We start from the raw sequence: 51,276 nt of genomic DNA, 5'->3' as shown, positions 1-51,276 counted from the left end.
TCGATTGTCGCGACTTCGGCGCGCTGAAGGTCGCCGGCGAAACCAGCCGGCATGCGGAAAGTATAAGCTTGCAACGAGGGCATGTCGGCTCCTTACTTACGTTTCGCCCAAAAATCGGCGTGGATCTGGTTGAGGTCTTTCTTGGCCGGTGTTTGCGAGTCGGCAGTCGACGTCTTCGCGGTCTTGTTCTTCTGCTTCACGAGCTCCGATGCAGCATGGAACGCCATCTTTGCGGCGGCGCAATCCATCTTCGAGACATCGGCGTCGCCCGTGATCATGCGTACAAGGTCACCGTTGTCGTTGGTCAGCGCAGCGCGGAGAGCGCGCCGGCGCAGAACACAAAGCGCATCAGCCGTCTGCTTTACCGCTGCCTTCGCATCGAAGGTCGGCAGCTTCACGCCTGGAGCGAGGATTTCGGCGCGCGCCTTGGCGTCCTGGAATTCGTCGCGGAACGAGGTGGAATCGCTGGTCGACTTCTTCTCGTCGTCGCCCTTCTTTTCTTCTGACTCGTCCGAATCCATGGTCTTGTCGGCATCGGGATCAACTTCCTCGCCGTCATCCTTGGTTTCGTCCTTCTTCTCTTCGTCCGCGTCGTTGGTCGAGCCAGATTCGAGTTTCGACACGCGCTCGCCGAGCGCCGCCATGCCTTGTGCGATACCGTCGAGGGCGGTCATTACCTTAGCCATCGGATCGGCTTCGCCTTCGTCGTCCTTGGTGTCTTCCGATGCGTTGGCCTTTTCGGTGCCCGGCATGTGGATGTGGATCGCGGGCACGTTTTCAACCGAGCCGTCTTCATCTTTCACTTCTTCCAGCGCCTTCTCGAAACCTTCCGAGTCGCGCGTCATGAACAGCTTGCGCATTTTGTCCGCAAAGGATGCGCCTTTCTTGCTCGCCATCAGGGGTTCTCCCATAAGCTCTTTCGAATCCTGTACTGAACATACAGGGCCACAGCGGGCGTTCTTCACAAGCGCCACATGGTTGCCCACAATGGACGTTTGCCGCGCCCGCCCAGGCGCGATTTGCTCGTATCCGGCGTCATAGCCGCATGAGATTTCCTTGAGTCCGTTGTTGCGGATTTCGTTGATCGCCCCTTTATCGGTGATCAACAGATCAGCGATGAGCAGGTTGCTCTGATCGCCCTCGCCGCGGCGAATGTTGTGCGTTGTACCCTTGGCGAGGTATGACCATGTATCCGGCGTTACCGGATCACTGGGATGGTTGAGCGTGACAGGCTTCCCGAGAAAGCTGGCGATCGTGTCTGGCGCAAAGACCTCATCTTCGTTGCGCTCAACCTCGATCACGCCATCCTTGGCCTCGATGCCTTCCAGCTCCATCTCGGCGTAGTCCTGGACGCCAGTCCGCGCAATGGGCACTTCTTCACAGAGCAGGTAGCCTTCTGGCGTATACGACTGCTTGGGGCCGAGCTGCTCGACGGCAAAGAATCCCGACACAGTGATCGCGTCATTCGTGCGCTTCGTCTTGCATGAATCGCAATGGCACGTCATGTCACTTCCCGGCGGTGATTCGAATCTGCGCAGGATCGCCCGTGGTGATCGCAGCGATGTTCGTCGCCGAGTTCAGATTCATGACGACGGGGACGTTCTGCACAAGGGGATGACCGGTTGCGACCGTAACCGTCGTGCCGTATCCAACGTAGGCGACAGCTGGTCCCAGATTGGTCAGGATGACTTGCGTTGGCGTACCGGTTGCCGGAACGGCAACGTATTGCGACGTACCGTTAGCGGAAAGCACCGCTTCGCCGGTAAAGATGAAATCGGGGAGGGCCATTTAGCCTGCCTTAGGCATGAAAAAACCCGCTCGGGGCGGGTTGGGGGAGAGTCATGAAGTCGCGCGATTAATCGGACTTCTTCAGCCGAATGGCCAGATCCAGAAGGTATTCGGCCTGCTTTCGCGCCGGCGCTTCGACTTCGATGTCATGCAGCACAATGACAACGTTGCGCCGGCCAAGCCGATGGCCTATGAAGGCCGCAATGGCGATTACTGCGAGCTCGATGAGCATGGGTCAGTCACTTAGGATGGGCTCCATCCAACATCGACAGTTGAAAATCTGCCCTGGGAAAGTCTCGGTCCCGTCTGACAGACGCGGCGGCTTATCCAGCGCGAATATCTTCCCGTCCATCTCGCGGTGCGACTTTCTCACCGCTCCGTCGTGGCTCGTATGCCAGATGGCATGAGTGCAACCGATATGCTCAGCCCGCGCCTGCGTCAACACTGAGGCTGTACGAGCGGTCTCCGTGCGTGCGATCAAAATCGAACGAGAAACTGTCACCTCTTCTGTTCGCCGAATCTCCTTGGCGATCTCCGTGAAGCGAGTGGAATCCTCTAGCCCAGCCAGCGCCAACCGATGCACCCGCTGCGCCGCTTCCCTCGGAATGCTCTGGATCATGTCAACCTGCTCAGCGAGCAATTGCTGCATCACGCGGCCGGTCGGCGCGTTGCGGATTTCTTCGCGAAGGCCGCGTGAAAGATCCTTGGCCATCGTCTGCCATGCCTGCTCATCGCGCAGCGCGACGTCCATCAGCATGTTGCTTGCCGTCTGCGTCGCCCAGCCCTTGAGCATGTCGGCGTAGGCATTCAGCAGATGCTCGATCGTCGGAACCGCGGACATATCGCCCGGCGTGAAAGGTGCGACGATCGAGCCAACCTGTTCGGCGACCTTGCGTAGTTGCAGGGCGTAACGCTGCTCGATGCGGCCCGTCTTGACCGGGTTGCGGGCTCGCTTGCGGTCAAGAGTGAGCGTCATTTAATCGCTTCTTCGGCTATCTGAAGAAAGTGGCGAATGGAACGTAAACAATCAATTGCCTGGTCCTTGTTCATCGCGCGGCGCATTCGAGCGGCAGCCTCTTCGAAGTCACCCGCATACTGGACGAATGGATTGACGGGACGAGTCGGAGGCCGCGGATAGTTGATACACCGATGTCCCATCACTTCCTCCGAAACCGCTTAAGCCAGTCCAACGCGCTGCCAGAATCACCGGTCAGCTTTGAAACATCAGGCAAGTCCATCTCGCCGGGTGGCGGAGCATTCTTTTCCTGCTCTTCGGCTTCGGCGATGTCGTCGTCAGATATGTTCCCGAACATGCCGGTCACCGGGGCCGACGCTTTCAGCTCCTTCATGCCGCCGCTCACCGTCAACAGGTTCGCATCGACTGCCGCCGTGACGGCGTCGACGGTCGATTTCGCGATTTCCGACTTTTCCTTCTCCGACATTTCCTGAAGATTGCGGAACTCGAATGAGAAGTCGTCGGGCAGGGGCTTACCGAGCGTGGACATCGACATCACGGACAGCAAGCGATGCAGCGGATTGCGTAGTCGCCGCTCCTGGTTCTGCTTGACCTTCTCATGCCATTGCTTCATTTCCCCTTCGCCGGTCGCGTTAAGACCGGTGGGAGACTGCCCAAACAGGCGAGTGAATGGCATGCTGAGCGCGCCGCAAAGCTGTTGTGCGAACTGCGTGAGCATGTCGGATAGGCCGGAAAACGCGTACGTATGCGCCTCAAACTTATCTTTGGCATCGACCAGCGTCATACCTTCGTTCGTCTGCGCAAACCTCGTAAATTCCATCTGAGCCTTCAGGCCGGCAAGGGCAGGGCCGCCCATTGCAATAATGTCGCGCAGCCCTTCGATCGTCATGGTGCGAAGGTGGGCTTTGTAGATCAACTGGCCAGCACCGACAGATGCACTGTCGAATGCAATTAGGCGATCCCACATCGGCTCAAGCACCGACAATCCCCAGCCGTTCTCAGAGACGCGCTGGTAGAACGGCAAATCCATTCCATCCAGACGAATCACGCGCGAGTAGTGAATCTTGGCCTTCGGGATCGCGGCGTAGTCGGCGATGACGTTGTAATAGACCGGCTTGCCCATGTCGGGGCCGAATTCTTTCACCACTTCACCAACGGGCGGTGACACCATCCAACGATCAAGAATCAGAAGCCCTTTGAACTGGTCCTTACCGATCGACTCGACACGCAGCGGAGTAGCGAAATCCTGCCCATCGATCAGCATGACGGCCAGGCATCCACCGTACAGGTTCGCCCACTTGCCGTCGTCACACAGCGCGTCCCAGATCGCGAGACGCATCATGTCCCGCTCGATCAGCGAAATGTCTTCAGGCTCAAGCCCGGACATTTCAATACCGCACCGGGTCATGTCTTCCGGCATCGCGTCAACAGCCGCGCGCACCACCCACGAGCCACGATAAGCGGCCTCAAGGTTGATGCGGTTCCGGCTTTGATACGACAGCGCATACTGCGAGGCCGATGACTGATTGTTTGTTCCCCACCCCAGGTTTGCGGTGGCATTGACAAAAGAATCGTTGGTACGCGCTACTGTCACGCCTGCCTGCTGGGTTCGACGTGACTTTGCCATGCTAGAGGAATTTCCTTTTTTGCGGCACGAGGCCTTTGAGCGGTTTTATCCCGCCAGCCGCGCCCAAATGTCGAGATTATTTCCGCCTGGCGCGTAGCACATAACAAATGCATCTGCGAGGTTAGGCGACGCTACCTCACGCTTGGCGAGGTCTTTCTTGCTTTCCACCTTCACGCGCCCGTTCTGGTCGTAATCGCGCTTAGGCGTCGATAGTTCATCGATCAGGCGTTCGAGATGAGGGCATTCAGCAGAGATGCTGATTAGCTGGTCATCGGGGAATTTCTCGCCGCGACGGACGGCATTGAAGGTATTGCGGAATCGATCGGCCAGCATCCACCACGCTTGCGCCTTGATGTTCGAGAACATGTCCTTATTCTTGACCTTCGGCTGATATTCGCGCTCTGGCTCCCACACGGCGCCGCCCGCGTTGAACTTCTCGTATCGGACGGGAAAGCGATCAGTCGATGACTCGTTGACTTCCTTGAACTTCGCGCCGGCAGATGCGCCGACACCAATCGAGTCGTAATGAATCTGGGCGTCACGCTCTTTGGCGGCTGCGTAAGTGCGGCTGCACGATTTCAGCAACTCGTCTTCGCCAGCCTTCCACTCGTCAGCCCACAGAACCACGGAGCCATGCGCGAAGACGTTGGCGCATTTGTCGTTGCCGCTGTCGGCGACGTCGAATCCAATCCGCTTGCTGCCGGACGGCTCGAAGCCAAGCGTCTTATGCGCATCCACCGCAGCCATGATCCACGAGCGCTTGATGATCGCGTCGTCGTCGTCATCCTTGGGCTGGCCAAGGTAGATATGCGCGAACTCGTCTTCGTCCTCTTCTTTTGCGGCCTCGATCACCTGCCGCATCGTGTCTGACAGGAACGGATTCTCGTCGTAGTTGATCAACCGCTTGACCGTCCGGGGCGGCGGATTCAGCACGAACCGCTTGTAGACAAAGTCCGTTGCGAGACGCGGATTGAAGATCAACCAGTGCTGCGAACCCTGCTTGCGGATGGTCGGCTCGAGAACCTTCCATTGCGCCTCGGTCAGCAGATGGGCTTCCTCCGACCAGTGGATGTCGATGCTTTCGATCGACTTCACTTCGTCGATCTGGCGCCACAATCCGTAGAAGACAAACTCGCTGCCCGTCGCCGTGCAGATGATCTTGTTGTCGAGGATGCGGAACTTCGAACGCAGCCCGAACCGCTCGATCTGGATCTTCAACAGGCTATAGACCGAATCCTCGATCCTGTTCTGGAACTGGCGTGTGCAGAGAAACTTCAGTTTCATCTGCTGCGCGAGGAAGATCGCGAAGCCTGCCGCATCCCATGACTTGGAGCTCGACCGGCCGCCATAGAGCACGCGATTGCGTGCCGGCGTCATCCAGAAGTCACGGAGGACAGGGTTAAGGCTTGGAGCCCCCATAGAAGTCATCGAGCGTCATTGTCGGCTTTTCTGGCTCGTCGAGCGCCTTGTCTTTGTTCGCCTTCAGGAGGTTCACGCCGATCTCGCTCGCTTCGTTCGCCATACGGGAAAGGACCGCCACGCCCTTGAGGGTTTGCACGCTCTCCTCAGTGAGGGGCGCGCTGTCGTCAATCTCGGCAACCTTCATGTGAGCGATGCCGGCAAGACGGTGGGCCGTGGCTGCGCCGTAGTCGGCTGCACTGGCCAGGTGACTGCTGATCGACATCAGCCGCTGAGCCAAACTTTGCGCACTTATCTGCGAACTAATCGGCAGTTTCGAAAGTGCGGTCTGCGCAGTAGCTATTTGATTTGCAACGCTTTTTATTTCCGAAACCTGCGAACTTACTTTCTTTCTGATCGCCGTCTCGGAGACGCCGAACTCTTCAGCGAGGGCGCGCCCCGATTCACCTTCCAGCAGGCGCTCCTTGATACGTGCCCACTGTTCTTCGGTGAGTTTTGACTTGCGTCCCATGGTGTTCTCTTACGCTGCCTCGAACATCTCCGGTACCACCGTGTTGCGTGCCACTTCGCCATACTGGGCGTGATACGTGATCGCCTGAGCCGATCGCTCGGAGACGTAGCCGTGCCGCGCGGAGTGGGCGTCGTTTGCCGCAAGAGTGCGATGCTGCACGACCGTCACGCCGTTATGCTCTTTCTCGTCTTTGTGGTGCTGGTGGCCGGTGTGAATCACACGCTTGGTCGTAGCGCCCCACATGGCCGGGAACTTCGACGCAAACAGAAGCGGCATGCTTTCTTTGCGCGTCAGGTGCCCATGGTGGAAGCCGAGCATGTTCGTGCCGTGCTGCCATGCGTAATAGGGCGACTCCGAATCGATCACTGTCACACGGGGCTCGTTTTCATACAGCGCGCGGAACATGGCACGAAGCCAAACCGACGACGACAAGTCGTGATTGCCTTCAGCCATCAGCACGACAACCTTCTGGTGCCGCTCCAGCGCGAAGTCAACGATCCTGCGCAACACCCGGATGGCCACGCCGACGATTTTCGAATATCGCCCGTCCTGGTCAAGAATGTTCGAGTGAAGAGGCGTCACCGGCAACATGCCGCCACTGCCATCGCTATGCAGGAAATCGCCGAGCTGGGCAATGAATGCGGTGCTCGCCTTCGGAGCGGCATCGATCATGTGCGCGAATGCGGAAACCAGCGTGCGTTCAGCGATCTTTAGGTCCCAGTCCGCTCCGGTCTCCTTGCCCCAGGCCAGCATGCCCAAATGGTAGTCCGTGAAAGTGTACAAATTGCACAGCGCGTCGCTTGTGCCCGCTGGAAGCGGCGCAGGCTTAACGCGCGGCAGCGTCTCAGCCATCGCGGCGCACGCTTCACGGAATATCTCCGCCTGGCGCTCAGCATTCACGGCCGACTTCACCCACTGCCCGCGAGGCTTTCCCTCGTCGTCGTAGTAGGTCGACACGCCTTTGACCACAAAGCCGTCAGGGACGGTCTTAGTCATATCGTGGCGCGGGCTGAATCCCATCTTCGCCGCCCGCAGCTCAAGACTATCCAGCGTCCGAATAATCGAGCTGTGATGCAGTCCCAACGCTTTGCCGGCCGCACTCGGCGAGCCGTGCTCAATGACTGCCTTAAGCAATTCGGCCTCGCGCGCGCCGGCAAACTCTTTTAATCGTTCGTCGTACTGTCGCGTAGTGGCCACGGCTTCCCCTTATCTATTTGCGCCGCCTATATGAGGCGCTTTCGGTCTGAATTGGCTGATTGCGCCACTTTTATGAGGCGAGTGTGGCTTTAAACTCGCCACAGTAATGATCGCTGTCAACCTCAGGCCACGCGACGCCCGTAATTCCAGTCGACACGTCATAGACGTAGACCGGAGGATAGCGGCGGCAGCGGAGACCTTCGGCACGGTCGAAATGCGCGAACCTGCATTCCTTGCAAATCTCTGTGCGATCGACAGCTTCGGATTTCTTTCGCGATGCCATCGGCGCACCATCAATAGAAAAGCCCTCAACCTTTCGGGAGAGCAGACCAACAGGGGGAGTTGGCGAGGAGAAAACTGGTGCCCTCAGCACGGATTCGAACCTGCGACCTGCGCTTTACAAAAGCGCTGCTCTGCCTGCTGAGCTATGAGAGCGAAGAAAGCTACTAGTCGTCGGCCCGCATGGGCGCTTACCCGTCTATCGACGCGCGCGGCCAACGACATTCACCTTCACGACTGGCTGCTCAACCCTGTAAGGTGGGCTCGCGCCAGCGACGCGTACTGGCATACGCGGAGCCGCCATGCGTGAAAGTGCTCGTCTTTCCGAGCCGTCAGGCCTCTCCACACCCACTGGAGCACTGTCTTAGGCAATGAATCTCTGTCACATGCCCGTCACGGATTCGAACCGTGTCCTTCACCAGATCTCGGCCAGCGAGCCGGGATCGAACCGGCCTGCTCGTTGAGGGGGGGCGCCTTGCCGAAACTCAATCCGACCCGGGCGACGCTATCCGCTTTTCACCCTCATTGAATCGCTGCAACCCGTCCACCTTTAGTGGTGCGTTTGACCCGTTAGGGCAGTCTCAGCGATTGAATCAGGATGCTCTCGGGCCACAAGCTCAGCGATTAATCTGACTCGTGACACCCTTGAGATACAAATAGGCGCTTCCGTCGCCCGTCTAACTCTGTGCAGCCGACCTGCATTGGCGGCGGAAGCAGGGGATCATTCACCCAGAAGCATGTCGCACCAGGTGGTCAATACTTTCGCGCAAGCCAAATGCCAGTTGAGCGCGAGTAGCGGACCAAACGCTAGAACTTCCAGGATCTCGTTCACTTTGTGAGCGCCCGAAGTTGGTCCAACCGCGCGATCATCGAAGCCCTGAGCGCCGGATCAATAGCGCGCATGCGCTCGATGTCACGCTCCAGACTGTCGATCAGTTCCTGAATGTTCATTGCTTGCTCAAATTCTGGCCGGCGAACCGGCAAGAGACACGTTGCGCGTCTGCGGGCGGGTTACAGCTCTCGAATGGGCTGCGGCAGGGTGAAAAGGGCTTCGGCAGCCTTGCGCGCTTCCGACCACTCCTTGCGGACAGTCAGCGTGCGGCGCTTTTCGGCGCGCTTCTGTTCATTGGCTTCTCGGGCTTGCTTCTCTTCAAGTACACGACAGGGATCGCCGTACTGATGCGAGGGAAGAGCGGTCGAGCGCATTGAAACCAGAAATGAAAAAGCCACCGAAAAGGGTGGCTTGTGTGTGCGTTGCGCGTGGACGCAACTTGGCTTGGGTGAATGTTATACCTTCAGTAGTAGTTCGCAAGTTCTTCGTGTAACACTTTTGCCTCGGGCTCTGAAGCCTTCCAGGCATATAGTGCTGATGCGCCTCGACCCTCCTGCGCTTCAACCACGATATGCCCGGATTCCTCAAGCATTTTGAGTACACGCCACACACCCATGCGGACCTGCTTCTTCTCGCGCTCGTCGGCTTTTCGCCCTACGATCGAATATACGATCTGGCGCATACGGAACTGTCTGCCCGGGTAGGAGGCGAGGAGGCTCATGGTCTCCGCGGCATACTTCATTGAAAGGCCCTCTCGACGCGACGCTTGACGCTCGCGAGAATCGTCTCGTAAGCGGGCGTCGTCAGCTCCAGTTTTCGGGCCGCAGCAGCAACGCCGCCACTGTGCCGCGAGTATTGCCACGGTGACAAGTATTCAGCCTGGAGAACCTTCCGCTCAATTCGAATTGCGACGTCGAACACTCTCTGCACCCGCATCGCGTTTTCTTCGTGGATCGGCGCGGGGCGATCGTCTGCTGCGCTATCCACGTGAAGCTCCGATATAACCCAGGTGCCGAGGAAACTACCCGGCAGACGCGGGTGCGGGGAAGGTCCGGAATTCGCCCATCGCGCCCAGTTACGCAGCTCATGATCCACCCAGTTTGCAGCACTCATGTTGAACCCCGCGCACTTGAATAAATTCGTTATCACAGAACCACAATTAGTAGTGCTATTTTACAGTAAAAATACTACATGTACCAATTGGGGTGAGCTGTCAACCCTGTACCTTGAGATCAAACAAGCGCCCAATTTGCCCAGTCATTCCATGCTTCCTCCGGAGTCCATCCAAACCCAGTAGACGTGCCATCAGCTGCGCAGATCCAAAGACCTTTCGGGTTCTTGTAGATATGCGGAAGAGGGCGCATGACTCGATACGGGAATAGTCCGAAAAGTTTTTTTGTGACCAGAAGGCGCTTCATCGTTCCTCTCCAGTAACACCGTACATGTACATCGGTTCTGACGACGGACGTTTCCGGTTAAGCTCATCAAATAGCTCGACGAGAAGATCACGTTCCAACACCGGCTTATCCCGCTTCCTCCGCAACGTAGGCGCCGAGACCCGCGGCTTATGCAGCACAACGAGAAATAGGAGTAGGCCGAGGGCGAAGACTCCGAGAATGAAGCCGACGAGTAGAACGCCGAGGTTGATCATGCTTTCTCCTTGTCGCGCGCTTCAATCCATGCATTCAGTTGCTTCACATACTCATCATGCGTCGGGCCTTCACTGACTTCGAGGCGGAATGTGTAGCCTGAGTCATATCCTCCGCTGATGCAGACGCGGCTCATATCGCGTGCAGCGATCTGATTTGAGAGGTTGTATAGAGCAGACGACAACGCCTCGATACTGTCGGCTTGAAGATCGAGAGTGAATTGAACCGCCCGGCGCGGCGCATCGGAGCGCTCATTCAGGCGGAGTTCCTCAAGTTCGCGGACCACCTTCTCATACTCCGTAAAGTGAACGAATACACCATCCTCGCGAGGGGCGCAGCTTGTGCCGTAGCGTGTTGGGTTGGTCATGCGGCCTCCTTCGCACGGGAAGCGATGAGAACTTCCGTGACAAATTGTTTTGCCTCGTCCCATGAATGGCTACCGTATTTCAACAAGTGCAGGTACGAGTGAGCCGCGTAAATGCAGCGAGACTTGGAATCTTCGCTGGGCTGCAAATCGCCAGCGGCCATTTCAAGCAACATCATCGCTACAAACACGGGGTCACTATTCGGATATAGATTCGACTTCATGCCGGCCGGCACAAGGTTTCTCATGTCCGATGCAGGCACGCCGTCAATTACAGCCATCAGTACAGCGGTCGCGGACTCTTTGTGAGAATGAGTGCCACCTCTCTTGGTTGACGATGTGAACGACTCCAGGATGCGGCGCGCCCTCTCTTTGGTAAGGGGTAAATGTCCGTACTCGTCTAGCCATCCGGCCTGTAGCGGGTAGGGAACCCCGAATGCGCGCGCTTCAATGGTGGAGAGCGCCTTATTCTTCGGGCCGTACTTTCTCATCAAATACTCTCTCAGATTCATGCTGCCTCCAATTCTTTCCGTTGTTCAATCCGCCGCTCCAACCGGCGAGCCTTTTTGTTCATCACCTTCTTAAGCCGCTTGAGGTAATCGATATCCCACTTGGCTGTCCACTGCATCGACTCGATTTCCTCAACGCGATTGATTCCGATGCGCTCTATCAGGCCCTTGCGATAGTTCGTATGCGAACCCCCAAGGTCTCGATTACATTTCTTACATTGCGCAGAAATATTGGGGAGGAAGAAACGCATGTGCGCAGCGCTTCCGACGCTTCTAAAATGGCCGGCGTCCATTCCACCGCCGAACCTCTCGGTGGGGTAGGAGCCGCACGAAATGCAGCCGCGGTCAGCCAGTTGATCCCGCAGCCGCGCCACCTTATTAACGATCGCCTGGCACTCGGCAATCCACTCTCGGCGCGTCTTGAGTTTGGCTTTGCGTTCGGCGAGTGACTTCCGCTCCTCACGCTTCGCCCGAGCGGCTTTCTGTGCCTTGAGCTTGTTGGACCAAGCCTCGGCACACTTTGGCGAGCAAACCGTGGTCGTACTGCGAAACGGAATAAAGACGTTTGAGCACATGCGGCATTTGCGCGGCTTCAGGGCCTTCGGCTTGATGGAGGTGCGGATCACTTGCGACTCCATGCACATATCACTCCGTGAACCGTGACGAGCAACATCACAATCCAATAGGGCGGGCTGCCAATTTCGATTCCCTGGCACGACAGGAAGATAACCAGCGCCACCATATTGATGGTCATAAGGACGCCTACCATTTCCGCACCTCGCAATCAAAGACGTGCGTCCCAACAAGGAATGAGCCCATGTATGTGCATTCGGCCTGGACTGTCATGTACGCCAGCGTCCATGCCGAGAAGAAAATCAGGGCGCCTTTAAGCATCGAACTCCACCCCCAATGTTTCCCCGGCGTAGTTCTGCACGGCATCCAGATAAGCCGAAAACTCCCCCACGCTCATCAGCGTCGTTGACTTACGGCGTGTGATAATCTCACCATCGGGCAGGGTGAGTTCGTCGAGAATCCCGAAACGGCGCGCGAAGAACTCGTGCCAGGTGTCTTTGTCGTACTGCTTCCCATCGACCCATGCGGCTTCGCTGATCTGCTTGAGCACGGCGCCCCAGTAGAATTTGTTCTGCTGGGCGTTGCGCTGCCGCTCTTCAGCCGTCACGATCAGGCGCAACGGCTCACCCTTGTCGGCAAAGACCGGCGCGTTGGCTTTGATGAAGGCGACGACGGCATTCCAGACGCCGCCATTACGCAATGTGAATTCGCGGTAGAGGGCGGCGCTCACGCTGCCTCCCATTCGAGCTTCTTCTGCATCGCCGGAACCGTCTCCAGCGTGGCTAGGTTGATGAACGTAAAGTACCCGCCACGGAATACCGCGCCCGTGTCGATGTAGTGCACATTGCCGAGCACGGCTGGGCTCTTGAGAGGAGTGTGGCCGACGATGAGTGCGCGCAGATCCGGTACGCCACTGACGTCTTCATCTTGAATACGCTCGCGCGACCACAGCGCCGCCTCAAACACGGCCTTGCGCATCTTGTTCGACATGTTCGCGTCGTCGAGCGAGACTGTGAAATCACGCCACGTCGGGAAAGGGCAATCCGCATGCAGGATGCCGATCAAGCCGCCCTCGGTCTCCACCTCAATGGCTACGGGCAAAGCATCAAAGGCGCACGAGAAGGCGAGTTGCAGGTGACGCGGATTGCCGACATTCCAAGCGCCGCCATTGGCTGCGTAGTTCGCCGCATCCATGTTTCCGCTGGGATAGCGAATAGCCATGTCTTCGTGGTTGCCGCGCACGGCGTGAAACCACGGCTCGTCAATCCATTCCAGCGCGAGTTCGGAATCCGGCCCGCGGTCGACCAGATCGCCTACGCTAAAGAGACGATCGCGCGACGGATCGAAGCCCATATTGTCGAGATCGGTACGGAGCAGCTTGAAACAACCATGGATGTCACCGACCGCGAAATCGCGGCCAGAGGTGTTGCGTTCGAAATGTTTTACGAAAGTCATGCAGCCTCCCTGTTGCTCTCAGCGATCAGCCTCGCGTCTTCCTCGCGTGCGGCGTGTTCGGTCATGGCGGCGACATGGTCGGCCCGCTTGTCGATGCGGCCCGAGCTGCACTTGCCCGGCTCGCATTCGCAATAGCTGCTGCGGCACTCGTCTTCGATCGTATAGTGCTTCGGTGATTTGTCGGCGTGGCGATCAAGGATCGAGCCAGCGGCAGAGTTGAGCGCCGGATAGAACGCCTTCGATGATGGCGCTCGGTCATCCTCAACCTTGCTTTGGATCATCGCGTCACGCAGCACGACAAGCGACGTAATCGCCTTAGTGATGTGCGACATACCCGAGTCGGGATCGACGTCTTCGCCTTCCCACCATGAGAACAGGTGGCGAAGTGTCGCGTCGTAGTAGACCGAGGCACGCACACCAACGGCGCGATAGTTGTGCCGGCCATACTTCGCCGCGCCTTCGAGCATCGCAACGCCGATCTCGGCCATCACGGCAGCGGAGACGGTTGACATCGGCGCTTTTCGAATTCCGATGCTGTCTTTGGGGTTCGTCGGTTTGTTCGTCATGCCTTCCTCGCCGTAAAGCCGTTGAAAACTCTTCTGAGCACATATGAACGCGCGATGGAAATCCCGGTGTAGATAATCCCCATCAGAAAGTTATTCGCCAGGCTGATGTGCATACCGAAAAGCGGGAAGATCAGCAGGTTCGCGGTGTAGTTGATTCCGAAACCGATGCAGGTGTTGGTGATCGCCTCTGCAATCGATCCTTTGCGCGATTGGCTCATGCTTTCTCCTTCTCGTTAGCTTCGTTCCGTGCCGCCAGAGCCAGACGCTGCGCCTCTTGAAGCCGGCGTGCGTATTTATCCGGCGAGCAGAACACGCCGTCTTCGGCCATCCAATCGAGCATCTGGCGATACGTAAGGCCTATAACGAGTTGGGTCGTCTCTTTCAGATCGGTTCTCATGCCGCCTCCATTTCTTCTTCGGGTGAATCGGTCAGGTGGATGTAGACGCGGCCCTTTGGCGCGGTCGGGACGGGTGATACGCCGGCGGCGATAGCAAACGGATTAGCCATCTTTCGGCCGATCTTTGTTTTCTTTCGTGCAAACGGCTTCGGTGCATCCAGAAGCCCGTTTGCCGGCGCCAATTTGGGCGCCCACTTGCCGCCATTGGGAGGCGGCTCCCATCCAGCAATGCGAAACTCCGTGCGGTACGTTTGCCGAATGTTTTCCACAGCCCGATACTGGATTCCTAAACGCTCGCCGATCTCACGCGATGTCATCGGACCTTCGCGCTCGAGAAGGTTGAGTACGCGATCCAGGCCTGGCCTCAACTTAACGACACCTGATAGCGGCCGCGACAACCCCTCAAGGCGAGCCGTTCGGCGCACGGATGCAGGCGTGTGTCGTGGAAAGAGCGCCATGAGCTCGGCGCACGATGGAGCGGTTGCATAGCGCTCCCGCAACAAGGCTATTTCCGTGGTGAGCCAATCGTTTTTCACGCTGTCTCCGGCGTTTTCCAAAAATGTTTGTCCGCTACCTCGCTGGCCGCATGCACTTCGCCCAGCGTGCACATCGTCAGTTGCGTCGACCAGATCTCGACCACGCGTCGGACCGCTTCCAGTCCGAGCTCATCGAATCCAAAGCGACCGGTATCGTGGTATCGCTTTGCCACGCGTTTCATCGCATCCTGCGCGACCAGCAGATACGGCTTAGCCTCTTCGCCAACGCCGCCCTCGGTGCACAACACCCATGACTGATTGATCGCGTGCGCTATCTCGTTCCAGTGCGAAACATTTCCATGGCCCTTGGCGATGCACTCGATAGCCGCGAGGACGGGCAATTCCATTTCGTCGACGTCGCCTTCGACCACTTCCTGTTTCGAAACCTTCGCAGCCATCAGGCGGTTGATGCCTGAGAACAGGTGACGCGGGTCTTTGTTGCGGTCGCGGCGATTTTTGTGTTTGGTTGTGAGCATCACGCCACCTCCAGTTGCAAACCGGGCTGGCGCAGGCGGTCGCGCTGTAGCGGCTCATACTTCTCATTCAACTCGCAGCCAATCCAACTGCGATCTAACTTTTGGGCTGATGCTGCGACGGTGCCGCTACCAAGGAAAGGGTCAAAGACGATATGGCTGTGTTCTGTTGTTGCGAGGATGCAGCGCTCCGGAAGTTCGCTAGGCATCGCTGCCGGGTGACTGCCATCGCTATCTGAGCCGATCTCCCACACGGAGTGGCCCCACCATTTGTGACCGGGGTTATGTGCGCGGTACATCTCCGACTTTGAGAACAGGAACAGGTATTCGTGACTGGTGGCGGGGCGGTCCAGACGCATCGGTTCGACGGCTGCAGGCTTTTTCCAGATAACTGTCTGCCGCAGATACCAACCGTCGCGGCGCAGTCCGTCAGCGAGCTGGAATGCAACCAGCGTGAGGTCTTTCATCTTGTATCCAGCGGGAGGCATGCGAAATCCTTTGCGCTCCTTGATCGTCGACCATGCGGCACGATCACCGCGATTACCGCCGCCTCCTTTTCCGCTTGCGGCGTAGACATCGCCAACATTCAGCCAGAACGTGCCGTCTTCGGCGAGCAGATCTCGAGCAAGTCGGAACGTCTCTACCAGAACGCGCACGTACTCGGCCGGATCACGCTCAAGCCCGAGTTGTGCTTCGTGCCCGTAGTCTCGAAGTCCACCCCAATACGGCGGCGACGTGACGATCGTCTGCACCTTCACGCCATCAGCGATCATCGCGCGCATCGTGTCGCGGCAATCGCCAAAGTGGCATTGGTCAAGCCACTTAGTTATACTATTCAGTCCCATTTCAGTTCTTCCACTCATCCCATCACCCCTTACCGTTTCCTGTGTTCCCAGATGGCCAGCAATCCAGCCTTCACCTGTTCGGCATCCTCTGTGCTGTGAATCGCGAGGTTCGCGATGAAGGCCCTTAGCTCTTCGAGTGACCACGGCGCGATTTCGTCGAGTACGTCTTTCAACTGGTCCGTGCTCATGCGCACCTCGCCGCGCTCTGCATCGCCTCGAGCGTTTCGACGGCCCTGAAAATCGGCGGCGTCGTCTTCGCTTGAGACCAAACCGTTCGCGGGAGCAGGGCGGAGTCACGGATCATTACTGCCTCGCCGCGGCCCTCCATCGATCGCAGTGAGCGGATCGTCGAATCGCTGTCCGAGCCAAGATATTCCGCAAGCCGCTCGACGGATGCGCCGTCAGGATGGTCCGCGAAGAACTTGAGGATTCGTGGTCTAAGTGGTGCGCTCATGCTTTTTCCCGTCGCTCATCAAGTTGCATCAGTGTCCGAATTTCATCGCCTCCAGCCAGACCTACAGCTTTCGCGATCAACACATGCAACGTCGGAATCCCCTCTTCGCCGGGTTTGACGCTAACCCCGCCTTCACGCCTGAGTCGAATTTGAGCGATCGACTGACGTGTGCGCTCGGCCTGTTCCGATCGAAGCGCCTCACTCATCTCTAGGCGGGGCGCCGAGGGCTGTTGAATCCACTTCGTCGGCTGGAACAACTTGCAGAGGTCGCGGAACTCAGGCAGCGTCGGCGGAAACGTTTTGTGTTTCTCGGCGCACTTGCCGATCGCCTTCATGACCATTCCGGAATCGAACTCGCGCAGGCCATTCAGCCAAACCGACCGAGCCGTTGCCATGCCGACATCCTCGCCCGTCTTCTCGTCCACTTGACCAATGCGGTACTTGTCGAGGACGCTGTTTCCGTACATTCCGTGAAGCAGCATGAAAATCTGCTTAACCTGGACTTCATCGATTGCCTTAGACATCAATGACCTCACTAGGGGCGCTAGAAGCCCCGAAAATGGCTGCTGCTGCCGCTGACCGGTCGTTACGTAGGGGTTGGTTGCTACCTCGTCGCGCGAAGTCGCCACGAAGCGGAAAAAAGCCAGACCAGCCACGCAGGATTGATTGCTCAATCACAGCCTTCGGGTCATTGCCCTTGCTTCGCAGGTCGTCCAACGTTCGCACTGCCAGACGGATGGCCGCCTCGCCCATTGGCTTGCGCATCTGCTTGCGCATGGTCACGAAATCAATCCATGTATCAGTCGGGACCCAATCCGGAATGACAAAAGGTGCCGCAGGCGCCTTTTTGCCCTTATCTAAACCGTTAGGTTTAGATATATGGTTACTGGTTACTGGATTCGCTTTTTTTTCGGTTTGCCTTTGGGTTTCCTCTGGGTTACCCAGTGGGTTTTCTCTGGGTTTAGGGGGTCTCCCCCCCTTGCCCCCATTCAATCTGTTTTTTTCGGCTTCTTCGTTGTAGGCGAGGATCTGATCTTCGATCTTCGCCTGGAACAGTTGTCCATCTACTTCCTCGAAGAACTGCTGCGAAACCTTGTCCACAGCGGTTCTCTCCTGTTCCGAGAATGCGCCGGCAATGCGGCACAACGCATCCAAGTTGGCCGGCAACGGCTTCTCAGTGGCGTAGTAGTAGTCCATCAACTCGTTATAAGCACCCCGCTCCGTGAGACTCAAGAGCCTCGTCGCGGTGGCGAAGTCGCCTATGTGCTTGCTGTAGTACTTCATGGGTTCCCGGTCTTCGGTGTCGTCGCTCATAACCCAAAAATAACCCAGTGGGTTTAGGAATCCTGATCGAATAGCCCGCTCGTTTTGATGGGGCGGACCCTAGTATTTACAGCCCAACGATGCGATAATTGGGCTGCTTGAACTTCTTCACGGTCGCGCTCGTCGCGGCCGTTTTCTTTTGTTCGACCGAAACGATGTTGTCGTTAAGGAATTTGCGAACTACGGCGACCATTTCGTCCTGGTTAATTCTGATTTGGCGCAAACCATGGTTTTCCGGCTGGAATGCTTTAAGGCACCGACAAAGCATGTCGAGACGACCAGACGCGGACACGTGACCGGTCAAAGCTGATTTGAACAAGCTTTTCGCAACTGTCGGCATCGCATCCACGTCCATCAATACCAGTGCTCGATACGTGCTTTTGACATAGTCAGGGTTCGCTCCATTTACCAGCTGAAGAATTGCAGCGGCGCGGACAGGCGCGCTACTCCATGTCTTCGATGCAGTGGGGCAGAAGTCCATCAACTCATCATGAGCGGGCCTGAAATACTCTACGAACGGGAGCATGAATGCCGGCGTGATCGCAGACTTGTTATTGGCGACCAGGGCCGCCAGGAAGCGGGAGACTTCGGCGACACGAGAATTCTCACGAAGCACATCCGCAGCGGTACGCTTGAGTCCCAAATCGATCGCCATATAAGCGTCCTCGTCGAGACCACGCGTGACGAGCATCACCACTGAGAAGTCATCAGGCATTTCAGATATGGCCGTCAAGCGATGCTGGCCATCAACGAGCGTGCCATCCGCGATGAATGCGATACCCTGATGCGTGATCTTGTATTCGCCGCGATCAAATATCGATTTGTATCCATCGACGACATTGCGGCGAAGGTTTCGATTTGCAGTATTCTGACCTAGCCAGTTACGAGCGATGGCCGGCGTGATCGTTTCATAAGCTGATACAGGCTTCGTCATGCTTGAACCTCTTTAAGGTTTAGTTGATGAATGGCGCTTGCGATTTGCAAAAGCAAATCACGCTCTTCTTCGGTGAATTCGTCTTGCGCCTGGATAGCGCTCAACGTCAGGCGTCCATATGTACACAGCATCGACACATGGCGTTCTTTGGCAGCGCGAAGCTCTTCGCGCATGGCTTCAGCCTTCGGGCCGGTCTTGGGTTTGGCAGTTGGTCTAGGCGCAAGCTTTGGCGCGACCGTCTCGACTGCTTTCGAGAGGCTGACCTCGCCGTGTGCAACCTTCTTCGCGAGGACGGGGTCGGCCTTAGCGACGGCATCAGCGCGACGCTGGGTCATGATGCTTGCACCGGATTGCGCCGCTCTCTGCTCGGTCGTATCAAGGCAAGTGTTCTCGTGAACACTTGAGCGGACTCCGCCATGTGTTTGTGCCGCAGCCCAATCCTGAGCGCTCGCAACAATCGCCGCCTGCTGCCCCGGCGAAAGATGACGACGATGGAGATTGGCCGACAGCACGAACGACACGAGATTGCCTCCGCCGAACTTGACCGTCTGCGGCGTGATACCAATTTCGGCGCATGCGCGGTAGCGATTCCCGCCGTCTAGAATCATCCCTTCGTGGATAACGATGGGATTTCGAAGGCCGTTAGCTCGGATGTCATCTTTGAGCGATTCGAACTCCGCGCCGGAGAGGCGCGGGAATAGCGTGCAGAGCGGGTGCAGCTCGAGATTCATCGAATCACCCCAATAAGTTCACCAACGGTCCACACGATCACCATCCCGATCCAGACAAGGGAGCAGCAGAAGAAAAAGGCCCTCATGCCGCCTTCCCCATAGCCTTCTGGATGTATTCCCCGACAATCTGGGCGCTCTGGGCCTTGTAATTTTCCAGGTCGCGCCGATCCTGAATTTCGATCCATTGCCGCGGGTAGTCGCAGGCAGACAGCATGCAAAACCGGGACAACTTGACCGCGGGAAATGGTCGACGACCGGCTATCAGATCCCCGAAGTGGGGGTAGTGAATCCCGCATTGCTTGGCGAGCGTCTTCCGATCAAAACGTTTGAGGCCAAGCTCTAGCGCGAGCGAAAGCGTGCCCTCAAACGTCATCGCTTCAATTTGCGATTCAGGCAGGCGTGCCGGCTCCTGATACATCGCAAACATTCGCATCTCAATCTGTTCCACCAAAACCTCTCGTAGATAAATTCAATCGGACCCCAGATGCGTCCCAACTTGATTACCCAGTTGCGACGCACCGCAAAATAAGGACTCCGAAGAGCCCTGTGTGAAACGATGAAACCGGAACCGCTACACAGCTACCTTCAACAAATCGCGCCTTCTAGCGACTCTGCTCCTTGCGATGCAATCGCCAAAAGTGGAGGATGGTCAGGATTGTTTTCATCCGTCCCAGCCCACGGAGAGAGTGGTGAGCATTTACGCCTCCTTGGCTTGAGCAATATCGCAGCAGACTTGCCGCCATACCTGCTGAAGCCTGCTGACTGTTTCGTAGGAGACGCGTTTGCCACGTTTCCCTGTATGTAGGCTGGAAACCGTCGACTGATCGACACCGGATCGGCGTTCGATCTCCTTCTGGGTCAGGCCGGCTTTCATCAGGTCGGCAATCATCGATTGAGCATTCATGGCTCAAGGATATTGCATTTGTACTTACATGGCAAGTACCAAACTACTCATGCAAAATATTACGATTGCAATATGAATACATTTGGCGAACGGGTCCGAGCTGAAAGAGAGCGCCTACATATGGCGCAAGCCGACCTATCCAAGGCGGCCGGGATTTCGCAATCTACGATCGCGCAGATTGAGGGTGGTCGAAACAAGGGGTCGAAACATATCTTGGCGCTCGCGAGAGCGCTTGGAGTTGCGCCTGAGTGGCTGGAAACCGGGGCGAACCACCGAGTTGTGCTTAATTTGGAGAAGGTGGGCGATCAGCCCGAGGACGAGGCGCCTTCTGCGTCCGTCGATTCGACTTCGGATGATCGTGGCATGGCGCGGATTCGCTCAGCCCTCCGCGGCCGCACCCCGGAGGAAGTTGACCGGATCGCGGACGCGCTGGAGGTATTGCTGAGCGGCGGCAGTGCGCCTGGTCGCCAGTTGAGCACGGCTGAGAAACTGGACGCCGCCACCGAGATGTTGAAGCCACAGGGAAGAGATAGGGTGCCAAGCGGGGAGATCGCCGATGCGGGTCACGCTGCTTCGCCCAAGCCGCACCGGAAGACATCCCATAAATAATGGGGAGCGATCATTGTCTGATTGAGGTGCTGGCTTTGTCAGAAGAGCGGGGAGCCGCACGTACCGGTGTGCAGCCCTCTGAATTTTCAGGCTACAATGGCAATCAAACTACTGGGTGCAGGTTTTTCGGTAACCCTAATTCGCCGCTCGTCGAGTGGCACGGAGAAAGCAATGGTACGCACTGAGGTACAGCGCCTGCGCTCCTTCGGGCAAGTTGTAGAGTATCAAGCATCGCGCAGCGTAGATTTTCTCAAGCAAATCGATGACACGATCTATGCTTGTTGCGTTGAGCGTGATCTGCTGCACGACCTGGCAGGCAAGGCGCAGGAGCTTGTTCAGGCTCTCCATAGAGCAACAAAAGCGGTTGATCCGGATGGTAAGGCGCTTGAAGGATTGGAAGCTGCTCGAGACGCACTTGCCACCGCTTACGCTCAACATCAGTCGAGGCGCAATTCCGCCGCCGCTGATCCGGCACTTCGGGAAGACGATGGCGTCGTTGAGGCCTTTGATAATCTGCTCGATGCCATGGCTGCCGCGCATAATGCGATGAACGACCTATGCTGGGCGCTTGGCGAGCACGATGCTGATTTTGATGAAGTCCTGAATGGAGAGTTTGGATCAGCCGAGGAAATGATCGCTGCGCTGAGGGGATGAGCAGGTGATCACTACGCTGCGCCGAAAGAAGCGCTTCCAGAGGGAATATGACAATTTGCCCTCGCAGCAGTTAAAAGGCGAAGTCGACGCAGCGCTTGTGGATCTACTGCGGAATCCTATACCGCCAACACGACGATTCCATTCGCTTAGCGGCCATAAAAACCCCAAGATCTATACGATCGACGCGACGTCGAATAAAGCATACAAAATCTCTCTGGAACTTGATGGCGGATGCGCAACATTACGTCGAATAGCAACCCACAAAGAGATTGACCGGATGCCCTAGCCCCGCCCCCAGCGGGGCTTTTTCATTTCAATACGACACGCCACCAGTCCTCTATCCGATACGCGTCAGGATCTCGAGTAGTATCGCCTGCCTGTACACAAGATCGGCAAGTTCTTCCAGCATGGCCCGCTGTGACTTCTGTTCATTGCAAACTTTGACTATTGCACCTCCCTTCGAGGCATCCCGGCGTCTGCATTGATCCTGAAAGTTGATGACGTTGGTCGTGTCGTTCGTATTGGTCTGATAAGACGTATTCACTTATGGTCCCCGCAAATTCTTTTTTGTCGCTCACGCATCGGCCTACATGTAGCAATGACCGACATTTACGCCCCTTTGGCCACATTCTCGATTGACCGGGATTCTCAATTCAACCCTACGAAGTACAATGCAATTAGCATAAGTGTCATTCTTCCCCGAACTTCGACGCAGATTTGTATGAGGGCCGGCAGGTCAAACATTACTCTGGCGCGAAGTTGCTGAGAAGGTCAGGTGGCGCCTGACGCCAGCAGGCAGTACCTGACACGAGAGTTGTCACTGACGGAAAGGCCGCATGAAACTGCATCACCTGCGCGCGCTCGTAGCCGTTGCCGATGAAGGCAGCATGCGTGGAGCTGCTAGATCACTTGATCTGACGGTTGCGTCGATCGGAGCGAGCATTCGTCAATTCGAGGCTGAGACGGAGCTGTGCCTGATTCAGCGCACGTCCCGTGGCGCAATGCTGACCGAGGCCGCGCGCACCCTGTTGCCGCACGCCCGGATAGTCATCGCGCAATTGAAGCATGCTCAGGAGGATGTGGATGCGATGCGCGGCACGGCGAGCGGGTGGCTATCGTTCGGTGTAACGCCGTGGGTCGCCCAGGCATTTCTCCCGCAGGCAATCGTACGGTTTCAAGCGAAATACCCCGATATTCATTTTCAGATTTTCGAGGGGCATCCCGCGATCGTTAATCCGCGTCTACGCGACGGGACAATCAGTTTTATCATTGGCCGGCGTGCCCCGAATATCGCTGGCTCGGAAATCAGTTTTCGCCCGGTCTGCCTTTGTGGCTACGGGATCGTCGCCCGCCTTGGGCACCCGGGAGCGGACGGCCGCTCGCTTGCAGATCTATGTGATTTCGATTTTCTTTTATGCACCGATCCGGATGTGCAGGGCCAGTTGCCCATTTTTGTGCGTAATAATTTGCCCATGCCAAAGGCAATACACTACGTCCATTCGATTTCGGTCGTCGTTTATATGCTGCAGCGAAGTAATATGCTTAGCATTTTCCCGTGGCCGCTTATCGAAATCGAAGCAAAGCATAAAAATCTGTGTGCCATATCGGTTCGCGAGCAGATCGATGAGCAGGAGATCGGCATTGTCACGCGCGCGGGACATCCGCTCGGTGTGGCAGCATCGTTCTTCATCGATTGTCTGGTCGACGCGATTCATGAGACTGTCGAGAAAGGCTCCAGCGAGACCAGGCGTCTAATGCAGGCCGTTGATTTGCTTCTTTAGGCCAAGGCTGTTACCACAACAGCTATCCGTCCACGCGTAATGGCCGCCCGGCCCACTTAAGCACAGCAACACAACTAGCCCGCCCGAGCGGGCTTTTTTGCGTCTGCGCTCGTCGCGACGTCTCGAGCGCGCAGATCGCTGTTACAAATTAAATTGCAAATGTACTTGAATCGACTAAGTACATTTGCAATAATTCACCTCAAGCAAGCAGCACACCGCAGCACTACCAACGCAGCACGAACCGAGGGGATGAGAGATGCAACTCAAGAGCCAAGAGCATTACGAGCTAATCGCGAACTTCGATCGCGCGTTCAAGGGATGTCGCTTGGACAAAGAGCCGAAAGACTTGTGGCTCAAGGGCATTGTGTATCAGGACGGTCACGTCAATGCGTTGTTCGATGCTTTCCGCAAAGGCTACGCACTGCATAAGTCCATCGCTAATCTCGAAACAGCCCAATAGGTCGAAACCGCTCCGGCGGTCTGAGCGTAAAGCGCTCACTGACGAGACCGTGAAAAAGGAGTCTGAAATGTTGGATGTGACGATGGAAGAAGTGAAAGCCGCCATGAAGTGGTTTAAAGCGCTCTCGGCAGACCAGAAGCTTCACTGCCGAAAGAGCATCGCAGGGCCTGACGCTATCTCTATAGCGCGGTATTGGAAGGCAAATATCAAGAAGTAACTGTTCGTAGCGAGAAGCGCCAGATCGCTTCTCAGTGCGAATAGCACCGCAGTAGAGGACCACAGGCGCATGGCGTCGCCTGGTGGGGCAAATGTTCTTTAACAAATTGAGGACCGAATGTTTAAGACACGCTTGAGCGTCGCGAATGTTAATGCGCGATTGAAGCAGGTTGAAGGGACGCACCTAGTGGAATTCATCGGGTTCGTGCAGGTAGACCCGGAAAGAGACAAGAGGAACCCGAGCGGCGAATTTCTCTGCGCATGCGGGAATAAAACGGTGAAACAGGTCGGTAACACGCTCTCCGGTATGTCTCGATCGTGTGGATGCATTGGCCGAGGCACCGTAAAGCACGGGCCAATAGCCTCACCGGAAGAACGGAAGGCGCGAGTCAAATTGCGGAACCGGTATGTGATGATGATCCGCAGATGCAACGACCCGCAAGCGATCGGCTACGAGCACTACGGTGGCCGCGGAATCAAGGTGTGCGACCGATGGATGGAGTCACTGGATAACTTCATAGCAGATATGGGTTATCCAGAACACGAGAAACTCACGATTGAGCGAATCGACAACGACGGCGACTATTGTCCCGGGAATTGCAAATGGGCAACGTACGCTGAGCAAGCCTTAAACAAACGTCCTCGATCCATAGCGCACGACACGTAAGGCCGGGGTGACCGGAGATATCTGTCGAGCCGTTGTCCTCATGGTGGACGCGAGAAAGCAGAGTATCGCAACCATTCCCTTCGGGGCTCGGAACAAAGCAACCGCTCGAGTAAAAAGCGGAGCGCCCGCAGCAGTCATCGGAACAGGATTCGGGTGGCTGTTGCGGAAGGCGTGCGGGGAAGGGAGACAGACCGGAGCCCCACGTGAGCAGTTTTTGGGAATGTGGCTGAGTGGTTTAAAGCAGCCTGATTGAGTTCAGGTGGTGAGGGGCAAGTCCCCAAGACCCCGTACGTTCGAATCGTACCGTTCCCGCCTAGCAGTTTTTCGTGAATGGCGTTGTGCGGCGTGGAGTCATAGCACTGTGAAGCGCCGAGTTGGTTGGCGGGACGGAACCCGTTATTACTGGCGAAGAGGTCGCGGGAGCGCCTTGGCCGCAGCGTCATTCACGAAGCACTGAAGTTTTTGCAGTACGTACCGGCGTGATCCGGCTTTGTTGGCGAATCCGGGCTGGCCATGAACGACCCGGCATCAACTCAAGGAGATTGATATGCGAAGTTGCCGATCCTTTCTGAGCGAGATCACGATCTAAGTCGGCGCGCTACTGCCAGTGAGTGCACGTAGCGGCAGGCGTCTGGCGGGAAGCTGGTCGCCAAAATGACAGCCGGAAAGACGGCCCTCAGCAGTTTTGAGGTGTGGAGGTTGGCGCCGATCATCGAAATGGATCGGCTAAGTGGGGCGAGTACCACCGGCCAGCTTTCACGCCTGAACACTGTTTCGAGTCCCCTTGCCGTTGCCGGTTCGATGAGCTGGTAGCGGTTAGGTGATTCTTCATAACTTAGTATTCCTACAGAGGTGAATATGAAAATCACGAAGGAATTTCTGAAAGAAAAGCATCCGTGTGCGGAGGGCTATGAATGGTATTTGAGAAATTTTCCAGAAGGCGGAGAGTATCAGGAAATTCTCGACGCACTATGCGATGACGATCGATTCGATGACGCGTACTGGCTGCTGAACGCATTCGGGAAAACCGATGACGTTCTCGACGTGGAGAGGCTGGAGAAGAGGCACTTCGTGTTTGCCGGATCGATCCGCGTTTCTGGCTCGATCACCATCGAATTTTCGTTGCGGGCTGGCGGGGGCATCGAGGCTGGCGGGGGCATCGAGGCTGGCGGGGGCATCGAGGCTGGCGGGGGCATCGAGGCTGGCCGGGGCATCGAGGCTGGCGGGGGCATCGAGGCTGGCGGGGGCATCGAGGCTGGCGGGGGCATCGAGGCTGGCGGGGGCATCGAGGCTGGCGGGGGCATCGAGGCTGGCGAGGGCATCGAGGCTGGCCGGGGCATCGAGGCTGGCGAGAATTATGGCGTTTTCGCTGCACTTCGTTTGCGCCTACCCAAATGGTCTGTCTATGGGCGAGTTATCGCGAAGACTAAACCCGCCAATCTGATGACCGGATTTTGGGTCGAAGTGCAATTCGAAGAAAAGGATGCTGCCTGACCGCCACCCAGGATAGGAGTGAATCATGTTCTACAGCGAATTCGGGTTTCGGTCCTACGCGCCGAGAATATCCAACTACTTCCTGACGTTTGCCAGGCATTTCGACGTCTATTCCAATTCGCGGCTGGTTCAGTCGGTGGACTACGGCCAGATCGCGTGGTGCTAGGAGAAAAGATGAAGCCGTTTGACCTTGACGCTGCAAAGCGCGGCGAACCCATCCAGGCGCGCATTGATGGTGAATGGAACAACGTGAAGTTCGTCGGCCTCGGCTGGGCAGACGCGGTGATTGTCGATCACGTCAGCCTAGGGATGCTTCGCTACTCGGGGGACCTTAGCGATTGGCTCCGAATGGCGCCGAAGAAGCGGACGGTGTACGTAAACCTGTATCCAGAGCACGCCACAATAATTGCTGGCGGCTATCGCGCAGTGTGGCATGACACGCTTCATGAAGCCCAATTCAGGAGTTTGATCGGCGCTCTTGCCGTCGCTGTTCCGATCGAAATCGAGGAATGAAATGAACATCGACATCCAATATGTCTGGGCCGGGATCATCGGCTACGCCGCTTTGTCGTTGCTGGCGATGGCATTTATTCGCGGCGCCGATGAACGACGCGATGCGCGGCGGAATGGATCAACAAGGGTGGAGGTGGGAGCGTGAAGAAGCAGCGCGGATTTACGTCAGTTGAACTTACTGCCATCTTGCTCACGTTATTTATGCTGGGCGGGATCGGCTTCGGAATTTTTGTGCTCTCGCATTTCGTCGCTAAATTCTGGTGAGGCCGACATGAGCGAAGAAACCGAACAATGGCTCGAATTCTCGCTCGCATGGGTTGACGAGCAGATGGCGGCGGATCGGGCAAAGGATGAGGCGGCGTGGCTCCGCTTCCGTCGCGAGCTGTTGCCGACCGACTGACTACAGAGGTACACATGAAGAAATCAATTCTCATCGCATCGTTGATCGCCGCGTCGGCCCTGCAGGGTTGTACGGATGCGGACAAGGCGCAGATAGGCGGGTTTGGCGCGAAATTCGAAATCACACTCTATGCGGCCAACGGCTCAGTGATCAAGCAATGGCGCTCGAATGGCAAGGTTCAGACCGAAAGCCACAGCGACGGCTGGTACTTCATGGACGCAGCAACCGGAAAACTTGTTCGCGTGAGTGGGACGGTTGTAGTTGACCAACTCGACTGATTCAGGATCAAGCCACGGCGGCTGTTTCATTCTCTAGATTGCCGAGGTCCGTGGGATTCGGGCCGAGAACTCAACGCGACACCTGCCGGGCCTGTAGTGGGCGAAAGGAGTGGTGCGACATCCGGAGAGACGGACCCAGCGAAAGCTCATGGGTGAACGAGTGAATCGGATGCAAGCGCCGATGACAGCCGGGAAAGACCGGCCCCCTGACGCGTGGCATCGCGAGCCGTAGCCAGTCGCCAGGGTGCACGTCTTAATGAATAGCAGTCCTACATATAGAGACCATCATGAGCTACCGAAGCCTGCGGAAGTTTAAGCAAGCCCAGCGAGAGGCGGAGTATCGGCAGGACAACCTTCTGGACGCGCATCTCGATCCGGAACCGCCGATCACGGAAAAGGAATTGGCGGAGATCGCTTCGGACAAGCACTTCGAGCGTGTCGATTATCCGCGCACTAATCGGCAGTGGGGGACATGGTGATGAGCAAGATCAAGCATACGACAGCGCCTTGGCATGTCGGCAGCCCGGACAAGTTCATCGTACGCGGTCCGAACGGATATCCAGTTTGTGACGTGACTTTCAGCGACGACTTTCCTGGGATAAGCGAAGCCAATTCCCGCCTGATCTCCGCCGCGCCCGAGCTGCTCGAAGCGCTCCAAGGCATGGTTGATATATGGATCACAACTTGTACGACAAACGGATGGGATCCGGCTCATTTGAGCCAGTACCAGTCGGCGTTGAGCGCAATCGCAAAAGTTACAGGCAGCCAGATATGAGCACCATCCACGAAGTCCACGACGGCTGCACGACGCTGATCTCCGACATTGGCCGGGATCGCCTCGCCACCGAGCAGCGCATGAACCGCACCACCGGCATCCATACCGCAATCTTCGCCGGTTCGGCTATCGGCATGGTTGTGACTTTCGCGGCACTGGTGATTAAACAGTTGATGGGAGCCTGACCATGTTCTCAAGAGACATTCGGAATTTTCAGTACCGCACATCGCGATCGATCAATGATGCATTCGGACCTTACGCGAAGTTGCACGTCGAGCGCCGAAGCTGTGCGAAGGAATGGGTTTGGGCGATCGGCTGCGGTATCGCGATCGGCTGCGTCTGGTGGATCGCGGTGGCGATTCGGGCGGGGGCGGCATGACACAGCACTACGACAACGCCCTGCATGTCATGGAAGTGGAGGGCGGCTCATTCATTAAAGCGCTCGCTCATTGCTATCTGATGGCCGATTCGATCAACCGAACAAAGTTGCGCAAAACGTTCGCCGGGTATTTCGAAGTGTATGAGGCGAGGTTTGAGGCATGGAAAGAACAACAGAGGAAAGCAGCATGAGCGAGAGCAAAGAATTGACGGTGCCGCAGCGTGCAGCTGTCGCGCTGGAATCAGCCCGGCACGAACAGGAATTGATCGCGCTGGCGAAGAAGTACTCGGACATTACCGAGATCCGCAACCCGGCAGGTCGCGAGCAGACGCACGGCGCCATGATGGAACTGGCAAACCGACGCATCGCGATCACGAAAGCAGGCAAGGAAGCCCGCGACGATGCCACGAAGTTTTCGAAGGCTGTTATCGAAGAAGAAAAGCGGCTGGTTGCGCTGATCGAGCCGGAAGAAGGGCGGCTGCGCACGCTGCGGGATGAATGGGACGCCGAGCGCGAACGCGAGAAAGCAGCGAAGGCCGCCGCCGAGAAAGCGCGCGTTGATGCTATCCGTCAGCGCATCACCGACATGCAAGCAATTCCGTCACTGCTGGTCGGCAAGTCGGCCGAGACGATCGCGGCGGCGATTGACAGTCTGGAGGTCGTGCAGATCACGCTGGAAAGCCACCAGGAATTCGCGGGGGAAGCGGAGATTGTTAAGGCCGTAGTTATCGCCAAGCTCGGCGAAATGCTGGCCTGTCAGCAGGCACATGAAGTCGAGCAGACGCGCATCGCTGCGGAACGTGCCCAGCTCGAACGCGAACGCGCCGAAGCAGCCGAGCGGGAGCGCATCGCTGCGGCAGCGCGGGCTGAGGAAGAGCGTAAAGCCCGCGAAGCACGTCAGGCAGAGGAAGCACGTCTGCGGGCCGAACGCGAAGCCCACGAAGCAGAGTTGCGCCGGCAGCGCGAGGTGGAGGAAGCGAAGTTGGCCGAGCAGCGCGCCGAGATCGCCCGTCAGCAGGCAGCAATCGACGCCGAGCGCCAACGTCAGGCCGACGAAGCCGCCCGGGTCGAACGTGAGAAGCAGGCAGCGATTGCAGCCGAGGCTGCGCGTGTTGCAGAGGAAGAGCGGCGCAAGCGGGAAGCCGAGGAAGCGGCGGCACGTGCCGAAGCCGAACGAATCCGCGCCGAACAGGACGCGGCGATTGCCGAGCAGCAGCGCCGTGAACGCGTGGAATTCGAGAAGCATGGCCCGGGCGACGATCAAATTCTGGTCACTGTGGCGACGCAGTTCGACGTCGACGCTGATGTTGCACTGGGCTGGCTCGCCAAGTTCAACGTAGCGGCGCTGATCAATAAATTGGAGAAGGCAGCGTGAACGAAATAATCGAAATGCCGCGACGAGAGACGGCCGGCATCGTATCGAGCGAGGTGCATCAGTTTTCCGCCGTCGAGATCCGACAGCGCGTGAATTTGGTGCAGGAGGTAATGCGCTCGATCATGAAGAGCGACACGCACTACGGCGTCATCCCAGGCACTAAGAAGCCGTCGCTGTACAAGCCGGGCGCGGAGGTACTATGCGTCACTTTCCGGATCGCCGACAAGTACGAGATAGAAGACCTGACGGTCGACGGCATGGCCCGCTACCGGGTTCGTTGCATCGGAGTTCACCAAGTGACCGGTGTCGTGCTGGGCGAAGGGCTCGGCGAATGTTCATCACACGAGGAAAAGTACAAGTGGCGACGCGCGATCTGCGCAGAGGAATTCGAAGTGACGCCGGAAAACCTGCGTCGCCTGAAATTCTCCAAGTGGCAAAACAAGGTCGAGAAGCAACAGCAGATCCGCACCGAGTCGGCCGATCAGGCGAACACCATCCTGAAAATGGCATGCAAGCGCGCGAAGATCGCCATGACTCTGAATGTGACTGGCGCGTCGGACATCTTCACGCAGGACATCGAAGATGTGCCGGAAGAGTTGCGAGCTCACGATGAGCCGGGTGAGCCGGTGTTGAGTGCGCTTGCCCTGAAGTGGGTAACGGCAGCAAACGCCGCCAAGACTGCCGACGAACTCGCGAAGGTATGGAAAGAGGGTGTCCGTGAGATCAACGCCGCCAAGGACGTGTCCGCGTCGAACTCGTTCAAGGCGGCAGTTGAGGCGCGTGGACCAGTTCTCAAGGCTCAGACAGCGCAAACGGCAGAGCGTCAACACGGTTCCGATGACGCCGAACTCAAAGCCGATTTTCAACGCCAGATGGCAGCGGAACAGGGGGCACAGGAATGATTGTCGTAAATTGCAAACAGGGCACGCCCCTCTGGTTGGAATCCCGCTGCGGCGCTATCACCGCATCATGCTTTGCTGATGCCATTTCCGTGCTGCAACGGAAATCCGGCAACAAGAATCCGGGCGACCCGACGGGCGCATCCGACAAATACGCACTGGACATTGCGATTGAGCGCGTAAGCGGCAAACCCTACGGTGAACCTGTCAAAGCATGGACGCTTGACCGCGGACATGAAATGGAAGGGTTCGCGAGGATGGGCTATGAGGCCCGCACCGGCAACCTGGCCAGTGAATCGGGTGTGATCCTGACAGACGACCGCAAGTTCGGGTATTCGTCTGATGGCCTGGTGGGTGATGACGGCCTGATCGAGATCAAGTGTCCGGTCGATAGCGTGAAAATCATGGACATGCTCACGACGCACGATATCTCAGAGTACGAATGCCAGTTACAGGGCGGACTTTGGATTACAGGACGGAAGTGGATCGATTTCATCCAGTACGTGCCAGCGCTTGAGCCGGTCGGCAAGGATCTGTTCTACAAGCGCATCTATCGTGACGACAACTTCATTGACGAAATGGTCGAGATGCTTGTCGCATTCGAAAGACGTGTGACCGCTTTCGAACAAATGCTCCGCCAGCAAGCCGCCTGAACCCTCCACGCACCGCTCGCCACGCAAGATGAAGCCTTCACGGCGCGAATCTCTTGCGCGAGTGGCGTAGTGGTGCGTCCCATCAAAGAAACACGCTGCGATCTCCGCATGTGTGTGTTGGCCGGCGCCTGTATGGGCCGGTCCTTTTTCCCCGGAGAAACCATGCAACAAATTCAGATTCCCCCGCTGGCCGATGGCGAAATCTACCTCGGTGGCTTCGTCGATGCGAACGGCGATGTCACACACACCATCCTCCTGCCCGGCGACAACGACGACGCGTCGTGGCAGGCCCAGATGGATTGGGCAAAAAGCATCGGCGGCGACCTGCCGACGCGCGCCGAGCTCGTGATCGCGTTCGAGCAGCACCGCGACCAGTTCCAGAAGGACGCCTACTGGTCGAACACGCCCGACAGCGACCCCGGTTATTCCGGCTGGGCCTGGTTTCAGTGCTTCGACTTCGGCAGTCAGGGCTACGACCGCCAGGGCGGCGAGTTCCGCGCCCGCGCCGTCCGCAGATTGTCGATTTAATCATTTGCCCATTCACAACGGAGCATCGCAATGACCATCACGCTTGAGGCCATCGAGGCCGAACAGTCCCGAATCAACAAACTGATCGATGAGTTCAGGAAGCAGCCAACGCGCGCAACGGAACTCCACATCCCGGCCGTGACGATTCCGCTCGCACCGGGTGAGCGCTACGCCGGGATCGTGCTCGACGAAAACGGCGAACTGTCGCATCACCTGATTCTTTTGCCGGGCGACGTCGACGACGTCTCGTGGTCGGCTGCGAAGGAATGGGCCGCCGAGCAGGGTGGCGAACTCCCGACACGCCGCGAGCAATCACTGCTCTTCGCGAACCTGAAAAGCGAGTTCGAAGAGCGCGCGTACTGGTCGGCCGAGGCGCATGAATCGGAGTCCGGCTGGGCCTGGTGTCAGCACTTCCGCGACGGCCATCAGTACTACACCCCCCAGCACTACGAGTTCCGCGCCCGCGCCGTCCGCAGATTTATTCCTTCTCGCGCCGAGGTTTAAGCATGGCAACGATCGACAACCTGATGCGCCGCACTGCGAGGAGCGGCGAATGCCTCGAATTCACTGGCCACATCTGCAAGGCCGGCTACGGTCTAGTCTGGCACGAAGGCAAGAATCGGCTCGCGCATCGGGTGTCGTTCGAGCTGCACAACGCGCCGATCATGGAAAAGCAAGACGTAATGCACTCCTGCGACAACCGGAAGTGCATCAATCCAGCGCATCTGAGCCTAGGGTCGCGCCTTGACAACATACGCGACATGATCAGCAAGGGTCGCGCTCGGCGCGCCGTCGGAAATAAGCCGGCCAATACCAAGGCAACGCCTGAAATTGTCGCGAAGATTCGGAGTCGCTTCAAGCCTTACAGCCGAACGGACGGGTCACTGGCACTCGCGCGCGAATTCGGGCTGGCCCAAGGAACCGTCTGGGCAATCGTCGCTGGGCGAACGTGGAAATGATTGTCGCAAACAGCTATTTCGGCCTGCTGGGTCAAGCACCGAGCAGCCACCACGACCGCGCACAACTCGCGAACGCCGTGCGTCGCCGCGGACACGCCGCCAACCATGCTTTGACCAAGACCTATCGGGGCAGCAAATGACTATAAAAGAACGTCCGATCCTCTTCAGCGGCCCGATGGTGCGCGCTCTGCTCGACGGCAGCAAGACGCAGACGCGGCGCGTCGTGAAGCCGCAGCCAGTCGAGCAAACCGGCTGGGTCGGCGGTGCGTATTGGGGGCGTCGCCCGGCACGCGGCATCCTGCCGGCCGATCAATGGTGCATCCGAGACATGCTGCAGTTCTGTCCTTACGGCCAACCCGGCGACCGTCTGTGGGTGCGCGAGACGTGGCGCGGCGTCGTGGAAATCAGTGCGCCCGGCGCGCCCCTCGAATACGGCGTCGCTCGCTACGTGCCGGATGAGCGGTACTGCCGCCGCGTCGAGTATCAGGCGACGCAGGGCCGCGACAGCGAGCCATGGCGTCCGTCCATCCACATGCCGCGCTGGGCGTCGCGCATCACGCTCGAAGTCACTGGCGTGCGCGTCGATCGCTTGCAGGACATCAACGAAGACGACGCGATCGCCGAAGGCGCAACGCCGTCGATCGTCGGCGCGGATCTTGAACACCTGAAGTTCCGCGCTGGCTTTCAAAGCCTGTGGGACAGCCTTGCCACGCCCGCTACCAACTGGCAAGCGAACCCGTGGGTCTGGGTCATCAAGCTAAAGCGCATCACACACGAATAAACACTTCTATTGAGGCGAGCATGAGCGCAGCACATGACAAAGAGCGTGCAGAAGAACGGCGCCAACTGGACATGATTTTGGCGAGCTTTCAGCGCGACGGGATCGCCACCAAAACTGAAGCGGAAAAGATTGACTACCTGTCTGCTGGTCTGCTTGTCAGCTACCAACTGTTGCGCGGCATCGTCGGTGATGAATGGGTGAAGGGCTGGCTTGAATCCGCACTCGCCGACGTCGAAAGCGGATCTTCGCACGTCATGATCCGCAAGCCCTCCTGACCCACCACGTTACCGGCATGGCCGCTTACTACAACGAGATTGACCCATACGCCGCGCAGTGGCTGCGCAACCTGATCGCCAAGGGGCATATCGCCGCAGGCGACGTAGACGAAAGGAGCATTGAGGATGTCCGACCCGATGACCTGCGAGGCTACACGCAGTGCCATTTCTTCGCCGGAATCGGTGTCTGGTCGTACGCGCTTCGACTCGCCGGATGGCCTGACGATCGACCTGTTTGGACCGGTTCCTGTCCGTGCCAACCTTTCAGCGCGGCAGGCAAAGGAGTTGGGTTTGCTGACGAGCGGCACCTTTGGCCCGCTTGGGCATGGCTCGTCGGCGAGCGCCGCCCTGCAGTCATCTTTGGAGAACAGGTTGCGAGCAAGGACATCGACCCTTGGATCGACCTTGTTCAAGCTGACCTGGAAGCGATGGGTTACGCACTCGGGTGTGTCCCGTTCCCGTCTGCGGGCGTCGGTGCTCCGCACATCCGCGACCGCGCGTACTTCATGGCCCACGCCAACAACACGCGATCACAAGGACGGCAGCGAGTGCGCGAACGTGCCGCTGAACGCGCTGCTCGGTCGAGTGGCGTGGCTCGCATCGTGGCCGACGCCGAACGCGGGGCCGCAGAACGACAACGATTCGACATGGGAAGCGCGGCGAGCGGAGTGCGCAGCTCGTCACGGCAACAACGGCTTCGGGATGACGCTGGGCATGGCGGCGACATTGGCCGGCTGGCCGACGCCGATGGCCGGAACGCCAGCGCAGAACGGAAACAACATGGCGGGGAACAACGACTTCTCGCGCAAGACGGAAGCGCTCTGCGGCCGGGCGATCAAGGGGCATGGGATCGATCTGCCGGAGTTGCCGCCGCAGCCGGCCCGACTAACGGCTTCTGGCGAGCTGCTGACTGGCTGCTCTGCCGGGACGGAAAGTGGCGGCCAGTTGAACCCGGCACATTCCCGCTGGTTGATGGGGCTCCCGCCCGAGTGGGACGACTGCGCGCCTACGGTAACGCGATCAACGCGGAAGCGGCAGCCGAGTTCATCCGCGCATCGCGCGAAGCAATCGACCTGACAGCCTAACCATCCCGAGACACATCATGACATCAAATACCAGGACTGAAGCACGGGCGAGCTTGTCGTCATGCCCGTTTTGCGGCGGCCACGCCAATCTGTACAAGGAAGGCTTGGACGAACGATTTGCATACGCCGACCGGATCACCTATCGCTGCTCTGGATGCGGCGCCAGCGTAAGCGCGATGGGCATCATCCCGCACGGCGGCTATGCGGATAACAGCACTGTCGAAAAACGGGCTCTCGACGCATGGAACCGCCGCGCTCCCACTCCCGCCGTGCAGGCAGACGCCACGATAGCTGCTGGTGGGCCGCAAGAGCCGATCTATGTGCGCGCGACCGATCTTGATTCGCTCAAAGATCCTCGCATATCAGGCAAAGGCTGCTTCCTGAACAAAGAGCCGCGCGACGGGTTCGTCCCGCTCTACGCCGCCCCGCTCCCTCGCGAAGCCGCGACTGTGACACTGACTGTTGAGCAGCGCAAAGCGGTTTGGTGGGCAATCCTGACCGCTGAACAATCAGAGCCTAAATCAGGGACTCTGATGTATCGCCGCGCTCAGGACTTGCGGGCCATTCTCGCCGATCCCCAAGCTGCCGCGACTGTGACGCTGACGGCCTGTGACGCCGACATGGTGTGGCCCGCGTACGACGGTGAGACATCGTTCCATTCGATCGATGAAGCCGTGCAATATGAAGTCGATCAGGCGTGGCCGACGCAAGAGCCGCTTGAGTTGAGGCTGGACCTCGCGAAGCGCATCCCCGCCGCGACGATTCGCATCTTCAACATTACCGAGAACGGCCACGAGTGGGAGATTGTCGCTCCGGCTCACGTATCTGCTGGGGAAAAGTCATGAGCATGCCTGCACTCAACGATGCAATGCGAGCAGTGCTGCGTAATCAGGACTCAGTCTACCAAACTGAAGACCAGCTTTATGCGGCATTGTGCGTGGCCGCATCCCCTTCCGCCAATGTGGCGCAGGGTGAGCGCGAAGAAGAACCTCAATCGGTCTCGGATTTTCTGGAAGAGCTCTGCATCGGCGTTGACCTGCTTGAGAAAAAACCTGATGTTGGCCGAAGCAAGGTATCTACTGGATATGATGAAGGGTTTAATGACGCATTGGATCAATTAATTACACTGGCAAAAGATCTACACGCCGCTGCAAGTGGAGCATGTACCCCTTCCGCCAATATGGCGCAGGGTGCGGAGGCGGTGCGGTATCACGGCGTTTGCGGCACGTGTAAAGAGAAGATTCGCGACGATCCGGTCACTGGCACACGCTGCCGATGCACGAGCGCTGCCCCGCCAGCACAGACCGCGCAATCTGCCGTGGTGCTGGATGATGAGCGGGCGGCGTTCTACCGAAAAGCGCTGTATCAAATTGCCTGCTGGCTTGATGGCAGTGAAGAACAAATCCAGAAGTTCGCGCTGTCAGTTCTGGATGGCGAGCCGACTGCGGAAGTTGCCGCGCCATCGGTTGCGCAGGACGAGCACGGGGCATGGAGGGATCACCCGGCCGCACTCGATGCAATGGACCGGGTTCGTGAAGCGCTATCCGACTTTACACAGCAGGACGATTATTTTCTCGGCCATGGAGCTTCCATCATGAGCGACTCCAGCCATGAAATCGTCCATGTCGATACCGTGCGAAAAATCGTTGCTGCTGTTCATGCTGCGTCTCGTTCAGCTGATCAGGTGCAGGACGAACGCAGTGCGTGCGACGCTGCGTTCGAAGCAAGCGACTGGCCGAAACGTTCCGGCGAAAGAGTGTCGTTTCGCGCCGGATGGCAAGCCCGCGCCGCATCCCCTTCCACTAATGTGGCGCAGGGTGCGGAGGCGATTGGGTATGTCAACTCGATGTGGGCACAACATCGGACCGGCACTACCACGATCCATCCAGAGCCACATCCAAGGCTCGCTACGACGCCTGTCTACACCGCCCCGGCAGCACAGCCGACGCAGGTGATGACACTTACCGCTGCGCAGAAGTGGGAGATCGCTGAACGCGTTCACACACAATGCGAGCGACTGAAGCCGCATGCAACATTCCGCTCCGCAGCTTCTCAGGCTATCAACGATACGCTGGAAGCCCTGAGCGCCGCCCCATCAACTGGCGAGGCCGCATCCCAAGCCGCAAGCGGAGGTGATCATGGCTGACCTGATCCTTCCGCTCAAGCGTGAATACTTCGAAGCAATCAGGAGGGGCGAGAAGGTCGAGGAATATCGGCTCTATAACGCCTACTGGTATCGGAGGCTTGCCATGCGCGACTTCGACCACATCGTGCTAATGCTCGGTTATCCGAAAGCCGACGACCACGAGCGCCGCATCGTCAGACCGTGGCGCGGCTATGTCGAGCGAACAATCCAGCATCCACACTTCGGGCCTGAGCCGGTGAGGGTGTTCGCTATCAACGTTCGAGGCTAATTCATGACCACGACCACTACAAATACCGATGGCGCTTCGGGTGGGCTTAGCCTGAAGGCCGTCAACGACCGCGCTAAATCGTTCGCTAAAGAGCACCTCATCGAATGCGCTGCCGAATTGCTCGAATGGTCGAGAACAGCGCTTCTACGCGATGGCCGAGTACGTGAATTGGCCGTGATGCTTGAGCCTCTCGATATGCATAACCCGTTGGCATTGGCAGAAGCGATCGTAAAGCATGCTGCGCTTGAGCGTGTCGCCGCTGCCAGCGCTCAGGCGACAACGACGACCATTGCGGATGCCCAGAGCGAATACCTCGACCCGACCGACATTCAAGGTTGGTCGGTCACGGTCAACGTGAATGCCCGCGACATCCTGACGATCGGCCACAACAGCCTGAGCGGCATCGCCCGCATTGAAGACTTCGCGCCGGTCGTGCGCAACTGCGCCGAGCATCTTCTTTCGTTCATCGGCACACCGGAGGATGTGCAGAGCGGCGAGCGGGCGGATTGCGTCCATGTCTATGACCCGAAAGGTTGCTATCGCGTGCGCTGCCAACTCGGCAACAAGTGCGTCGATGACGATATGTCACCCCGCGCCGCGCACGCTGTTTCCACCGCCGCCAGCACTCCGACCCTCACCGACGAAGTGCTGATGCGCGCCATCGCCGACACCGCCGGCCGCGGCCATACCTGGGCTTCTCGCGCGCTTTCGGAATATCGGGCACGCATGCGTGAAGTGGAGAGTGGCCAATGACTATTCCGCCAGCATTTACCAAGTGGTGGAAAGAGCACGGCCAGTTCGTGCGTGCCGGTGGAGGTCAATACGAAATCTCGTTCGCGTTTGCGGCGTGGAATGCATCGCGGCGTGAAGCGCTGGAGGAAGCGTTCACGGTATGCAACGACATAGCCGTTGATCGATGGAATCTTTACAAGGGCCATTCACCATACACCGGCTCTGAAGACGGGCGCGCGAATCCCTACGTCGAAGGCGAATCGGATGGCGCCGAGAAGTGCGCCGAAGCTATCCGCGCCCTATCCCAAAAGACAGCACAAGGAGAGACGAATGGATGAGTGGCAATCGATCAGCACTGCACCAGAAGGCGCCGAGATCATGACGAAGATCGACGACGCAGCAGGGACGCGCAACGCGCAGACACTGATTCGCCGAGGCAGGCTGTGGTTTGTGCCGGGCGAATGGATGTATGTCTACTACACGCCTACGCACTGGAAGCCTGCAGTCGAAGAAGATGGGCGGACGATCGCTGCAGCCGAGCGTGTGGAAGAAGAGGAGGTGAAGGGATGAGCATCCCAGCAGAAGAAGTCGCGGAGGTGTTCCGTCAGGCAATCCGCGGTGAAATTGCCGTGAAGTTGTTGGGCGACGAGGCTTGGAATGACGTGCTTTGCGGTGACGTCGAATTCATGTTCGGCGAGTGGCACATCACCATTTTCAATGACGTCCTTGAATTCGATTACGTCGACAACGTGAAGGCGCCAGACGGACGCACGGCTGAATATGACGATTGGTTCCACAGCGGTGCGGGCGATGATCCTGTCGATATGTTGGCGCCGTCCGAACTGTCGGCTCTGAAGGATCTGGTGGACGCGCTCACGCCTACGCCGTATGGAGCGCAAACCGCATGACCGAAGCTGCGAAACGCGTAATTGAAATCACGCAACAGGAATGGTTTCGGAGGGAGGGAAGATGAAGGGAATCACGAAGCCGGTCTTTTACATGGACCTTCCGAGCGTAGCCCAGTCGGTGGCGCTGTCGGAATCGGTCGTGAAGAAGTTAGTCAGGGAAGGGAAGTTCCCGCAGCCGCGCCAGCTATCAGGCCGACGCGTCGCTTGGCTCGTCAGGGAAGTGGAGGCTTGGGTTGAGGCATGCCCGGTGTCGCAACTTCTCCCGCCCGGGCTTGGCGGTTCGCAATTTCTTCAAGATGAGCAGCAAGCTGCGTGAGCCATGAAACGATACGATTTCGAAACGATAGGCCCCCTCTCATGCATCGACGCGGCATATGTAGACATGATGGCAGGGAAGTCATGGGCTCACGTTGACTGATCGATTGGCAATTGATTCAAGGTGATCCGCCAGTTTAGTCAGCCATTCACGCTTTTCCTTGTCATAGGAATGTCGGTTATACACTCCAGCCACCCCGGGGAGGATATGACCCAGCACAGCTTCTGCAACCTCGTGAGGACATCCGATTGCGGCCAGCATGGTTCGCGAAGTGCGGCGCAAGTCGTGCGGCGCCCAATGCGAGACGGGAAGCACTGGCCGCAATGTCTGCCCAGGCTCGAGCGAATAGGGCTGATGTGTCCATACGACAGCCTGCACACTCTTTTGTGGAATATACGGACTGTCGGCTGTTGGAAACAGATAACCCTTTCCATGCAACTTGAGGCGACGCCGGATGATTTCATCGGCTCTGCCAGCCAGTGGCACACGATGGTCGGTCGCGTTGGCTCGGTTCCTGTTTTTTGTCTTGGCCTTGGGGATGGTCCACCATAGACCATCCGGCTCATTCGAAACCTCTTTGCCCTCTATCAGCACGATTTCGCCGCCACGGAGTCCTGTCCAGAGATACATGGACAGGATGTCGGCGATCGTCCCCGATAGGTTGGGAAGCCATGGGATAAGCGTTGCGAGCTCGTCTTCGCTCAGTACGCGCTTGATGTTTTCGACCTGACCGCCGCGGCTGCGGCCGACACTCCGCAATTTGCCGCGCATGACCTGTCGCCACCAGTTTGGAGTGTCTTCGGGAATGCGGCCGGCGTCTAATGCGTAGTCCCACGCCGCGCCTAGTTCCGACCGGAAGACGGCAGCGTTGCGGGGCGCTTGGCGCTCGCCTTCGAGAAGTTCGAATGCTTGCCGACGTGTAATGGCGCATGCGGGTAGATCGGCAATCGGTGCAATTTTTGCGATCATGCGCTGACGTGTTTTCGCGGCGCCATATGCATCCCGGTGCCTCTCAATGTGGCCAGTGAGGAAGTCTTCGCACAGTTGCTTGACCGTGTATGATTCCGGCGTCGTGGCAATCACTGTCCGGTTTGAAGCCTTCCGCGTCAATGCGGGATCTTCTCCGGCATCGCGCCGGGCGCGCATATCCTCCCAGGCCGCGATCGCTGCGGCGTAGGACATTGCCGGCCACTCACCAAGTTTCTGTTGGCGCATGCGTCCATCGACTGGCGACTTGAAGCGATAGATCCAGCTGCGCCGGGAGACCGTCGCCTCGAGACGTAAGCCAGGAAAGGCTTCGAAGGTAAGATGGGTGTCGGGCTTGAGCTGTTTTGCGGCCCTTGCATCGAATCTCATTGTGGTCGGCGTAGGTTTTCGGCTGGAAAGGTCAAAAAGCTACGCTAATGCGGAGACTTTCGCAACCTGGCGACGCCCGTTGATAACCTCTACGGCGCAAGGTGGCTAGAGGGTAAGTCCTTGTCGCGATAGGTATTGCGCGAAAGAAGCCCCGCCTAGCGGGCCCGTCAGGGATGAGCAGGAAAATATCGGGTAATGCTCGCAGAACAACGTCATCAATACATCCTTGCGCAAGTTGCCAAGAACGGCGCGCTCTCGGTTGCCGAGCTGGTGCGCGAACTGAACGTATCGCGCGAGACGATCCGGCGCGACCTCAACGCGCTGGCCGGTCGCGGCCTGCTCGTGACGACGCACGGCGGCGCGTTGTCGAACGACCGGCGCGAGCCCGATCTCGACACGCGCGAGGCCGAGAACGCCGGCGCGAAACGCGCGATCGGCGAGCGCGCGGCCGAGTTCGTACCGGACGGCGCATCGCTGATCGTCGATTCGGGCAGTACCACCCAGGCGGTCGCGCGGGCGCTGCTCGACCGGCATCGGTTGACGGTCTACACGAACGACTGGCGCATCGCGCTGCTGCTCGGCCGGCGCAACGACAATCGCGTGACGCTGCTCGGCGGTGAGCTGTCGGACATCGAGGACGCAACCTTTGGACTCGACACGGTCCAGCAACTGACGCAATACCACGCCGACTTCGCGTTCATCGGCGCGGGCGGGATTTCGCCGGACGGCTATCTGACCGACTACAGCCGGATGGCCGCCGAGGTGCGCAGCCGCATGATCGCCGCGGCCGATATGGTGGTGATCGTTGCCGATCATTCGAAGTTCGGGCGTGTGACGCCGGTGCGCATCAACGGCATCGAGTCGGCGCGCTATCTGGTCACCGAACTGGCGCCGGAGCGCGCGCTCGGCAAGGCGATCAGCGCGCATGGGCTGGAAATCCTGATCGCCTGATGGCGCAGCGCGAGCGACCTGGTATGCGCTTGCGGGTGAGCTGAGGCAGACCCATTCCTCGGCCGCCAAAACCTCAATAAAAAGAGCCGGCCGGGCCGATCGTTTTTTGCCGCGAAATCCAAAGTGGTTAGGACGCGCCACGCGTCCGTTGCGAGGATACTTGTCCGCCGCAAGCCGCACGAACACCGCAAAAATGCCCAGCGCGCCAGCGACGCATGACGCAAGCCGCCCCTCCGCGTGAGTTACCGCGCCGCGACCCACCTCCCAGCCGATCAGTAATTTCTCCGACTTACCCTGCATACATCGTCATTTTCTCCATGTACGCTCCTGACGGGATCGGTGCGCGGCACGCTGCGGAAGTTGGCTTGATTTGGCAATTTGTGTCATTTTTTGGAATTTGCCACAATCGTCACGGCCTTGTCATCGAAACCTGTGATTCTTGCCGGGCCCGTTCAGGCGCGGCCGGCAGCGATGTGCGACAGGCAGGCTGCCGGTCAGGCCAGGCGAGAAGCGGCAAGGTTGTCGGCAATCTGCAATTCAGCGCGGACCGGTGGCAATCGTCGCGGGCAACACGCAAGCGGCGCGGCGCATGCCGCCGTTCAATCACTACAGGTATGGGGTTACCCCGACCGCCCGGTTTTTGCCTTTCGGAGAGTGCGACATGACAAAGACGAATTCCCTTCACGCCGTGGCCGGCCTCGCGCGCAAACTGTTGCCGGCGCTGGTCGCCGCCGCCGCGTGCGGCGCTACGGCGATGCAGGCTCACGCGGCCGACGCGGTCGTGCTGTACACCGCCGACGGCCTCGAAAATCTCTACAAGGACGTGCTGCCGGCCTTCGAGAAAAAAGAAGGCGTGAGGGTCAATATCGTCACGGCGGGGAGCGGTGAAGTCGTGAACCGCGCGACCATCGAGAAGGATCAGCCGAAGGCCGACGTGCTCGTCACGCTGCCGCCGTTCATCCAGCAGGCGGACCAGAGCGGTCTGCTGCAGGCGTACCAGAGCGCGAACTACAAGAACGTGCCGGCGATCGCGAAGGCATCGAATGGCGCGTGGGCGACCTTCGTGAACAACTACTTCTCGTTCGTGATCAACCCGGAAATCACCAGGACCCAGCCGAAGACCTTCGCGGATCTGCTGCATCCGGACTTCAGCGGCAAGGTCGCGTATTCGAACCCGGCGACCGCCGGCGACGGCATGGCCGTGATCATCCTGACCTCGTCGCTGATGGGCGAAGACAAGGCGTTTGATTACCTGAAGAAGCTCGAGCAGAGCGCCAAGTTCCACACCAAGGGTACCGGCTATCTCGACGTGCTGCTCTCGCGTAACGAAATCGCGTTCGCCAACGGCGATCTGCAGATGGACCTCGACGACGCGGCCAACGGCGGCCTGTCGCTGAAGCCGATATTCCTCGCGGCCGCGCCCGGCGGCCAGCCGACCACGTTCCAGCTGCCGTACGCGATCGCGCTGATCAAGAACGGCCCGAATCAGGCCGAGGGCAAGAAGCTGATCGATTACCTGATGTCGACGGACGTGCAGTCGAAGGTGCCGGACATCTTCGGCATCCCGGGTCGCACCGACGTGCCGCTCGCCGGCAAGAACGGCGAGGCGGTCAAGCAGGCGATCAGCGGCGTGAAGCTGATCCCGGTCGACTGGAACCATGTGATGGCGAAGAAGGCCGACTGGACCGCGCGCTGGAAGAGCGACGTGATCGGTTCGTCGGGCAAGGAGACGGAAGTCGTTAAGCCGAAGTAAGTAAGCGGCCGGATCGGGCCGCGTGCCGCGCTGCCGATCGGCTGGTCCGATCGGCTCGCGGCTGCAGTTGATCGAGTGGCCGATCGAGTGATCACTCATGTGACCACTCATGTGACCCATCAAGCAGTCGATTCACGCGGCGACCGCGCGCAACGCGCGGCGCCGCATCGGCTTTAAATCTGTTGGACTGTTGGAGGACCCCCGGTGAATACCGCCAGCCTCGCTCCCCCCACTGTGCCTGGCGCTGCCCTGGATGCGCCCGATGCCGCGCGCTCGGACGCAGCGGCCGGCGTGCAGATCGATCACCTGACGGTGCGCTTCGGCACGCGCACGGTGCTCGACGATCTGTCGCTGACGATCCGGCGCGGCGAGTTGCTGACCGTGCTCGGCCGCAGCGGCTGCGGCAAGACGACCTTGCTGCGTTTCATCGCGGGCTTCATCGAGGCAGACGGTCTGGCCGGCACGCTGACGGTGGCCGGTCACGATCTGACGCACGTGCCACCGCACAAGCGCAACCTCGGCCTGCTGTTCCAGAGCTATGCGCTGTTTCCGCATCTGTCGGTCTTCGAGAACGTCGCGTTTGGGCTGCGCGCGCGGCGGGTGCCGGCACGCGACGTCGCGCGTCGGGTCGCCGAGGCGCTGAAGCTCGTGCAGCTCGGCGACGCCGGTCACGTGATGCCCGCGCAACTGTCGGGCGGCATGCAGCAGCGCGTCGCGCTCGCGCGGGCGCTCGTGATCGAGCCCGACGTGCTGCTGCTCGACGAACCGCTGTCCGCGCTCGACGCCAATCTGCGCGCGTCGGTGCGCTCCGAGCTGAAGGCGCTGCATGAGCGTCTGCCGAATCTGACGATCGTCTGCGTGACGCACGATCAGGACGACGCGCTGGTGCTGTCCGACCGCACGCTGCTGATGCGCGACGGCCGCATCGCGCAACTCGGCACGCCGCAGCAGTTATACGACACGCCGGCCGACGGTTTCGTCGCGCGTTATCTGGGCGCGGCCAATCTGCTGCCGCCGCAGGTCGCGTTCGGCATGGACGACGCGCGCTACAACGAACGCGAGCGGGTGGCGTGTCTGCGCCCGGAGGCGCTGCGCATCGTGCCGCTCGGCGACGGGCAGTTGCATGGCGTGATCGCGTCGGTCGAATGGTATGGCGCGGTGGTGTCGGTGTCGGTCGTGCTCGACGCATTGCCGAACGAGCCGGTGCTCGTCTCGATGCAGCGTGGCCACGGCATGTCGCCGGAGAAGGGCGCGCGCGTTTCTCTGCGTTACGAGGCTGACGATGTCGTCCTTATCCAGCCCTGACGCGCCCACTCCGCTCGGCCTTCACGCGGAAGCGGAGGCCGAAGCCGCCGCCGCGCGCCGGCTCGCCAGCGCCGCCGCGCACACGGCCGCGGTGAAGCGGCGCGAACGCGTCGCGCAATGGCATCTGCTGTTCATCGTCGTGGTCGTGCTCGGCCCGCTCGTCATCTATCCGCTGGTGCGGCTCGTGATGCTGAGCCTGAGCGGCGCGCACGGCGTGGACGTGCACGCGTACACGGCGTTCTTCGGCAATCCCGACACGCGCGGCGTGATCGGCACCACGCTGTGGATCCTGTTCGCGAGCGCGAGCCTCGCGTCGCTGCTCGGCGTCGCGCTGGCGTCGCTGCTGTTCTTCAAGCCGTTTCCCGGCGCGCGGATGGTCACGCGTTTTCTCGAACTGTTCGTCGCGTTTCCATCGTTCCTCGTCGCGTTCACGCTGATCTTCCTGTACGGCTCGCAGGGCTCGGTCAGCATCGGGCTGCAGCGGCTCTTCAATCTGCAGGCCCCGCCGCTCAACTTTCTGTTCGGCATCGGCGGCGTGATTCTGGCGGAAGTGGTGTTCTATACGCCGTTTGTCGTGCGGCCGACGCTGGCGTCGTTCGCGCTGCTCGACCGGCGCCTGATCGAAGCCGCGCGCAGCCTCGGCGCGAACGGCCTGATGGTCGCGTTCAGGGTGATCTTGCCGCTCGCGTGGCCGGGCATCGCGGCCGGCACGATCCTGTGTTTCCTGCTGACGTTGAACGAGTTCGGCATTCTGCTAGTGCTCGGCAGCGCGCATCTGATCACGCTGCCGGTCGCGATCTACAGCGCCGCGACCGTCGATCTCGATCTGCCGACCGCCGCCGCCGGCGCGGTGGTGATGCTGCTGATGTCGTTGTCGCTGTATGCGCTGTACCGGCGCGTCAATCGTCGCTCGGCGAAAGGAGTCGGTCATGGCCGTTGAACCCGATCCGACCGTTTTACCGGTCATGCACAGGAAGGGCCGGCCGGTGCGCCACAGTCTCGCGGTGCGTCTGTTGGGCGGGCTGTTTCTCGGCTTCGCCGCGCTGTTGTGCTTCTGGCTGTTCGTGTTGCCGGTGCTGGTGGTCGCGCTGTCGAGCGTGGCGTCGCACTGGTCTGGCACGATCCTGCCCGACGGCTTCAGCATGCGCTGGTTCGAGCGGCTCGGCTCGAGCGACTTCGACGCGCTGACGACCAGTCTCGAAGTCGGCATGGGCGTCGCGATGCTCGGCACCGCGCTCGGGCTGTGGTTCGCGCTGGCGCTCGAAGGACGCGACCGACGCGGCCTCGGCGCGCTCGTCGACACGATCGCGATGATGCCCAACGGCGTGCCGAGCGTGGTGCTCGGTCTCGCGGTGCTGATCGCGTATCACAAGCGGCCGCTCGATCTGTCGAGCTCGGCGGCGATCGTCGTGTTCGTGCAGCTCGCGCTGGTGCTGCCGTTCTGCTATCGCTGCGCGGCCGCCGCGCTGCGGCCTGAGCTGACCGTGCTGCGCGAGGCGGCCGCGAGCCTCGGTGCGCCGCCGTCGATGGTGCTGCGCCGCGTCGTGCTGCCGCAACTGGTGCCGGCGATCCGCGCGAGCCTCGCGCTCGGCTTCGCGCTGTCGCTCGGCGAGCTCGGCGCGACGCTGACCGTCTATCCGCCCGGCTTCGCGACGGTGCCGATCGTCGTGGTCGGCCAAGTGGAGCGCGGCTATTACCTGCCGGCTTCGGCGCTGTCGCTGATTTTGCTGATGGTTTCGCTGGTTGCGCTGTTGTTGATTGCGGCGCGTGCGCCGCGGCGCCGGATGGACTGAGCGCGTCGGCCGGGTTGGGCAGACTGGGCAGACTGGGCGGCCATTTTCATGATTCGACAAATGGCGAAGGCGTGCCGGAGAGGGCGCGCCTGCCGTGGCTCACCGATGCTGATGTGGCAAAATTTGTCAAAGTGACCGAAAATATGCAATCTGCTTCTGTCGATCCGATCGAAGTCGTGCGCCGCCATTCGCTGACGACGCTGGTGCGCGACGAGATCGAGCGGCATATCGTCGACGGCACGCTGGCACCGGGCGACAAGCTCAACGAAGCCGACTGGGCGGCGCGGCTGCAGGTGTCGCGTGGACCGGTGCGCGAGGCGTTTCGCGCGCTCGAACAGGCGGGGCTGGTGCGTACCGAGAAGAACCGTGGCGTGTTCGTGCGGACGGTATCGCTCGTGGAAGCCGACGAGATTTACGCGGTGCGCGCGGTGCTCGAAGAAGCCGCGTGCCGGCTGCTGGCGGCGCGTATCGACGCGGGCCAGCTCGCGATGCTGCGCGACTGGGTCGATACGATGCGCGCGGCGTGCGCGGTACGGGATCGCGACGGTTATGCGCGCGCGAACGTTGCGTTTCACGACGCGCTGGTCGCGGCGGCGGGCAACGCGAAGCTGCACGAGACGTATCGACGGCTGGTCAGCGAATTGAGCCTGTTCCGGCGCGCGGCGCTGGTGGTGCGCGTCGATGCGATGGAGCGCTCGCTGGCCGAGCATCGCGCGATTCTGACGGCGCTTGCTTCGCGCGACGCCGACCAGGCCGCGGCGTTGATACGCGCGCATGTGGAAGGCGGCTTGCAGCGCGCCCGGGCGGCGTGTGGAGCGGCATGCGGGGCGGCATGCGGGGCGGCGGGCGAGGTGGTTCGCGACGCGTGTGATGAAGTCGCGGATGGAGCGGCGGATGGAGTAGATGCCGCCGTGGCGAATGTGAAGCGGCGGCGTGCCTGAGTGGAGTGCCTGAGTGGAGTGCCTGAGTGTCTCGCCCAAACAACGAGCGTGGGACAAACTCAACGACCGCGACGAAAGCAACGCGCCGACCGCGCAACGAATGACAACCCCGCATTGGACAACCCGACGATGACCCACCCCGACACCCGCACGATCGAAGTCAATGGCCGCCGCTATCGGCTGCCTGCGCAACCGACCGTCGTCGTGTGCGTCGACGGCTGCGAGTTCGAGTATCTGCAGGCGGCGGTCGCGGCCGGCGTCGCGCCGTTCATCGGCGCGATGCTCGACGGCGGCGCGGCGTTTCGCGGCGACTGCGTGATTCCGTCGTTTACGAACCCGAACAACCTGTCGATCGTGACCGGCGTGCCGCCGTCCGTGCATGGCATCTGCGGCAACTACTTCTGGGACACCGACGCGAACGACGGCGCAGGCGCGGCGGTGATGATGAACGATCCCGCCTACCTGCGCGCGCCCACGTTGCTCGCGGCCGCCGCCGACGCGGGCGCGGCGGTCGCCGTCGTCACGGCGAAGGACAAGCTGCGCGGGCTGCTCGGCTGGCAGTTGAAGGGCATCTGCTTCTCGGCGGAAAAAGCCGACGAGACGACGCGCGAAGAGAACGGCATCGACGATGTGCTCGCGCTGGTCGGCCTGCCGTTGCCCGACGTGTACAGCGCGGGACTGTCGGAATTCGTGTTCGCGGCCGGCGTGCGGCTCGCGCAGACGCGCAAGCTCGATCTGATGTATCTGTCGACGACCGACTACGTCCAGCACAAATGCGCGCCCGGCACCGACGGCGCGAACGCGTTCTACGCGATGATGGACGGCTATCTCGCGAAGCTCGACGCGCTCGGCTGGGTGATCGGCCTGACCGCCGATCATGGGATGAACGCGAAGCACGATCCGCAAACCGGCGAGCCGAACGTGATCTATCTGCAGGATCTGCTCGACGACTGGCTCGGCGCGTCGGCGGCGCGCGTGATTTTGCCGATCACCGATCCGTACGTCGTGCATCACGGCGCGCTGGGATCGTTCGCGACGGTTTATCTACCGCGCGAGGTTGACGTCGCGCAGATGGTTGCGCGCATCGGCATGCTGCCCGGCATCGAAGTCGCGCTCGACCGGCGTGCCGCGTGCGCGCGTTTCGAATTGCCGGAGGATCGCATCGGCGACCTCGTCGTGATCGGTACGACGCACGTGGTGCTCGGCACGCGTCGCGACGAGCATGATCTGTCGGGGCTGACCGTGCCGTTGCGTTCGCATGGCGGCATTTCCGAGCAGGAAGTGCCGCTGCTGTTCAATCGGCCGGTGCAGCCTGGGGAAACTGGCGATGGCGGCACCGAAGGCAAGCGGCTGCGCAACTTCGATATCTTCGACCTCGCGCTGAATCGCGTCGCGACATCATGAACACGGCGCTGCGGGACCATCCGGCGTTCCGCGCCGAAGCGTTGCGGCTCGGCGGCGAGCACGCGTCGCGCGCCCGCAGTTTCAATGTGTTCGATCCTTATACCGGCATGCGCGTCGGCACGGCGCCGCTCGCCAGCGTCGACGACGTGCGCGCCGCGTTCGACTACGCGATGGCCTATAAACCGATGCTGTCGCGTTACGAGCGCTCGCAGATTCTCGAGCGCGCGGCGGGGCTGCTGCGCGAGCGTACCGAGGAGGCGTCGGATCTGATCACGCTCGAATCGGGTTTGTCGAAGCAGGACTCGCGCTATGAGATCGGCCGCGTCGCCGACGTGTTCCGTTTCGCGTCGATCGAGGCGTTGCGCGACGACGGCCAGAGTTTCTCCTGCGATCTGACGCCGCATGGCAGGAAGCGTCGCGTGTTCTCGCAGCGCGAGCCGCTCGCGGGTGTGATCGTCGCGATCACGCCGTTCAACCATCCGATGAACCAGGTCGCGCATAAGGTCGCGCCGGCGATCGCGACGAATAACCGGGTGGTGCTGAAGCCGTCGGAGAAGGTGCCGCTGTCGGCGCTTTATCTTGCCGACCTGTTGTACGAAGCGGGCTTGCCCGCGCCGATGCTGCAGGTGCTGACCGGCGATCCGCGCGAGCTTGCCGAGGAGTTGATCACGCACGAGTCGGTCGAACTGGTGACGTTCACGGGTGGCGTCGTGATCGGCAAATACATCGCGACGAAAGCCGCGTACCGGCGCGTCGTGCTCGAACTGGGCGGCAACGATCCGCTGATTGTGCTCGACGACGCCGATCTCGAGCGCGCGGCGACGCTTGCGGTGCAGGGCTCGTACAAGAACTCGGGGCAACGCTGCACGGCGGTCAAGCGGATGCTGGTGCAACGGAATGTCGCGGCGGAGTTCACCGAGCGGGTCGTCGAGAAAACGCGCGCGTGGTCCTACGGCGATCCGTTCGATCCGTCGAACCAGATGGGCACCGTGATCGATGCTGTCGCCGCGCAGCTGTTCGAAGCGCGCGTGCACGCTGCGATCGCGGGCGGCGCGCGGCTGCGGATCGGCAACGAGCGCGACGGCGCGCTGTATGCGCCGACGGTGCTCGACAACGTCGATCCGTCGATGACGCTGGTGCGCGAGGAAACCTTCGGGCCAGTGTCGCCGGTCATCGCGTTCGATACCCTCGACGACGCGATCCGGATCAGCAATGGCACGCCGTTCGGGTTGTCGTCGGGCGTGTGCACGAACCGGCAGGACGCGATCACGCGGCTCATCAACGAATTGCGCGTGGGGACGGTCAACGTGTGGGAGGTGCCGGGCTACCGGATCGAGCTGACGCCGTTCGGCGGCATCAAGGATTCGGGACTCGGCTACAAGGAAGGCGTGCAGGAAGCGATGAAGAGCTTTACCAATCTGAAGACCTTTTCATTACCGTGGGAGTAGCAAGGTGGCATTGAGTCTGGACGATATCCGCGCGCTATTCGAGCGGCACGGCGAGCTCGCGTACAGCGGCGAACCGGTGACGCAGCTGGAGCACGCGCTGCAGAGCGGTACGCTGGCCGAGGCGGAAGGCGCGAGCGACGAGCTGGTCGCCGCTGCGTTTCTGCACGACCTCGGGCATTTGCTGAATCTGCAGGGAAAGACGCCGACGCAGCAGGGCATCGACGATCTGCATCAGTATTTCGCGCTGCCGTTTTTGCGGCCGGTGTTGCCGGAGGCGGTGTTGGAGCCGATTCGCCTGCATGTCGACGCGAAGCGCTGCCTGTGTGCAATCGATGCCGCCTATTTCGGCCAGCTATCCGCCGATTCGGTGCGCAGCCTGAAGTTGCAGGGCGGCGTGTTCAGTGACGAGGAGGCTGAGGCGTTCCGGCGAAAGCCCTATGCGGAGGATGCGTTGCGGTTGCGTAGATGGGACGATCGCGCGAAGGAGCGGAATCGCGCGACGCCGGATATCGATCACTATCTGGGCGTAGTCGAACGGGTGATGCGCGGGCATGCGGCTGCGTGAGTCGCTTGATGCCTCTTGAGATGCTCTTGAGGCTCTTGAGGTCGCGTCGGAGCAGGGTTGAATTCAGCCTTTGCCGATTGCCGCCGGAACGTTGAGCACCGATGTGCAGACGTCTTTTCCGGCGCGATTGATGCATACCAAAATAACGCTTGCAAGCCACGTTCGTGGCGACTAGAATCTCGCTCTTTCGTGCTTCGGACACCGGGGCACGGGGAAGCGGGAGAGCCTTAGGTGGCGAGCGTTCCAGCGACGTGAACAGGTTAAGGA

Annotated in this window: 75 protein-coding genes and 2 tRNA genes (1 of these 77 only partly in view); 42 read left to right on the top strand and 35 right to left on the bottom strand. The window is 59.5% G+C overall.

Going from position 1 to position 51,276, the window contains the following annotated elements:
- From HHL14_RS29470 to HHL14_RS29310, 34 genes are all read right to left on the bottom strand, one after another.
- A protein-coding gene (locus HHL14_RS29470; protein ID WP_169501126.1) for a structural cement protein Gp24 crosses the window boundary here: on the bottom strand, window positions 1-83 show its 5' portion. Its footprint begins 424 nt before the window's first position; 83 of the gene's 507 nt are visible here — the first part of the coding sequence; it begins with the start codon at window positions 81-83; its stop codon lies off the left edge, out of view.
- A 9-nt stretch (window positions 84-92) separates the two neighbouring features.
- Window positions 93-1,505: a DUF2213 domain-containing protein gene (locus tag HHL14_RS29465; RefSeq protein WP_206002580.1), complete on the bottom strand. Its 1,413-nt coding sequence runs from the start codon at window positions 1,503-1,505 to the stop codon at window positions 93-95.
- Window position 1,506: 1 nt separating this feature from the next.
- Window positions 1,507-1,788 carry a hypothetical protein gene (locus tag HHL14_RS29460; RefSeq protein ID WP_169501124.1) on the bottom strand — a complete coding sequence of 94 codons (282 nt, stop codon included), beginning with the start codon at window positions 1,786-1,788 and terminating at the stop codon, window positions 1,507-1,509.
- Between the two features lie 67 nt (window positions 1,789-1,855).
- Window positions 1,856-2,020 (bottom strand): hypothetical protein, encoded by a 165-nt coding sequence (locus HHL14_RS29455; RefSeq protein WP_169501123.1) that lies wholly within the window; start codon window positions 2,018-2,020, stop codon window positions 1,856-1,858.
- 3 nt (window positions 2,021-2,023) lie between these two features.
- Complete coding sequence (locus tag HHL14_RS29450; RefSeq protein WP_169501122.1) at window positions 2,024-2,764, bottom strand: phage head morphogenesis protein; 741 nt, start codon at window positions 2,762-2,764, stop codon at window positions 2,024-2,026.
- A gap of 181 nt (window positions 2,765-2,945) precedes the next feature.
- Window positions 2,946-4,391, bottom strand: a complete 1,446-nt coding sequence (locus tag HHL14_RS29445; protein ID WP_169501121.1) for a DUF1073 domain-containing protein — start codon at window positions 4,389-4,391, stop codon at window positions 2,946-2,948.
- Window positions 4,392-4,436: 45 nt separating this feature from the next.
- Window positions 4,437-5,768 (bottom strand): PBSX family phage terminase large subunit, encoded by a 1,332-nt coding sequence (locus HHL14_RS29440; RefSeq protein ID WP_230413258.1) that lies wholly within the window; start codon window positions 5,766-5,768, stop codon window positions 4,437-4,439.
- A gap of 22 nt (window positions 5,769-5,790) precedes the next feature.
- Complete coding sequence (locus HHL14_RS29435) at window positions 5,791-6,321, bottom strand: helix-turn-helix domain-containing protein (RefSeq protein ID WP_169501119.1); 531 nt, start codon at window positions 6,319-6,321, stop codon at window positions 5,791-5,793.
- A gap of 9 nt (window positions 6,322-6,330) precedes the next feature.
- Window positions 6,331-7,518 carry a winged helix-turn-helix domain-containing protein gene (locus tag HHL14_RS29430; protein WP_169501118.1) on the bottom strand — a complete coding sequence of 396 codons (1,188 nt, stop codon included), beginning with the start codon at window positions 7,516-7,518 and terminating at the stop codon, window positions 6,331-6,333.
- A 358-nt stretch (window positions 7,519-7,876) separates the two neighbouring features.
- Window positions 7,877-7,953 (bottom strand) — tRNA-Thr (locus HHL14_RS29425).
- A 672-nt stretch (window positions 7,954-8,625) separates the two neighbouring features.
- The gene (locus tag HHL14_RS33660) at window positions 8,626-8,748 is read right to left on the bottom strand and encodes a hypothetical protein (RefSeq protein ID WP_268966660.1); all 123 of its coding nucleotides are present in this window, start codon (window positions 8,746-8,748) and stop codon (window positions 8,626-8,628) included.
- A 60-nt stretch (window positions 8,749-8,808) separates the two neighbouring features.
- Window positions 8,809-9,027, bottom strand: coding sequence for a hypothetical protein (locus HHL14_RS29420; protein WP_329601751.1), 219 nt, complete (start codon window positions 9,025-9,027; stop codon window positions 8,809-8,811).
- Between the two features lie 65 nt (window positions 9,028-9,092).
- Window positions 9,093-9,350 carry a hypothetical protein gene (locus tag HHL14_RS29415; protein ID WP_230413257.1) on the bottom strand — a complete coding sequence of 86 codons (258 nt, stop codon included), beginning with the start codon at window positions 9,348-9,350 and terminating at the stop codon, window positions 9,093-9,095.
- A gap of 17 nt (window positions 9,351-9,367) precedes the next feature.
- Window positions 9,368-9,742, bottom strand: a complete 375-nt coding sequence (locus HHL14_RS29410) for a hypothetical protein (RefSeq protein ID WP_169501116.1) — start codon at window positions 9,740-9,742, stop codon at window positions 9,368-9,370.
- Between the two features lie 301 nt (window positions 9,743-10,043).
- Window positions 10,044-10,280 (bottom strand): hypothetical protein, encoded by a 237-nt coding sequence (locus tag HHL14_RS29405; protein ID WP_169501115.1) that lies wholly within the window; start codon window positions 10,278-10,280, stop codon window positions 10,044-10,046.
- A complete protein-coding gene (locus HHL14_RS29400; RefSeq protein ID WP_169501114.1) occupies window positions 10,277-10,645 on the bottom strand; it encodes a hypothetical protein in 369 nt (122 codons plus the stop codon). Before HHL14_RS29400 ends, HHL14_RS29405 begins: the two co-directional genes overlap by 4 nt.
- The gene (locus HHL14_RS29395) at window positions 10,642-11,154 is read right to left on the bottom strand and encodes a hypothetical protein (RefSeq protein ID WP_169501113.1); all 513 of its coding nucleotides are present in this window, start codon (window positions 11,152-11,154) and stop codon (window positions 10,642-10,644) included. The genes HHL14_RS29400 and HHL14_RS29395 overlap by 4 nt, the downstream gene beginning before the upstream one ends.
- Entirely contained in the window at window positions 11,151-11,789 is a 639-nt protein-coding gene (locus HHL14_RS29390) for a recombination protein NinG (RefSeq protein ID WP_169501112.1), read from the bottom strand. Before HHL14_RS29390 ends, HHL14_RS29395 begins: the two co-directional genes overlap by 4 nt.
- A gap of 248 nt (window positions 11,790-12,037) precedes the next feature.
- A complete protein-coding gene (locus HHL14_RS29385) occupies window positions 12,038-12,454 on the bottom strand; it encodes a recombination protein NinB (protein ID WP_169501111.1) in 417 nt (138 codons plus the stop codon).
- Entirely contained in the window at window positions 12,451-13,179 is a 729-nt protein-coding gene (locus tag HHL14_RS29380; RefSeq protein WP_169501110.1) for a metallophosphoesterase, read from the bottom strand. Before HHL14_RS29380 ends, HHL14_RS29385 begins: the two co-directional genes overlap by 4 nt.
- Window positions 13,176-13,745 (bottom strand): dATP/dGTP diphosphohydrolase domain-containing protein, encoded by a 570-nt coding sequence (locus HHL14_RS29375; protein ID WP_206002578.1) that lies wholly within the window; start codon window positions 13,743-13,745, stop codon window positions 13,176-13,178. Before HHL14_RS29375 ends, HHL14_RS29380 begins: the two co-directional genes overlap by 4 nt.
- The gene (locus tag HHL14_RS29370; protein WP_169501109.1) at window positions 13,742-13,963 is read right to left on the bottom strand and encodes a DUF7220 family protein; all 222 of its coding nucleotides are present in this window, start codon (window positions 13,961-13,963) and stop codon (window positions 13,742-13,744) included. Before HHL14_RS29370 ends, HHL14_RS29375 begins: the two co-directional genes overlap by 4 nt.
- The gene (locus tag HHL14_RS29365) at window positions 13,960-14,142 is read right to left on the bottom strand and encodes a hypothetical protein (protein ID WP_169501108.1); all 183 of its coding nucleotides are present in this window, start codon (window positions 14,140-14,142) and stop codon (window positions 13,960-13,962) included. Before HHL14_RS29365 ends, HHL14_RS29370 begins: the two co-directional genes overlap by 4 nt.
- Window positions 14,139-14,678, bottom strand: a complete 540-nt coding sequence (locus HHL14_RS29360) for a hypothetical protein (RefSeq protein ID WP_169501107.1) — start codon at window positions 14,676-14,678, stop codon at window positions 14,139-14,141. The genes HHL14_RS29365 and HHL14_RS29360 overlap by 4 nt, the downstream gene beginning before the upstream one ends.
- Complete coding sequence (locus HHL14_RS29355) at window positions 14,675-15,154, bottom strand: hypothetical protein (protein WP_169501106.1); 480 nt, start codon at window positions 15,152-15,154, stop codon at window positions 14,675-14,677. Before HHL14_RS29355 ends, HHL14_RS29360 begins: the two co-directional genes overlap by 4 nt.
- Entirely contained in the window at window positions 15,154-15,933 is a 780-nt protein-coding gene (locus HHL14_RS29350) for a DNA-methyltransferase (protein ID WP_230413256.1), read from the bottom strand. The genes HHL14_RS29355 and HHL14_RS29350 overlap by 1 nt, the downstream gene beginning before the upstream one ends.
- Window positions 15,934-16,025: 92 nt before the next feature.
- Entirely contained in the window at window positions 16,026-16,184 is a 159-nt protein-coding gene (locus HHL14_RS29345; RefSeq protein WP_169501104.1) for a hypothetical protein, read from the bottom strand.
- Window positions 16,181-16,450, bottom strand: coding sequence for a hypothetical protein (locus HHL14_RS29340; protein WP_169501103.1), 270 nt, complete (start codon window positions 16,448-16,450; stop codon window positions 16,181-16,183). Before HHL14_RS29340 ends, HHL14_RS29345 begins: the two co-directional genes overlap by 4 nt.
- Complete coding sequence (locus tag HHL14_RS29335; protein ID WP_169501102.1) at window positions 16,447-16,974, bottom strand: hypothetical protein; 528 nt, start codon at window positions 16,972-16,974, stop codon at window positions 16,447-16,449. Before HHL14_RS29335 ends, HHL14_RS29340 begins: the two co-directional genes overlap by 4 nt.
- The gene (locus HHL14_RS29330; protein ID WP_169501101.1) at window positions 16,967-17,734 is read right to left on the bottom strand and encodes a YdaU family protein; all 768 of its coding nucleotides are present in this window, start codon (window positions 17,732-17,734) and stop codon (window positions 16,967-16,969) included. The genes HHL14_RS29335 and HHL14_RS29330 overlap by 8 nt, the downstream gene beginning before the upstream one ends.
- Before the next feature lie 106 nt (window positions 17,735-17,840).
- A complete protein-coding gene (locus tag HHL14_RS29325) occupies window positions 17,841-18,707 on the bottom strand; it encodes a hypothetical protein (protein WP_169501100.1) in 867 nt (288 codons plus the stop codon).
- Window positions 18,704-19,438: a ParB/RepB/Spo0J family partition protein gene (locus tag HHL14_RS29320; RefSeq protein WP_169501099.1), complete on the bottom strand. Its 735-nt coding sequence runs from the start codon at window positions 19,436-19,438 to the stop codon at window positions 18,704-18,706. The genes HHL14_RS29325 and HHL14_RS29320 overlap by 4 nt, the downstream gene beginning before the upstream one ends.
- An 82-nt stretch (window positions 19,439-19,520) precedes the next feature.
- Entirely contained in the window at window positions 19,521-19,886 is a 366-nt protein-coding gene (locus tag HHL14_RS29315; RefSeq protein WP_169501098.1) for a hypothetical protein, read from the bottom strand.
- A gap of 249 nt (window positions 19,887-20,135) precedes the next feature.
- Window positions 20,136-20,327 carry a helix-turn-helix domain-containing protein gene (locus HHL14_RS29310; RefSeq protein WP_169501097.1) on the bottom strand — a complete coding sequence of 64 codons (192 nt, stop codon included), beginning with the start codon at window positions 20,325-20,327 and terminating at the stop codon, window positions 20,136-20,138.
- Window positions 20,328-20,414: 87 nt separating this feature from the next.
- Here HHL14_RS29310 and HHL14_RS29305 point away from each other — a divergent pair, with 87 nt between their 5' ends.
- The 33 genes from HHL14_RS29305 to HHL14_RS29150 all read left to right on the top strand — a co-directional run bounded on the left by HHL14_RS29305 (window position 20,415) and on the right by HHL14_RS29150 (window position 39,493).
- Complete coding sequence (locus HHL14_RS29305) at window positions 20,415-20,951, top strand: helix-turn-helix domain-containing protein (RefSeq protein WP_169501096.1); 537 nt, start codon at window positions 20,415-20,417, stop codon at window positions 20,949-20,951.
- Between the two features lie 96 nt (window positions 20,952-21,047).
- On the top strand, window positions 21,048-21,605 hold the full coding sequence (locus tag HHL14_RS29300) for a hypothetical protein (protein WP_169501095.1): 558 nt from the start codon (window positions 21,048-21,050) through the stop codon (window positions 21,603-21,605).
- Between the two features lie 836 nt (window positions 21,606-22,441).
- On the top strand, window positions 22,442-23,386 hold the full coding sequence (locus HHL14_RS29295; protein ID WP_169501094.1) for a LysR family transcriptional regulator: 945 nt from the start codon (window positions 22,442-22,444) through the stop codon (window positions 23,384-23,386).
- A 256-nt stretch (window positions 23,387-23,642) separates the two neighbouring features.
- Window positions 23,643-23,846, top strand: coding sequence for a hypothetical protein (locus HHL14_RS29290; protein ID WP_169501093.1), 204 nt, complete (start codon window positions 23,643-23,645; stop codon window positions 23,844-23,846).
- A gap of 67 nt (window positions 23,847-23,913) precedes the next feature.
- Window positions 23,914-24,063, top strand: a complete 150-nt coding sequence (locus HHL14_RS29285; RefSeq protein WP_169501092.1) for a hypothetical protein — start codon at window positions 23,914-23,916, stop codon at window positions 24,061-24,063.
- A gap of 882 nt (window positions 24,064-24,945) precedes the next feature.
- A tRNA-OTHER gene (locus HHL14_RS29280) sits at window positions 24,946-25,041 on the top strand.
- Window positions 25,042-25,587: 546 nt separating this feature from the next.
- The gene (locus HHL14_RS33405) at window positions 25,588-26,223 is read left to right on the top strand and encodes a hypothetical protein (RefSeq protein ID WP_230413255.1); all 636 of its coding nucleotides are present in this window, start codon (window positions 25,588-25,590) and stop codon (window positions 26,221-26,223) included.
- A 174-nt stretch (window positions 26,224-26,397) separates the two neighbouring features.
- The gene (locus HHL14_RS29265) at window positions 26,398-26,736 is read left to right on the top strand and encodes a hypothetical protein (protein ID WP_169501090.1); all 339 of its coding nucleotides are present in this window, start codon (window positions 26,398-26,400) and stop codon (window positions 26,734-26,736) included.
- Window position 26,737: 1 nt separating this feature from the next.
- Entirely contained in the window at window positions 26,738-26,881 is a 144-nt protein-coding gene (locus tag HHL14_RS29260; protein WP_169501089.1) for a hypothetical protein, read from the top strand.
- Window positions 26,878-27,000 (top strand): hypothetical protein, encoded by a 123-nt coding sequence (locus tag HHL14_RS33655; RefSeq protein ID WP_268966659.1) that lies wholly within the window; start codon window positions 26,878-26,880, stop codon window positions 26,998-27,000. Before HHL14_RS29260 ends, HHL14_RS33655 begins: the two co-directional genes overlap by 4 nt.
- A gap of 7 nt (window positions 27,001-27,007) precedes the next feature.
- The gene (locus HHL14_RS33650; protein WP_268966658.1) at window positions 27,008-27,136 is read left to right on the top strand and encodes a hypothetical protein; all 129 of its coding nucleotides are present in this window, start codon (window positions 27,008-27,010) and stop codon (window positions 27,134-27,136) included.
- Between the two features lie 14 nt (window positions 27,137-27,150).
- The gene (locus HHL14_RS29255) at window positions 27,151-27,414 is read left to right on the top strand and encodes a hypothetical protein (RefSeq protein ID WP_169501088.1); all 264 of its coding nucleotides are present in this window, start codon (window positions 27,151-27,153) and stop codon (window positions 27,412-27,414) included.
- Window positions 27,415-27,701: 287 nt separating this feature from the next.
- Window positions 27,702-27,893 carry a hypothetical protein gene (locus HHL14_RS29250; RefSeq protein WP_169501087.1) on the top strand — a complete coding sequence of 64 codons (192 nt, stop codon included), beginning with the start codon at window positions 27,702-27,704 and terminating at the stop codon, window positions 27,891-27,893.
- Window positions 27,893-28,189, top strand: a complete 297-nt coding sequence (locus tag HHL14_RS29245) for a hypothetical protein (RefSeq protein ID WP_169501086.1) — start codon at window positions 27,893-27,895, stop codon at window positions 28,187-28,189. Before HHL14_RS29250 ends, HHL14_RS29245 begins: the two co-directional genes overlap by 1 nt.
- Window positions 28,186-28,374: a hypothetical protein gene (locus tag HHL14_RS29240; protein WP_169501085.1), complete on the top strand. Its 189-nt coding sequence runs from the start codon at window positions 28,186-28,188 to the stop codon at window positions 28,372-28,374. Before HHL14_RS29245 ends, HHL14_RS29240 begins: the two co-directional genes overlap by 4 nt.
- Before the next feature lie 118 nt (window positions 28,375-28,492).
- Complete coding sequence (locus HHL14_RS29235; RefSeq protein ID WP_169501084.1) at window positions 28,493-28,759, top strand: hypothetical protein; 267 nt, start codon at window positions 28,493-28,495, stop codon at window positions 28,757-28,759.
- Window positions 28,756-29,943 (top strand): hypothetical protein, encoded by a 1,188-nt coding sequence (locus tag HHL14_RS29230; RefSeq protein ID WP_169501083.1) that lies wholly within the window; start codon window positions 28,756-28,758, stop codon window positions 29,941-29,943. The genes HHL14_RS29235 and HHL14_RS29230 overlap by 4 nt, the downstream gene beginning before the upstream one ends.
- Window positions 29,940-30,845 (top strand): hypothetical protein, encoded by a 906-nt coding sequence (locus HHL14_RS29225; RefSeq protein WP_169501082.1) that lies wholly within the window; start codon window positions 29,940-29,942, stop codon window positions 30,843-30,845. Before HHL14_RS29230 ends, HHL14_RS29225 begins: the two co-directional genes overlap by 4 nt.
- Complete coding sequence (locus HHL14_RS29220; RefSeq protein ID WP_169501081.1) at window positions 30,842-31,495, top strand: lambda exonuclease family protein; 654 nt, start codon at window positions 30,842-30,844, stop codon at window positions 31,493-31,495. The genes HHL14_RS29225 and HHL14_RS29220 overlap by 4 nt, the downstream gene beginning before the upstream one ends.
- A 162-nt stretch (window positions 31,496-31,657) precedes the next feature.
- On the top strand, window positions 31,658-32,023 hold the full coding sequence (locus HHL14_RS29215; protein WP_169501080.1) for a DUF1566 domain-containing protein: 366 nt from the start codon (window positions 31,658-31,660) through the stop codon (window positions 32,021-32,023).
- 30 nt (window positions 32,024-32,053) lie between these two features.
- Window positions 32,054-32,527, top strand: a complete 474-nt coding sequence (locus HHL14_RS29210) for a DUF1566 domain-containing protein (protein ID WP_169501079.1) — start codon at window positions 32,054-32,056, stop codon at window positions 32,525-32,527.
- A 2-nt stretch (window positions 32,528-32,529) separates the two neighbouring features.
- Window positions 32,530-32,982 carry an HNH endonuclease signature motif containing protein gene (locus tag HHL14_RS29205; protein WP_169501078.1) on the top strand — a complete coding sequence of 151 codons (453 nt, stop codon included), beginning with the start codon at window positions 32,530-32,532 and terminating at the stop codon, window positions 32,980-32,982.
- 136 nt (window positions 32,983-33,118) lie between these two features.
- On the top strand, window positions 33,119-33,763 hold the full coding sequence (locus tag HHL14_RS29200) for a hypothetical protein (protein ID WP_206002577.1): 645 nt from the start codon (window positions 33,119-33,121) through the stop codon (window positions 33,761-33,763).
- Between the two features lie 20 nt (window positions 33,764-33,783).
- Window positions 33,784-34,038, top strand: a complete 255-nt coding sequence (locus tag HHL14_RS29195; protein WP_169501077.1) for a hypothetical protein — start codon at window positions 33,784-33,786, stop codon at window positions 34,036-34,038.
- Between the two features lie 17 nt (window positions 34,039-34,055).
- Window positions 34,056-35,123 carry a DNA cytosine methyltransferase gene (locus tag HHL14_RS29190; protein ID WP_169501076.1) on the top strand — a complete coding sequence of 356 codons (1,068 nt, stop codon included), beginning with the start codon at window positions 34,056-34,058 and terminating at the stop codon, window positions 35,121-35,123.
- Window positions 35,124-35,140: 17 nt separating this feature from the next.
- Window positions 35,141-35,968, top strand: coding sequence for a Lar family restriction alleviation protein (locus tag HHL14_RS29185; protein ID WP_169501075.1), 828 nt, complete (start codon window positions 35,141-35,143; stop codon window positions 35,966-35,968).
- A complete protein-coding gene (locus HHL14_RS29180) occupies window positions 35,965-37,269 on the top strand; it encodes a hypothetical protein (RefSeq protein ID WP_169501074.1) in 1,305 nt (434 codons plus the stop codon). Before HHL14_RS29185 ends, HHL14_RS29180 begins: the two co-directional genes overlap by 4 nt.
- On the top strand, window positions 37,262-37,537 hold the full coding sequence (locus HHL14_RS29175; protein WP_169501073.1) for an ASCH domain-containing protein: 276 nt from the start codon (window positions 37,262-37,264) through the stop codon (window positions 37,535-37,537). Before HHL14_RS29180 ends, HHL14_RS29175 begins: the two co-directional genes overlap by 8 nt.
- A gap of 3 nt (window positions 37,538-37,540) precedes the next feature.
- The gene (locus HHL14_RS29170) at window positions 37,541-38,290 is read left to right on the top strand and encodes a hypothetical protein (protein ID WP_169501072.1); all 750 of its coding nucleotides are present in this window, start codon (window positions 37,541-37,543) and stop codon (window positions 38,288-38,290) included.
- Complete coding sequence (locus HHL14_RS29165; protein WP_169501071.1) at window positions 38,287-38,607, top strand: hypothetical protein; 321 nt, start codon at window positions 38,287-38,289, stop codon at window positions 38,605-38,607. The genes HHL14_RS29170 and HHL14_RS29165 overlap by 4 nt, the downstream gene beginning before the upstream one ends.
- Complete coding sequence (locus tag HHL14_RS29160) at window positions 38,600-38,839, top strand: hypothetical protein (protein ID WP_169501070.1); 240 nt, start codon at window positions 38,600-38,602, stop codon at window positions 38,837-38,839. Before HHL14_RS29165 ends, HHL14_RS29160 begins: the two co-directional genes overlap by 8 nt.
- Window positions 38,836-39,177 (top strand): DUF7693 family protein, encoded by a 342-nt coding sequence (locus tag HHL14_RS29155; RefSeq protein ID WP_169501069.1) that lies wholly within the window; start codon window positions 38,836-38,838, stop codon window positions 39,175-39,177. The genes HHL14_RS29160 and HHL14_RS29155 overlap by 4 nt, the downstream gene beginning before the upstream one ends.
- 61 nt (window positions 39,178-39,238) lie before the next feature.
- Complete coding sequence (locus tag HHL14_RS29150; protein ID WP_169501068.1) at window positions 39,239-39,493, top strand: helix-turn-helix transcriptional regulator; 255 nt, start codon at window positions 39,239-39,241, stop codon at window positions 39,491-39,493.
- A gap of 81 nt (window positions 39,494-39,574) precedes the next feature.
- On the opposite strand, the gene HHL14_RS29145 is transcribed toward HHL14_RS29150, so the two are convergent.
- The gene (locus HHL14_RS29145) at window positions 39,575-40,849 is read right to left on the bottom strand and encodes a tyrosine-type recombinase/integrase (RefSeq protein ID WP_169501067.1); all 1,275 of its coding nucleotides are present in this window, start codon (window positions 40,847-40,849) and stop codon (window positions 39,575-39,577) included.
- A 195-nt stretch (window positions 40,850-41,044) separates the two neighbouring features.
- On the opposite strand from HHL14_RS29145, the gene HHL14_RS29140 reads away from it, so the two are divergent.
- From HHL14_RS29140 to HHL14_RS29100, 9 genes are all read left to right on the top strand, one after another.
- The gene (locus tag HHL14_RS29140; RefSeq protein WP_169501066.1) at window positions 41,045-41,800 is read left to right on the top strand and encodes a DeoR/GlpR family DNA-binding transcription regulator; all 756 of its coding nucleotides are present in this window, start codon (window positions 41,045-41,047) and stop codon (window positions 41,798-41,800) included.
- A gap of 661 nt (window positions 41,801-42,461) precedes the next feature.
- Window positions 42,462-43,553: a 2-aminoethylphosphonate ABC transporter substrate-binding protein gene (gene phnS, locus HHL14_RS29135; protein WP_169501065.1), complete on the top strand. Its 1,092-nt coding sequence runs from the start codon at window positions 42,462-42,464 to the stop codon at window positions 43,551-43,553.
- Between the two features lie 204 nt (window positions 43,554-43,757).
- Window positions 43,758-44,858 carry a 2-aminoethylphosphonate ABC transport system ATP-binding subunit PhnT gene (gene phnT / locus HHL14_RS29130; protein WP_169501064.1) on the top strand — a complete coding sequence of 367 codons (1,101 nt, stop codon included), beginning with the start codon at window positions 43,758-43,760 and terminating at the stop codon, window positions 44,856-44,858.
- On the top strand, window positions 44,836-45,798 hold the full coding sequence (locus HHL14_RS29125) for a 2-aminoethylphosphonate ABC transporter permease subunit (protein WP_169501063.1): 963 nt from the start codon (window positions 44,836-44,838) through the stop codon (window positions 45,796-45,798). The genes phnT and HHL14_RS29125 overlap by 23 nt, the downstream gene beginning before the upstream one ends.
- Entirely contained in the window at window positions 45,788-46,651 is an 864-nt protein-coding gene (phnV, locus tag HHL14_RS29120; RefSeq protein ID WP_169501062.1) for a 2-aminoethylphosphonate ABC transport system, membrane component PhnV, read from the top strand. The genes HHL14_RS29125 and phnV overlap by 11 nt, the downstream gene beginning before the upstream one ends.
- A gap of 131 nt (window positions 46,652-46,782) precedes the next feature.
- On the top strand, window positions 46,783-47,592 hold the full coding sequence (locus HHL14_RS29115) for a phosphonate utilization associated transcriptional regulator (RefSeq protein ID WP_169501061.1): 810 nt from the start codon (window positions 46,783-46,785) through the stop codon (window positions 47,590-47,592).
- Between the two features lie 129 nt (window positions 47,593-47,721).
- A complete protein-coding gene (phnA, locus tag HHL14_RS29110; protein ID WP_169501060.1) occupies window positions 47,722-48,996 on the top strand; it encodes a phosphonoacetate hydrolase in 1,275 nt (424 codons plus the stop codon).
- A complete protein-coding gene (phnY, locus tag HHL14_RS29105; RefSeq protein ID WP_169501059.1) occupies window positions 48,993-50,444 on the top strand; it encodes a phosphonoacetaldehyde dehydrogenase in 1,452 nt (483 codons plus the stop codon). Before phnA ends, phnY begins: the two co-directional genes overlap by 4 nt.
- Window positions 50,445-50,448: 4 nt before the next feature.
- Window positions 50,449-51,009 carry a phosphonate degradation HD-domain oxygenase gene (locus tag HHL14_RS29100; protein WP_169501058.1) on the top strand — a complete coding sequence of 187 codons (561 nt, stop codon included), beginning with the start codon at window positions 50,449-50,451 and terminating at the stop codon, window positions 51,007-51,009.
- The last annotated feature ends 267 nt before the right edge of the window (window positions 51,010-51,276 follow it).

Source organism: Paraburkholderia antibiotica, from assembly GCF_012927125.1.
GTDB classification, from domain to species: domain Bacteria; phylum Pseudomonadota; class Gammaproteobacteria; order Burkholderiales; family Burkholderiaceae; genus Paraburkholderia; species Paraburkholderia antibiotica.
The sequence above is the reverse complement of the archived record's forward strand: the minus strand, read 5'-3'. Positions and strand labels throughout refer to the sequence as shown.

What these genes read in the sequence shown, in the direction of transcription:
- HHL14_RS29465 (WP_206002580.1), bottom strand. Translation starts at nt 1,505, where the DNA reads ATGACGTGCCATTGCGATTCATGCAAGACGAAGCGCACGAATGACGCG.
- HHL14_RS29460 (WP_169501124.1), bottom strand. Translation starts at nt 1,788, where the DNA reads ATGGCCCTCCCCGATTTCATCTTTACCGGCGAAGCGGTGCTTTCCGCT.
- HHL14_RS29455 (WP_169501123.1), bottom strand. Translation starts at nt 2,020, where the DNA reads ATGCTCATCGAGCTCGCAGTAATCGCCATTGCGGCCTTCATAGGCCAT.
- HHL14_RS29450 (WP_169501122.1), bottom strand. Translation starts at nt 2,764, where the DNA reads ATGACGCTCACTCTTGACCGCAAGCGAGCCCGCAACCCGGTCAAGACG.
- HHL14_RS29445 (WP_169501121.1), bottom strand. Translation starts at nt 4,391, where the DNA reads ATGGCAAAGTCACGTCGAACCCAGCAGGCAGGCGTGACAGTAGCGCGT.
- HHL14_RS29440 (WP_230413258.1), bottom strand. Translation starts at nt 5,768, where the DNA reads ATGACGCCGGCACGCAATCGCGTGCTCTATGGCGGCCGGTCGAGCTCC.
- HHL14_RS29435 (WP_169501119.1), bottom strand. Translation starts at nt 6,321, where the DNA reads ATGGGACGCAAGTCAAAACTCACCGAAGAACAGTGGGCACGTATCAAG.
- HHL14_RS33660 (WP_268966660.1), bottom strand. Translation starts at nt 8,748, where the DNA reads ATGAACATTCAGGAACTGATCGACAGTCTGGAGCGTGACATCGAGCGC.
- HHL14_RS29415 (WP_230413257.1), bottom strand. Translation starts at nt 9,350, where the DNA reads ATGAGCCTCCTCGCCTCCTACCCGGGCAGACAGTTCCGTATGCGCCAG.
- HHL14_RS29410 (WP_169501116.1), bottom strand. Translation starts at nt 9,742, where the DNA reads ATGAGTGCTGCAAACTGGGTGGATCATGAGCTGCGTAACTGGGCGCGA.
- HHL14_RS29405 (WP_169501115.1), bottom strand. Translation starts at nt 10,280, where the DNA reads ATGATCAACCTCGGCGTTCTACTCGTCGGCTTCATTCTCGGAGTCTTC.
- HHL14_RS29400 (WP_169501114.1), bottom strand. Translation starts at nt 10,645, where the DNA reads ATGACCAACCCAACACGCTACGGCACAAGCTGCGCCCCTCGCGAGGAT.
- HHL14_RS29395 (WP_169501113.1), bottom strand. Translation starts at nt 11,154, where the DNA reads ATGAATCTGAGAGAGTATTTGATGAGAAAGTACGGCCCGAAGAATAAG.
- HHL14_RS29390 (WP_169501112.1), bottom strand. Translation starts at nt 11,789, where the DNA reads ATGGAGTCGCAAGTGATCCGCACCTCCATCAAGCCGAAGGCCCTGAAG.
- HHL14_RS29380 (WP_169501110.1), bottom strand. Translation starts at nt 13,179, where the DNA reads ATGACTTTCGTAAAACATTTCGAACGCAACACCTCTGGCCGCGATTTC.
- HHL14_RS29375 (WP_206002578.1), bottom strand. Translation starts at nt 13,745, where the DNA reads ATGACGAACAAACCGACGAACCCCAAAGACAGCATCGGAATTCGAAAA.
- HHL14_RS29370 (WP_169501109.1), bottom strand. Translation starts at nt 13,963, where the DNA reads ATGAGCCAATCGCGCAAAGGATCGATTGCAGAGGCGATCACCAACACC.
- HHL14_RS29365 (WP_169501108.1), bottom strand. Translation starts at nt 14,142, where the DNA reads ATGAGAACCGATCTGAAAGAGACGACCCAACTCGTTATAGGCCTTACG.
- HHL14_RS29355 (WP_169501106.1), bottom strand. Translation starts at nt 15,154, where the DNA reads ATGCTCACAACCAAACACAAAAATCGCCGCGACCGCAACAAAGACCCG.
- HHL14_RS29350 (WP_230413256.1), bottom strand. Translation starts at nt 15,933, where the DNA reads ATGCGCGCGATGATCGCTGATGGCGTGAAGGTGCAGACGATCGTCACG.
- HHL14_RS29345 (WP_169501104.1), bottom strand. Translation starts at nt 16,184, where the DNA reads ATGAGCACGGACCAGTTGAAAGACGTACTCGACGAAATCGCGCCGTGG.
- HHL14_RS29340 (WP_169501103.1), bottom strand. Translation starts at nt 16,450, where the DNA reads ATGAGCGCACCACTTAGACCACGAATCCTCAAGTTCTTCGCGGACCAT.
- HHL14_RS29335 (WP_169501102.1), bottom strand. Translation starts at nt 16,974, where the DNA reads ATGTCTAAGGCAATCGATGAAGTCCAGGTTAAGCAGATTTTCATGCTG.
- HHL14_RS29330 (WP_169501101.1), bottom strand. Translation starts at nt 17,734, where the DNA reads ATGAAGTACTACAGCAAGCACATAGGCGACTTCGCCACCGCGACGAGG.
- HHL14_RS29325 (WP_169501100.1), bottom strand. Translation starts at nt 18,707, where the DNA reads ATGACGAAGCCTGTATCAGCTTATGAAACGATCACGCCGGCCATCGCT.
- HHL14_RS29320 (WP_169501099.1), bottom strand. Translation starts at nt 19,438, where the DNA reads ATGAATCTCGAGCTGCACCCGCTCTGCACGCTATTCCCGCGCCTCTCC.
- HHL14_RS29310 (WP_169501097.1), bottom strand. Translation starts at nt 20,327, where the DNA reads ATGATTGCCGACCTGATGAAAGCCGGCCTGACCCAGAAGGAGATCGAA.
- HHL14_RS29305 (WP_169501096.1), top strand. Translation starts at nt 20,415, where the DNA reads ATGAATACATTTGGCGAACGGGTCCGAGCTGAAAGAGAGCGCCTACAT.
- HHL14_RS29300 (WP_169501095.1), top strand. Translation starts at nt 21,048, where the DNA reads ATGGCAATCAAACTACTGGGTGCAGGTTTTTCGGTAACCCTAATTCGC.
- HHL14_RS29295 (WP_169501094.1), top strand. Translation starts at nt 22,442, where the DNA reads ATGAAACTGCATCACCTGCGCGCGCTCGTAGCCGTTGCCGATGAAGGC.
- HHL14_RS29290 (WP_169501093.1), top strand. Translation starts at nt 23,643, where the DNA reads ATGCAACTCAAGAGCCAAGAGCATTACGAGCTAATCGCGAACTTCGAT.
- HHL14_RS29285 (WP_169501092.1), top strand. Translation starts at nt 23,914, where the DNA reads ATGTTGGATGTGACGATGGAAGAAGTGAAAGCCGCCATGAAGTGGTTT.
- HHL14_RS33405 (WP_230413255.1), top strand. Translation starts at nt 25,588, where the DNA reads ATGAAAATCACGAAGGAATTTCTGAAAGAAAAGCATCCGTGTGCGGAG.
- HHL14_RS29265 (WP_169501090.1), top strand. Translation starts at nt 26,398, where the DNA reads ATGAAGCCGTTTGACCTTGACGCTGCAAAGCGCGGCGAACCCATCCAG.
- HHL14_RS29260 (WP_169501089.1), top strand. Translation starts at nt 26,738, where the DNA reads ATGAACATCGACATCCAATATGTCTGGGCCGGGATCATCGGCTACGCC.
- HHL14_RS33650 (WP_268966658.1), top strand. Translation starts at nt 27,008, where the DNA reads ATGAGCGAAGAAACCGAACAATGGCTCGAATTCTCGCTCGCATGGGTT.
- HHL14_RS29255 (WP_169501088.1), top strand. Translation starts at nt 27,151, where the DNA reads ATGAAGAAATCAATTCTCATCGCATCGTTGATCGCCGCGTCGGCCCTG.
- HHL14_RS29250 (WP_169501087.1), top strand. Translation starts at nt 27,702, where the DNA reads ATGAGCTACCGAAGCCTGCGGAAGTTTAAGCAAGCCCAGCGAGAGGCG.
- HHL14_RS29245 (WP_169501086.1), top strand. Translation starts at nt 27,893, where the DNA reads ATGAGCAAGATCAAGCATACGACAGCGCCTTGGCATGTCGGCAGCCCG.
- HHL14_RS29240 (WP_169501085.1), top strand. Translation starts at nt 28,186, where the DNA reads ATGAGCACCATCCACGAAGTCCACGACGGCTGCACGACGCTGATCTCC.
- HHL14_RS29230 (WP_169501083.1), top strand. Translation starts at nt 28,756, where the DNA reads ATGAGCGAGAGCAAAGAATTGACGGTGCCGCAGCGTGCAGCTGTCGCG.
- HHL14_RS29220 (WP_169501081.1), top strand. Translation starts at nt 30,842, where the DNA reads ATGATTGTCGTAAATTGCAAACAGGGCACGCCCCTCTGGTTGGAATCC.
- HHL14_RS29215 (WP_169501080.1), top strand. Translation starts at nt 31,658, where the DNA reads ATGCAACAAATTCAGATTCCCCCGCTGGCCGATGGCGAAATCTACCTC.
- HHL14_RS29210 (WP_169501079.1), top strand. Translation starts at nt 32,054, where the DNA reads ATGACCATCACGCTTGAGGCCATCGAGGCCGAACAGTCCCGAATCAAC.
- HHL14_RS29205 (WP_169501078.1), top strand. Translation starts at nt 32,530, where the DNA reads ATGGCAACGATCGACAACCTGATGCGCCGCACTGCGAGGAGCGGCGAA.
- HHL14_RS29200 (WP_206002577.1), top strand. Translation starts at nt 33,119, where the DNA reads ATGACTATAAAAGAACGTCCGATCCTCTTCAGCGGCCCGATGGTGCGC.
- HHL14_RS29195 (WP_169501077.1), top strand. Translation starts at nt 33,784, where the DNA reads ATGAGCGCAGCACATGACAAAGAGCGTGCAGAAGAACGGCGCCAACTG.
- HHL14_RS29190 (WP_169501076.1), top strand. Translation starts at nt 34,056, where the DNA reads ATGGCCGCTTACTACAACGAGATTGACCCATACGCCGCGCAGTGGCTG.
- HHL14_RS29185 (WP_169501075.1), top strand. Translation starts at nt 35,141, where the DNA reads ATGACATCAAATACCAGGACTGAAGCACGGGCGAGCTTGTCGTCATGC.
- HHL14_RS29180 (WP_169501074.1), top strand. Translation starts at nt 35,965, where the DNA reads ATGAGCATGCCTGCACTCAACGATGCAATGCGAGCAGTGCTGCGTAAT.
- HHL14_RS29175 (WP_169501073.1), top strand. Translation starts at nt 37,262, where the DNA reads ATGGCTGACCTGATCCTTCCGCTCAAGCGTGAATACTTCGAAGCAATC.
- HHL14_RS29170 (WP_169501072.1), top strand. Translation starts at nt 37,541, where the DNA reads ATGACCACGACCACTACAAATACCGATGGCGCTTCGGGTGGGCTTAGC.
- HHL14_RS29165 (WP_169501071.1), top strand. Translation starts at nt 38,287, where the DNA reads ATGACTATTCCGCCAGCATTTACCAAGTGGTGGAAAGAGCACGGCCAG.
- HHL14_RS29160 (WP_169501070.1), top strand. Translation starts at nt 38,600, where the DNA reads ATGGATGAGTGGCAATCGATCAGCACTGCACCAGAAGGCGCCGAGATC.
- HHL14_RS29155 (WP_169501069.1), top strand. Translation starts at nt 38,836, where the DNA reads ATGAGCATCCCAGCAGAAGAAGTCGCGGAGGTGTTCCGTCAGGCAATC.
- HHL14_RS29150 (WP_169501068.1), top strand. Translation starts at nt 39,239, where the DNA reads ATGAAGGGAATCACGAAGCCGGTCTTTTACATGGACCTTCCGAGCGTA.
- HHL14_RS29145 (WP_169501067.1), bottom strand. Translation starts at nt 40,849, where the DNA reads ATGAGATTCGATGCAAGGGCCGCAAAACAGCTCAAGCCCGACACCCAT.
- HHL14_RS29140 (WP_169501066.1), top strand. Translation starts at nt 41,045, where the DNA reads ATGCTCGCAGAACAACGTCATCAATACATCCTTGCGCAAGTTGCCAAG.
- phnS (WP_169501065.1), top strand. Translation starts at nt 42,462, where the DNA reads ATGACAAAGACGAATTCCCTTCACGCCGTGGCCGGCCTCGCGCGCAAA.
- HHL14_RS29125 (WP_169501063.1), top strand. Translation starts at nt 44,836, where the DNA reads ATGTCGTCCTTATCCAGCCCTGACGCGCCCACTCCGCTCGGCCTTCAC.
- phnV (WP_169501062.1), top strand. Translation starts at nt 45,788, where the DNA reads ATGGCCGTTGAACCCGATCCGACCGTTTTACCGGTCATGCACAGGAAG.
- phnA (WP_169501060.1), top strand. Translation starts at nt 47,722, where the DNA reads ATGACCCACCCCGACACCCGCACGATCGAAGTCAATGGCCGCCGCTAT.
- phnY (WP_169501059.1), top strand. Translation starts at nt 48,993, where the DNA reads ATGAACACGGCGCTGCGGGACCATCCGGCGTTCCGCGCCGAAGCGTTG.